This window comes from Neobacillus rhizosphaerae, from assembly GCF_050477885.1.
In the GTDB taxonomy this organism is placed as follows: domain Bacteria; phylum Bacillota; class Bacilli; order Bacillales; family Cytobacillaceae; genus Neobacillus; species Neobacillus rhizosphaerae_A.
Genome location: NZ_JBCNAC010000086.1, coordinates 1 through 49,330, shown reverse-complemented (window position 1 = coordinate 49,330; position 49,330 = coordinate 1). Strand labels below are relative to the sequence as shown.

The 49,330-nt window shown below is 36.6% G+C and carries 51 protein-coding genes, 1 pseudogene and 1 other annotated feature; of the genes and pseudogenes, 12 read left to right on the top strand and 40 right to left on the bottom strand.

Translation table 11 applies throughout. The features are described from left to right. Window positions 1-106: 106 nt before the first annotated feature. The 9 genes from phoU to ABES03_RS11585 all read right to left on the bottom strand — a co-directional run bounded on the left by phoU (window position 107) and on the right by ABES03_RS11585 (window position 9,739). Window positions 107-775, bottom strand: coding sequence for a phosphate signaling complex protein PhoU (phoU, locus tag ABES03_RS11625; RefSeq protein ID WP_430117446.1), 669 nt, complete (start codon window positions 773-775; stop codon window positions 107-109). Window positions 776-779: 4 nt separating this feature from the next. After that, window positions 780-1,559, bottom strand: coding sequence for a phosphate ABC transporter ATP-binding protein PstB (gene pstB, locus ABES03_RS11620; protein WP_430117449.1), 780 nt, complete (start codon window positions 1,557-1,559; stop codon window positions 780-782). Window positions 1,560-1,565: 6 nt separating this feature from the next. Then, window positions 1,566-2,372: a phosphate ABC transporter ATP-binding protein PstB gene (gene pstB / locus ABES03_RS11615; protein ID WP_430117448.1), complete on the bottom strand. Its 807-nt coding sequence runs from the start codon at window positions 2,370-2,372 to the stop codon at window positions 1,566-1,568. A 31-nt stretch (window positions 2,373-2,403) separates the two neighbouring features. Next, on the bottom strand, window positions 2,404-3,291 hold the full coding sequence (gene pstA, locus ABES03_RS11610) for a phosphate ABC transporter permease PstA (RefSeq protein WP_430117445.1): 888 nt from the start codon (window positions 3,289-3,291) through the stop codon (window positions 2,404-2,406). Then, window positions 3,291-4,211: a phosphate ABC transporter permease subunit PstC gene (gene pstC, locus ABES03_RS11605; protein WP_430117444.1), complete on the bottom strand. Its 921-nt coding sequence runs from the start codon at window positions 4,209-4,211 to the stop codon at window positions 3,291-3,293. The genes pstA and pstC overlap by 1 nt, the downstream gene beginning before the upstream one ends. An 83-nt stretch (window positions 4,212-4,294) precedes the next feature. After that, complete coding sequence (locus tag ABES03_RS11600) at window positions 4,295-5,206, bottom strand: phosphate ABC transporter substrate-binding protein (protein WP_430117443.1); 912 nt, start codon at window positions 5,204-5,206, stop codon at window positions 4,295-4,297. Between the two features lie 255 nt (window positions 5,207-5,461). Continuing rightward, complete coding sequence (locus ABES03_RS11595; protein WP_430117442.1) at window positions 5,462-7,618, bottom strand: peptidoglycan D,D-transpeptidase FtsI family protein; 2,157 nt, start codon at window positions 7,616-7,618, stop codon at window positions 5,462-5,464. 161 nt (window positions 7,619-7,779) lie between these two features. After that, on the bottom strand, window positions 7,780-8,997 hold the full coding sequence (locus ABES03_RS11590; protein ID WP_430117441.1) for an MFS transporter: 1,218 nt from the start codon (window positions 8,995-8,997) through the stop codon (window positions 7,780-7,782). 133 nt (window positions 8,998-9,130) lie between these two features. After that, complete coding sequence (locus tag ABES03_RS11585; RefSeq protein WP_309860615.1) at window positions 9,131-9,739, bottom strand: superoxide dismutase; 609 nt, start codon at window positions 9,737-9,739, stop codon at window positions 9,131-9,133. Between the two features lie 253 nt (window positions 9,740-9,992). On the opposite strand from ABES03_RS11585, the gene ABES03_RS11580 reads away from it, so the two are divergent. Further along, entirely contained in the window at window positions 9,993-10,691 is a 699-nt protein-coding gene (locus ABES03_RS11580) for a Crp/Fnr family transcriptional regulator (protein WP_430117440.1), read from the top strand. Window positions 10,692-10,713: 22 nt separating this feature from the next. Here the strand turns inward: ABES03_RS11580 and ABES03_RS11575 are convergent, their stop codons facing one another. After that, window positions 10,714-11,199 (bottom strand): DUF456 domain-containing protein, encoded by a 486-nt coding sequence (locus tag ABES03_RS11575; protein WP_430117439.1) that lies wholly within the window; start codon window positions 11,197-11,199, stop codon window positions 10,714-10,716. A 121-nt stretch (window positions 11,200-11,320) separates the two neighbouring features. Here ABES03_RS11575 and ABES03_RS11570 point away from each other — a divergent pair, with 121 nt between their 5' ends. From ABES03_RS11570 to ispG, 3 genes are all read left to right on the top strand, one after another. Further along, window positions 11,321-12,100: a DUF1189 domain-containing protein gene (locus ABES03_RS11570; RefSeq protein ID WP_430117438.1), complete on the top strand. Its 780-nt coding sequence runs from the start codon at window positions 11,321-11,323 to the stop codon at window positions 12,098-12,100. Between the two features lie 86 nt (window positions 12,101-12,186). After that, window positions 12,187-12,534 carry a LysM peptidoglycan-binding domain-containing protein gene (locus ABES03_RS11565; protein ID WP_430117437.1) on the top strand — a complete coding sequence of 116 codons (348 nt, stop codon included), beginning with the start codon at window positions 12,187-12,189 and terminating at the stop codon, window positions 12,532-12,534. Between the two features lie 114 nt (window positions 12,535-12,648). Then, window positions 12,649-13,749: a flavodoxin-dependent (E)-4-hydroxy-3-methylbut-2-enyl-diphosphate synthase gene (gene ispG, locus ABES03_RS11560; RefSeq protein ID WP_430117447.1), complete on the top strand. Its 1,101-nt coding sequence runs from the start codon at window positions 12,649-12,651 to the stop codon at window positions 13,747-13,749. Between the two features lie 68 nt (window positions 13,750-13,817). Here ispG and ABES03_RS11555 read toward each other — a convergent pair whose 3' ends face one another. Next, window positions 13,818-14,300: a hypothetical protein gene (locus tag ABES03_RS11555; RefSeq protein ID WP_430117436.1), complete on the bottom strand. Its 483-nt coding sequence runs from the start codon at window positions 14,298-14,300 to the stop codon at window positions 13,818-13,820. Between the two features lie 191 nt (window positions 14,301-14,491). Between ABES03_RS11555 and ABES03_RS11550 the strand changes: the two genes are divergently transcribed. Beyond that, complete coding sequence (locus ABES03_RS11550; protein WP_430117435.1) at window positions 14,492-15,094, top strand: 5' nucleotidase, NT5C type; 603 nt, start codon at window positions 14,492-14,494, stop codon at window positions 15,092-15,094. A gap of 42 nt (window positions 15,095-15,136) precedes the next feature. Here ABES03_RS11550 and ABES03_RS11545 read toward each other — a convergent pair whose 3' ends face one another. Genes ABES03_RS11545 through ABES03_RS11535 form a run of 3 tightly spaced genes read right to left on the bottom strand, consistent with a single transcriptional unit; the run spans window position 15,137 to window position 17,168 of the window. Then, on the bottom strand, window positions 15,137-15,550 hold the full coding sequence (locus tag ABES03_RS11545) for a Fur family transcriptional regulator (protein WP_308083155.1): 414 nt from the start codon (window positions 15,548-15,550) through the stop codon (window positions 15,137-15,139). Then, window positions 15,547-16,398 carry a metal ABC transporter permease gene (locus ABES03_RS11540; RefSeq protein ID WP_430117434.1) on the bottom strand — a complete coding sequence of 284 codons (852 nt, stop codon included), beginning with the start codon at window positions 16,396-16,398 and terminating at the stop codon, window positions 15,547-15,549. The genes ABES03_RS11545 and ABES03_RS11540 overlap by 4 nt, the downstream gene beginning before the upstream one ends. Further along, window positions 16,395-17,168 (bottom strand): metal ABC transporter ATP-binding protein, encoded by a 774-nt coding sequence (locus ABES03_RS11535; RefSeq protein ID WP_430117433.1) that lies wholly within the window; start codon window positions 17,166-17,168, stop codon window positions 16,395-16,397. The genes ABES03_RS11540 and ABES03_RS11535 overlap by 4 nt, the downstream gene beginning before the upstream one ends. A 175-nt stretch (window positions 17,169-17,343) precedes the next feature. Here ABES03_RS11535 and ABES03_RS11530 point away from each other — a divergent pair, with 175 nt between their 5' ends. Further along, window positions 17,344-17,601 carry a DUF2624 domain-containing protein gene (locus tag ABES03_RS11530; RefSeq protein WP_430117432.1) on the top strand — a complete coding sequence of 86 codons (258 nt, stop codon included), beginning with the start codon at window positions 17,344-17,346 and terminating at the stop codon, window positions 17,599-17,601. 46 nt (window positions 17,602-17,647) lie between these two features. Here the strand turns inward: ABES03_RS11530 and ABES03_RS11525 are convergent, their stop codons facing one another. Together ABES03_RS11525 and ABES03_RS11520 are read right to left on the bottom strand one after the other, a co-directional pair. Continuing rightward, window positions 17,648-18,541, bottom strand: a complete 894-nt coding sequence (locus ABES03_RS11525; protein ID WP_430117431.1) for a deoxyribonuclease IV — start codon at window positions 18,539-18,541, stop codon at window positions 17,648-17,650. Window positions 18,542-18,564: 23 nt separating this feature from the next. After that, a complete protein-coding gene (locus ABES03_RS11520; protein ID WP_430117430.1) occupies window positions 18,565-19,881 on the bottom strand; it encodes a DEAD/DEAH box helicase in 1,317 nt (438 codons plus the stop codon). A 268-nt stretch (window positions 19,882-20,149) separates the two neighbouring features. On the opposite strand from ABES03_RS11520, the gene vrrA reads away from it, so the two are divergent. Then, entirely contained in the window at window positions 20,150-20,848 is a 699-nt protein-coding gene (gene vrrA, locus ABES03_RS11515; RefSeq protein WP_430117429.1) for a VrrA/YqfQ family protein, read from the top strand. Between the two features lie 308 nt (window positions 20,849-21,156). Beyond that, window positions 21,157-22,107 (top strand): 4-hydroxy-3-methylbut-2-enyl diphosphate reductase, encoded by a 951-nt coding sequence (locus tag ABES03_RS11510; protein ID WP_430117428.1) that lies wholly within the window; start codon window positions 21,157-21,159, stop codon window positions 22,105-22,107. A gap of 46 nt (window positions 22,108-22,153) precedes the next feature. Here ABES03_RS11510 and ABES03_RS11505 read toward each other — a convergent pair whose 3' ends face one another. The 23 genes and pseudogenes from ABES03_RS11505 to ABES03_RS11395 all read right to left on the bottom strand — a co-directional run bounded on the left by ABES03_RS11505 (window position 22,154) and on the right by ABES03_RS11395 (window position 43,827). Next, window positions 22,154-23,269 (bottom strand): Nif3-like dinuclear metal center hexameric protein, encoded by a 1,116-nt coding sequence (locus tag ABES03_RS11505; RefSeq protein WP_430117427.1) that lies wholly within the window; start codon window positions 23,267-23,269, stop codon window positions 22,154-22,156. Then, complete coding sequence (locus ABES03_RS11500) at window positions 23,256-23,975, bottom strand: tRNA (adenine(22)-N(1))-methyltransferase (protein ID WP_430117426.1); 720 nt, start codon at window positions 23,973-23,975, stop codon at window positions 23,256-23,258. The genes ABES03_RS11505 and ABES03_RS11500 overlap by 14 nt, the downstream gene beginning before the upstream one ends. 102 nt (window positions 23,976-24,077) lie before the next feature. Further along, window positions 24,078-24,446, bottom strand: coding sequence for a cytochrome c550 (gene cccA / locus ABES03_RS11495; RefSeq protein WP_430117425.1), 369 nt, complete (start codon window positions 24,444-24,446; stop codon window positions 24,078-24,080). Between the two features lie 193 nt (window positions 24,447-24,639). Continuing rightward, window positions 24,640-25,779 carry an acyl-CoA dehydrogenase family protein gene (locus tag ABES03_RS11490; protein ID WP_430117424.1) on the bottom strand — a complete coding sequence of 380 codons (1,140 nt, stop codon included), beginning with the start codon at window positions 25,777-25,779 and terminating at the stop codon, window positions 24,640-24,642. Between the two features lie 374 nt (window positions 25,780-26,153). Continuing rightward, window positions 26,154-27,278 carry an RNA polymerase sigma factor RpoD gene (rpoD, locus tag ABES03_RS11485; RefSeq protein ID WP_430117423.1) on the bottom strand — a complete coding sequence of 375 codons (1,125 nt, stop codon included), beginning with the start codon at window positions 27,276-27,278 and terminating at the stop codon, window positions 26,154-26,156. Window positions 27,279-27,319: 41 nt separating this feature from the next. After that, window positions 27,320-29,131: a DNA primase gene (gene dnaG / locus ABES03_RS11480; RefSeq protein WP_430117422.1), complete on the bottom strand. Its 1,812-nt coding sequence runs from the start codon at window positions 29,129-29,131 to the stop codon at window positions 27,320-27,322. A gap of 44 nt (window positions 29,132-29,175) precedes the next feature. Beyond that, a pseudogene (locus ABES03_RS11475) lies at window positions 29,176-29,337 on the bottom strand (DUF188 domain-containing protein); the annotation flags it as partial. Window positions 29,338-29,809: 472 nt separating this feature from the next. Further along, window positions 29,810-30,619, bottom strand: a complete 810-nt coding sequence (locus ABES03_RS11470) for a pyruvate, water dikinase regulatory protein (protein WP_430117421.1) — start codon at window positions 30,617-30,619, stop codon at window positions 29,810-29,812. Between the two features lie 37 nt (window positions 30,620-30,656). Continuing rightward, window positions 30,657-31,289, bottom strand: a complete 633-nt coding sequence (locus ABES03_RS11465) for a helix-turn-helix transcriptional regulator (protein ID WP_430117420.1) — start codon at window positions 31,287-31,289, stop codon at window positions 30,657-30,659. Between the two features lie 164 nt (window positions 31,290-31,453). After that, entirely contained in the window at window positions 31,454-32,839 is a 1,386-nt protein-coding gene (locus ABES03_RS11460; protein ID WP_430117419.1) for a glycine--tRNA ligase, read from the bottom strand. Between the two features lie 92 nt (window positions 32,840-32,931). Further along, window positions 32,932-33,119, bottom strand: a binding site (T-box leader). A gap of 50 nt (window positions 33,120-33,169) precedes the next feature. Continuing rightward, window positions 33,170-33,922, bottom strand: coding sequence for a DNA repair protein RecO (recO, locus tag ABES03_RS11455; RefSeq protein WP_430117418.1), 753 nt, complete (start codon window positions 33,920-33,922; stop codon window positions 33,170-33,172). A 34-nt stretch (window positions 33,923-33,956) separates the two neighbouring features. Then, window positions 33,957-34,100, bottom strand: a complete 144-nt coding sequence (locus ABES03_RS11450; protein ID WP_074432770.1) for a YqzL family protein — start codon at window positions 34,098-34,100, stop codon at window positions 33,957-33,959. 158 nt (window positions 34,101-34,258) lie between these two features. After that, window positions 34,259-35,179, bottom strand: coding sequence for a GTPase Era (era, locus tag ABES03_RS11445; protein WP_430117417.1), 921 nt, complete (start codon window positions 35,177-35,179; stop codon window positions 34,259-34,261). After that, window positions 35,169-35,570: a cytidine deaminase gene (locus tag ABES03_RS11440; RefSeq protein ID WP_308083136.1), complete on the bottom strand. Its 402-nt coding sequence runs from the start codon at window positions 35,568-35,570 to the stop codon at window positions 35,169-35,171. The genes era and ABES03_RS11440 overlap by 11 nt, the downstream gene beginning before the upstream one ends. 211 nt (window positions 35,571-35,781) lie before the next feature. Continuing rightward, entirely contained in the window at window positions 35,782-36,165 is a 384-nt protein-coding gene (locus ABES03_RS11435) for a diacylglycerol kinase family protein (RefSeq protein ID WP_430117416.1), read from the bottom strand. Further along, window positions 36,149-36,619, bottom strand: a complete 471-nt coding sequence (gene ybeY / locus ABES03_RS11430) for an rRNA maturation RNase YbeY (protein WP_430117415.1) — start codon at window positions 36,617-36,619, stop codon at window positions 36,149-36,151. The genes ABES03_RS11435 and ybeY overlap by 17 nt, the downstream gene beginning before the upstream one ends. Further along, entirely contained in the window at window positions 36,616-38,790 is a 2,175-nt protein-coding gene (locus ABES03_RS11425) for an HD family phosphohydrolase (protein ID WP_430117414.1), read from the bottom strand. The genes ybeY and ABES03_RS11425 overlap by 4 nt, the downstream gene beginning before the upstream one ends. Window positions 38,791-38,953: 163 nt before the next feature. Then, window positions 38,954-39,922 carry a PhoH family protein gene (locus tag ABES03_RS11420; RefSeq protein WP_430117413.1) on the bottom strand — a complete coding sequence of 323 codons (969 nt, stop codon included), beginning with the start codon at window positions 39,920-39,922 and terminating at the stop codon, window positions 38,954-38,956. Further along, entirely contained in the window at window positions 39,919-41,112 is a 1,194-nt protein-coding gene (gene yqfD, locus ABES03_RS11415) for a sporulation protein YqfD (protein WP_430117412.1), read from the bottom strand. The genes ABES03_RS11420 and yqfD overlap by 4 nt, the downstream gene beginning before the upstream one ends. Then, window positions 41,109-41,411, bottom strand: a complete 303-nt coding sequence (yqfC, locus tag ABES03_RS11410) for a sporulation protein YqfC (RefSeq protein ID WP_430117411.1) — start codon at window positions 41,409-41,411, stop codon at window positions 41,109-41,111. Before yqfC ends, yqfD begins: the two co-directional genes overlap by 4 nt. Window positions 41,412-41,509: 98 nt before the next feature. Next, window positions 41,510-41,968 carry a hypothetical protein gene (locus tag ABES03_RS11405; RefSeq protein ID WP_430117410.1) on the bottom strand — a complete coding sequence of 153 codons (459 nt, stop codon included), beginning with the start codon at window positions 41,966-41,968 and terminating at the stop codon, window positions 41,510-41,512. A 313-nt stretch (window positions 41,969-42,281) separates the two neighbouring features. Then, complete coding sequence (locus ABES03_RS11400) at window positions 42,282-42,575, bottom strand: hypothetical protein (protein ID WP_430117409.1); 294 nt, start codon at window positions 42,573-42,575, stop codon at window positions 42,282-42,284. 40 nt (window positions 42,576-42,615) lie between these two features. Then, a complete protein-coding gene (locus ABES03_RS11395; RefSeq protein WP_430117408.1) occupies window positions 42,616-43,827 on the bottom strand; it encodes an EAL-associated domain-containing protein in 1,212 nt (403 codons plus the stop codon). A 210-nt stretch (window positions 43,828-44,037) separates the two neighbouring features. On the opposite strand from ABES03_RS11395, the gene ABES03_RS11390 reads away from it, so the two are divergent. Together ABES03_RS11390 and ABES03_RS11385 are read left to right on the top strand one after the other, a co-directional pair. Further along, window positions 44,038-44,886 (top strand): C39 family peptidase, encoded by an 849-nt coding sequence (locus ABES03_RS11390; RefSeq protein ID WP_430117407.1) that lies wholly within the window; start codon window positions 44,038-44,040, stop codon window positions 44,884-44,886. A 167-nt stretch (window positions 44,887-45,053) separates the two neighbouring features. Further along, the gene (locus tag ABES03_RS11385; protein WP_430117406.1) at window positions 45,054-45,932 is read left to right on the top strand and encodes a metallophosphoesterase; all 879 of its coding nucleotides are present in this window, start codon (window positions 45,054-45,056) and stop codon (window positions 45,930-45,932) included. A gap of 43 nt (window positions 45,933-45,975) precedes the next feature. Here ABES03_RS11385 and ABES03_RS11380 read toward each other — a convergent pair whose 3' ends face one another. Continuing rightward, window positions 45,976-48,090 (bottom strand): sensor domain-containing protein, encoded by a 2,115-nt coding sequence (locus tag ABES03_RS11380; protein WP_430117405.1) that lies wholly within the window; start codon window positions 48,088-48,090, stop codon window positions 45,976-45,978. Between the two features lie 201 nt (window positions 48,091-48,291). Between ABES03_RS11380 and ABES03_RS11375 the strand changes: the two genes are divergently transcribed. Beyond that, window positions 48,292-48,789, top strand: a complete 498-nt coding sequence (locus ABES03_RS11375; RefSeq protein WP_430117404.1) for a YkyB family protein — start codon at window positions 48,292-48,294, stop codon at window positions 48,787-48,789. A gap of 199 nt (window positions 48,790-48,988) precedes the next feature. Next, window positions 48,989-49,189 carry a hypothetical protein gene (locus ABES03_RS11370; protein ID WP_430117403.1) on the top strand — a complete coding sequence of 67 codons (201 nt, stop codon included), beginning with the start codon at window positions 48,989-48,991 and terminating at the stop codon, window positions 49,187-49,189. Window positions 49,190-49,330 lie beyond the last annotated feature (141 nt).

The window sequence follows — 49,330 nt, the reverse complement described above, 5'->3', positions numbered from 1 at the left end:
AATCAACAGGGTGTAAAAATCATCACTGTTCTTTAATACAGCTTGTGAATAAAAAAAAGACGAAGCATTAATCTTCTGCTTCATCTTTGATTCATACTATTATTTGTTAGGAGTTTAAATCAATTCGTTTTCCCGTTACTAAATAGATTACATTCTCAGCAATGTTTGTGGAATGGTCAGCTATTCTTTCAATAAATCTACACACGAATGCTAATTGGATAATTTGGTTTGTAGAATTAGGATTTTTAGGAATATAACCTAAAAGTTCCTGAATTAGGCTTCCAAACATTTTATCTACTTGATCATCTCTTTCAGCGCAGCTTTTAGCAAGCGTTATATCCTCAGAATAAAATGCCTTGATAGAATCAGATACCATATCTAAAGCCATTTCCATCATATTTGGAATATCAACTATTTCTTTAATATGCTTTTCATTCCCGATATGAACCGCAGATTTAGCAATGTTTACAGCCATATCCGCCATCCGTTCCACCTCAGATGATACTTTTAAGGCTACATTGATTTGTCTTAAATCTGTTGCTACAGGTGATTCTCTTGCAATTAATAATAAAGCCTTATCATTGATTTCATGCTCTAAATCATCAATTTCATTATCCCCATCAATTACAAGCTTAGCCTTCACCATATCTTGGTTAATAAGGGCAATCATTGCTTCCTTAATGGCAAACTCAGCTTTATTAGCCATTTGTAATAGCAATTCTTTCAACTGCTTTAAATTATTATCAAAATTCGACCTTGTACTCAATTTAGTCACCTCATCATCCGAATCTTCCTGTAATATAGCCTTCAGTTTGTGGATCTTTAGGATTTGAAAAAATAGCAGAAGTGGAATCTAATTCGATTAATTCCCCCATTAAGAAGAAAGCTGTTTTATCTGAAACCCGTGCCGCTTGCTGCATGTTATGGGTAACAATAACAATGGTATATTTTTCTTTTAGCTCAAGAATTAATTCCTCTATCTTCAAAGTAGAAATAGGATCGAGTGCAGAGGTTGGCTCATCCATTAACAAAACCTCAGGTTTAGTTGCGAGTGCCCTTGCTATACATAATCTTTGTTGTTGCCCACCTGAAAGTCCTAAAGCAGGTGCATGTAGACGATCCTTAACTTCATCCCATAATGCCACATCCATTAAAGATTTTGTGACAACTTCGTCCAAATGAACCTTTTTCTTAATTCCATGAATTCTTGGACCATAGGCAATATTATCATAAATCGATTGTGGAAAAGGATTACCCTTTTGAAATACCATGCCAACATGCTTACGCAGTTCAACAAGATCCATTTTCTCATCTAATATATTTTGTCCATCATAATTAATTTCACCGGTCATTTTTACATTTGGGACCATATTAATCATCAAATTAAGAGTTTTAATAAATGTTGATTTCCCACAACCAGATGGACCGATAATAGCTGTAACCTCTTTTTTATTAATAGGAAAATTGATATTCTTTAAGGCATGATGCTCTCCATACCATAAATTAAGGTCTTTCACATTAAAAACTTCTCTAGTCAATGTTGGAATTGCCACACCGATTCCTCCTTATCCAAACCTACCAGAAATATATTCTTCGGTCTTTTTAACAGATGGATTAGTAAATATTGTTTCCGTGTTGTCATATTCAACTAAATCACCGTTTAAAAAGAAGGCTGTTTTGTCTGAAATACGAGATGCTTGCTGCATATTATGGGTGACGATAATAATTGAATAATCCTTCTTTAAATCAACAATCAAATCTTCAACCTTAGCATTAGAAATAGGATCTAATGCCGAAGAGGGTTCATCTAAAAGCATAACAGTCGGTTTCATTGCAATCGTCCTGGCTATACAAAGACGTTGCTGCTGTCCTCCTGAAAGGGAGAGTGCTGATTTATGAAGGCGATCCTTTACTTCATCCCATAGTGCTGCTTTTTGAAGGCTCTCCTCTACAATTTCATCCAGCTCTTTTTTCTTCCTTATCCCTGCAAATTTTAGTGCATGGGTAATATTTTCGTATATCGACTTAGGAAATGGGTTTGGCTTTTGAAAAACCATTCCGATTTCTTTACGTAAAGCTACTACATTTACGTCGTTAGACAAAATATTGATATCTTCATAAAGGATCTCACCTTCTGCCCTTGCTCCCGGAATTAAGTCATTCATCCGATTAATACTTCTCAGGAAGGTTGATTTACCACATCCTGAAGGACCAATAAGTGCTGTTACACCATTTTTTTCAATGTCCAATGATATTCCATTAACTGCCCGCTTTTCCCCGTAGAATATCTGTAACTGATTGACCTTCAAAATATGATCCTTTTCCATTTGGTTGTTTGACTGAACAACTTGTATAGTTGGTTTATTTTCCATGTTAGCAGAAACCATCATATTTCCCCTGCCTTTATTTAGTTGCTGTGATTTTCTTATGAATCAAACTACCAATCCACCGGGCTAATAAATTAAATATTAGTACGGATATAACTAGAACTGCAGCCGATCCATTCGAAACTTCTTCAACGTCTGGGATTAACCCTTGAGTGTTTACTGACCAAATATGAACGGCCAATGTTTCCGCAGGACGGAAAATATTTAATGGTGATTGCGCTGAAAATGGATTCCAATTTGCATAATCTAATCTTGGTGTAGAAAGGCCTGCCGTAAATAACAACGCCGCTGCTTCACCAAACACACGACCCGAAGCAAGGATAGCTCCTGTTAAAATGGATGGGAAAGCACTTGGTAACAAAACAGTTTTAATCGTATGCCAATGAGTAATTCCTAGGGCAAGGCTCGCTTCTTTCAGATCGCGAGGTACTGAGCGAAGTGCATCCTCACTTACCCTTACAATTACAGGTAAATTAAATACAGTTAGCGCTAATGCTCCACCTAGAATGGTATAACCCCAACCAGTGACATTAACAAACATTAATAAACCAAACATCCCAATTACGATAGATGGTAGAGAGGCTAAAACCTCAATACATGAACGAATAATATCTGTAATTTTCCCAGGCTTCGCATATTCAGCCATATAAATACCACCGCCCACTCCTAAAGGCACGGCAATAATCATTGTAATTACTAAGATATAAATTGAATTAAAAAGCTGATCTCGGATACCGCCGCCCGCACGTACATTGCTAGACGGTGTAGTTAAGAAATCTAAGGAAATATGTTTAAGACCATTAACCAAAATATAATAAAATAAACCGATTAAAATAGAAACGATAATAATTGCAATTGCAATAAACACGCCAGTTGCAATTCGATCCGCAGTTTTGCTATTCATTACATTTTCCTCCTAGAAGAGAGATAACGAATAAGGAGAATAAACGCAAACGACATGATTAATAAAATTAATCCCATTGACCATAGAGTGTTATTCTCAACACTTCCATAGGTTGTATGTCCCATGTTAAGAGTAATAATCGTCGTTAATGTTGCTGAAGCGTCTAGTAAGCTTGTAGGTAAATCCCTAACATTACCAATAACCATTTGAACTGCGAGTGCTTCACCAAACGCTCTAGCCATACCCAAAACAATGGCAGTCAAAAGAGTTGGTAATGCGGCTGGGATTAATACCTTACGAATAGTCTGCCAACGAGTAGCTCCTAACGCATAGGAACCTTCACGGAGATTTTTTGGTAATGAACTCATTGCATCAGTTGCGATTGTGGTTACTGTTGGTAAAATCATAATTGAAAGAACAATTGTTCCAGATAATAAACTGAAACCAAGTCCCCCCACATTCTCCCGAATAAAAGGAACTAAGATTGTAAGCCCGATGAACCCATAAACAACAGACGGAATTCCAACCAATAGTTCTATGACGGGCTGTAGAATTTTTCTACCCCAAGAGGGTGCAATTTCTGTCATAAAAATGGCACCGCCAATACCCAATGGAGCAGCAACAAGTGCAGATAGGAATGTTACCGCAAAGGATCCGAAAATAAACGGTAACGCTCCATACTCCGGATTAGCTTTATTTGTAGGATTCCAGTGTGTACTTGTTATGAACTCAATAAAACTTACACCATTATTTATAAAAGATTGTAACCCTTTTGTACCTAAGAAAATAGTGATTGAAATGGTAGCAGATATCATAATAACAGCACACAGTAAAACAAGAATCCGCCCTCGCACTTCTCCATTCATTAAACTCTTTTTAGACTTTAACAATCTTTCACTTGCAGGAACTGTTTTTTCCATATAAATCCAAACACCCCTATGAATACGTCATAAGAGGGTAAATGCATCCTGCATTTACCCTTTACTTTTAAAAATTTTACTGCTTATAGGTTTTTCTGATTTCCTTCTGCATCACGTTCAACCTTCATTTTTGTAACAGGAAGGTATCCTTGTTCTTTTAACAGAGTGTTTTGAATATCATCTGACATTAAATAGTCAAGGAACGCTTTTGCAAGGCCATCAGGCTCACCTTTTGTATATGAATGTTCATAGGCCCAGATTGGGAATTTACCTGATTGAACGTTCTCATCATTAGGTTCTACTCCATCAATTGAAAGTGGAGTAACTTTATCATCAGTGAAATAAGAGAATGCAAGATAACCAACTGCCCCATCTGTTTCATTAATAATTTTCTTAACAGTGTTTGATGAGTCTTCTGTGATTCCTTCTGCAGGTGTTGCACCATCTAAACCAAATTTATTAAACACGGCACGAGTACCAGATGAATCCGGACGGTTTACTAATACGATTTTTTGATCCTTACCGCCAACTTCTTTCCAGTTCGTCACTTTTCCAGTAAAAACTTTCATTAAATCTTCTTTTGAAATATCTTTAATACCTACTTTAGGGTTAACCGCAGCAGTGATTCCAACAACAGCTACTTTATGGTCAACAAGTTGGTCAGCAGGGATTCCTTCTTTTTCTTCAGCGAAAACATCAGAGTTACCGATTTGAACAGAACCTTCAGCAACTTGAGATAATCCTGTACCAGATCCTCCAGCATTTACTTGAATATCTACTTTTGGATTTTCTGCCATAAATTCTTCTGCTGCAGCAGCAACTAATGGCTGCATCGCAGATGAACCAGAAATGACTAATGAGCCAGAAAGTTCTTTATTTCCACCATCAGCTGTTCCGTCTTTTTTATCAGTGTCAGTTCCGCCTCCACAAGCAGCCATCATGATCATTACTGCTGCTAGAATCGAAAATAAGCTTAATTTTTTCAGGCTTTTCATTTCTTTATTCCCCCTAAGAATTTTCGTTGTTATAAATGTTTGTCTTCCTTACATGTTTAAGAATAAGCCTTTACTGTAAACCTTGTTTTAATGGAATGTAAAGGTTTTGTAAATTTATGTTGAGCTTTTGTAAATTCACTATCTAATTAAGTCCCCCTCTATACAGTTATTTTGTTATGTAGTTTTATCATGCTCCAATTTTAGTCATGTTATAAAAAAAACTGCCTCCAAAATTGGAGACAGTTCAAGATTTGATTATTGACCAGATTGCTGGTTATTTTGAATTGCGTCAGTAGAATTTTCTGTCTGCTGTTGTTCTGTAGTAGAGGATTTTCCCGTACTACTACGATTCTTCTTTAAGTCAAAGTAAGCATCCAATACTTTTCGGCCAATTAAGTTATTCACACTCGGCCCGCTATTTCCTTGATATGCCCATGGTACCATTACAGCAATAGCTACTTCAGGGTTGTCTGATGGCGCAAAGCTAACAAGGCTTAAGTTCATGACTGGTGTACCATATTTAGATTTATCAGACCCGTAATAAAAGGCCTGTGCAGTTCCTGTTTTGCCAGCTGGGTGGTACGAAGCACTTTTAAAGTAACTTGTAGCTGTACCGTCGCCCACCTGCATGACCATGCGGAACCCTTCTTGCACTCGCTTGATCCATTGTTCTTTCATATCCACACGATTTAATACCTTAGGTTGCATTTCTTCAATAATAGGTCCTAATTCATTATTTTCCATTATTGGCTCGCGAATTTCCTTAACGATATGTGGCTGCACACGATAACCGCCGTTAGCAATCGTTGAAACATACTGTGCAAGCTGAATCGGTGTGTAGGTATCATATTGACCAATGGCAAAGTCAAGAAGCAAACCTGGTTTCTTTTCTGAACCTGGAAAACCGCTCGCTTCGTTTGGCAGGTCAATCCCTGTACGGGTCCCAAGTCCGAATTGACTAAAGGTCTGTCTCATTGTATTAAAAGTCTTTTCTGTATCTAATATTAATGGTCCATTAGGGACATAACGTCCATGGGCCATCTCAATAACTGTTTTCCACATATAAACGTTAGAAGAGACTTGAAGTGCTCTTAGGTCATTAATTCTTCCAAAGGTCTTCCAGGATTTTTTCACCTGTGTGCCTTTAATAACTAAAGGTTCATCCAGTTGAGTGTCTCCAGGACTTATCGCTCCCGTTTTATAACCCGTTAAGATGGTTGCCCCTTTAACAGCGGACCCGACGTTATAGGAGGACGTAATATTTCCTCCGGCAAAGTCTTTCATTACGGTCTTACCCTCTTTGTCCTTACCAATTTGCTTTCCGGCTAGTGACAGAATTTCTCCTGTTTTAGGATTCATGACTACTACAAAAGCACGATCCAATAGCGAAGTATTTGGCTTTCTCTTCGCATCCCACATCTCATCTTCAATAATTTTTTCTACCTGCTTCTGTAAATCCATATCAATGGTTAAAACAAGGTCTTTTCCTCTTTTACCTTCAGAAACAACTTCGGTAGAAAGAACTTTCCCAGACTTATCTGTCACATTTTTCACTTTAGCTTTTTGACCATGAAGGACATCCTCATACTTTAATTCAATATAACTTTGTCCCACACGGTCATTTCTGCTATAGTCTCTAGCAAGATATTTACTTAACTGTTCTTTTGGTATTCCTGCTTCAGAGGATGAAACATTACCTAAAATGGACCCTAATGTATCACCAAACGGATAGGCTCGGTCCCAGTCAGTGGTTGTATCCACACCCGGAAGATTTTCTAAGTTTTCACTAACAATCGCAAATTCTTCAGGTTTTACATCTTTATTCTTAACAATTTGTGGTGTTAGTGCATATCCACTATTGAATTTTCTATAAATCGCTAGAATTTCCATTGCCTCTTTATCATTTTCTAGTATCTTAAGATCATCATTTTCAATTCTGTCAATTTGCATTTGATAGATTTCTTTGTCAGTTAATTTTTTTTGTTTATATTTATTCCATTCTTTTTTAGTGATTAAAGCCTTTGCTTTTTCAGGATACTTCATAATCCAAAAATCTTTTTTATCTCTTACAGGTATTTTTTTTGTATCCATCTCAATAAATTTTGCCAACTTCTCAGCTGTTTTCAACATTTCTTCTTGCGTAGTACTTTGATTCTTTGTATAAGTAATAGCATTTAAAGGGGAATTATCAACAATTACTTTCCCATTTCGATCATACATTTTTCCTCTTGGGACAGGGTTATTTACGGTGATATCCTCTGTTCGTTCAATCTCCCGTTTAAAATCATCACCAAAAACAATTTGTAATTCACCCAAGCGGAGGATGAGAACGGAAAACAGCACAAAAACCACAAAAAACAACATATTTAAACGGAACGGTACATGCGTCTTCTTTTTTTTCTTTTTATTCAAGTTCTTACACACTTCCTTTTTTCAAGGCTTAATACAGCAACCTCTATTTTATAAGAAAATGAGCTTTTTTTCTATGAATAACCCTTACCAATTTTGCGTATTTCGACATTTTTTAATGAATTCTCTTCGAAATAGAAAATGAGGCTGATTGGTCAGCCTCATTACGCTACAGGTAATTGAACCCTCTTTATAAACAAATAAATCAAAGAATGACCTGCACCTAATATTAACAATAATATAGGAATACTTTTGTCCTCATTAAACCATGTGACTGCAGCAATAAAGGCAAGGATAGAAACGATTCTTCCTAAATTCAGAAAGATTTCTCTTACAACGATATACTCAATTCTCATTTCTGCAGCCTTCCACCCGTTTCCTATCACATCATAGGTAGTCGACATATATGGGACAAGCAAGAGTGGATAGGCCAGAGCAATCATAGCAGCATAAATTAACAGTTTTACGAAATTCACATCCCAGACAATGATTAAGACGGCCGCATATAGTATTAGACCACCAATCAGGATTGCTTTTTTACGATTGTTCTTTTTGATTAAGCGGGATGCAAAGTAGTAAGCAACAAAGGAAATGCCCGAGTTAATCAAACCAAATGTACCTAGAGCCATTTCACTCCCAGTTGAAATATAAACAAACACGGAGATAACAAATAAAAACGTCCCTTCTCTAAGTCCCTGAAAAAAATGGGCATTGGTAACGAGACGCCAATTTTCATTTAGTTTTCTTTCCTCTAATATACGTCTAAAACAATATCTCCCTGCAGCAGGTCTTGGCTTTAAAGAAAAGCTGATAAACACAGCAAGTGCAAATAATGCTAAGGACAAACCAAATACAAATGTATATCCAGTGAATTTTTCAAATCTAGTGATGATGAATCCAGCAGCTAATGGACCTATCATTCCCCCTGCTGAGCTAAGGATCCCTAAAAATCCGTTAAAGAAATCTCTAGTTTCTGGTTCTGTAATTTCAAAGGTTAAAACATTGTAGGCTAACCAATAAAAACCATACCCTATTCCCAGGAGACTGCCCAAAAGCAATAAAAAGGAGGAAGCCTTTGTTCCAGTAATTAATACCATTAGATAAAAAACAGCCAAGAAAATCACACCGATTCTAAGTACAATAACCCTATCGATTTTCTTTGCCCACCGCCCTGCTAAGATAAACGTCAACAGCTGTAGAACGACAATCGAAAGATTATAAAGTGCAAGATCTGAATAACTTCCTGTTTGTTTCCAAAGGTATATATTCACAAATGTATTGGAAAGAGCAACACTTAATGAATATAACCCTCCAATAACTAACAAAAGTGTTAGATCTTTTGTTAATTCTACATCACCTAAAATTTTTGATTTTTTCACCATTAAAACTCCCCTTTATCTTAAGGGTAGTCTTTAACAAGCGAGTGGTTTCTATTCAAATTCTTCGGGTATCGGAACAAACAAAAAAAAGACAGCTGCTTTTAAAAACAGCTGTCTTTTTGTTTTCATAAAGGAATTACTTTGCTTCGTTGTAACGTTTAGCAACTTCATCCCAGTTTACAACGTTCCAGAATGCACCAATATAGTCTGGGCGTTTGTTTTGATATTTTAAGTAGTAAGCATGCTCCCAAACATCTAGACCAAGAATTGGAGTTTTACCTTCCATTAATGGAGAATCTTGATTTGGAGTGCTTGTTAATTCTAATTCGCCGTTTGATACAGATAGCCACGCCCAGCCAGAACCGAAACGAGTAGTTGCAGCTTTTGCAAACTCTTCTTTGAAGCTTTCGAAGCTTCCAAATTTACTGTTAATTGCATCTGCTAATTCACCAGTTGGTGCACCGCCACCATTTGGTGAAAGGATTTGCCAGAATAAAGAGTGGTTTGCATGTCCACCGCCATTGTTACGTACAGCTGTACGGACAGCTTCTGGAACTGCATCTAAGTTTGCAATTACTTCTTCAACAGATTTAGAAAGTAATTCTTCGTTGCCTTGTAATGCTGCATTAAGATTTGTTACATACGTGTTGTGGTGTCTAGTGTGATGAATATTCATAGTTTCCTTATCAATGTGTGGTTCAAGAGCATCTTCTGCATAAGGTAATTGTGGTAATTCAAAAGCCATGGAAAATTCCTCCTATGTATTCATATTATTTTTTGGCTAAAGTCAATCAAAAAATCCAACGATTTTTCGAATTTTCTTAAGCTTTGCAGCTTAAGAGTACCAAACTTTGTCAAGCGTTTCAAATAAAATGCTTAGGCTAACATATTTACAATCCCCATTTCAACGATATTTATTCATAACTAATTATATTTCGAAAAAGTGTCATGAATTTCTTTCCCTTATTCTGTTAAGCTGTAATATATAGGGAGTGATAATGATGGAAAGCAATATGGTTTCTATATATAATTTAATGCTTCAGTTTTTCCAAAAAAAAGAACCGATTCAAAAGATTAAATCTGGTTCTGTCCTTTTTCAAGAAAAAGATTCAGTAGAGTATGTTTACTTATTACTTAAAGGAAGTATTGCACTTGGCAGAGTCCATTTAAAAGGAAAAGAATTTATTTTAAAAGTATTGAATAACCAAGAGTTAATTGTTGAGTATCAGCTGTTTAAAGCAAATCCCCATTATCAATTTTATGCGAAAACATTAACTGATTGTGAAATGTTGCTCGTCAAAAGGGAGCATTTTGAAGAATTTGTCTTAACAGACCCAGAAGCAATGAATGCGCTCGTTTATTGGTTAAGCACAGGCTATCTTAAAGCACAGATGAAATGCCAGGATTTAATTATGAATGGAAAAAAAGGAGGTCTTTATTCCATTTTGATCCGCTTGTGCAATTCATATGGAGTGAAGACAGATGATGGCATACTGATTGATCTTCCTCTAACACATCAGGAACTAGCTAACTTAACTTTTGGAACACGAGAGGTCATTCAACGTTCTTTGAAGGAGCTACGGGAAAAGGATATCATTTCATATGATAATCAAAAGATCACTGTTAAAAAAATAAGCTGCTTAAAGCAAGAAGTAGATTGCCAAAATTGTTCCTTCGAAATTTGCGGTTTAAATTAAAAAAGCCACCTCGGTGGCTTTTTTAATTTAAAACAACAAAAAGAAAGTATCCGATCATGATTGCTTGAATGATGGTCTTTGTCACGACACTGCTTATAAAGCCTATTACAGAACCAAATCCAATTTTTATGCTATCCATAAAGTTTCTTTTATTGAAGATTAACTCTGCTCCTATTGCACCAATAAATGGCCCAATTAAAATACCCAACACCGGGATAATAAATGGTCCAACAATAAGACCAATCGTACTTCCCCAAATACCTGCTTTGGAGCCCCCATATTTCTTAATGCCAATCATATTTGCGATATAATCAGCCACAAACAATAAAATGACAAACAATCCTTGAATTACCCAGAATAACCAATGAAAGGGTTCGAAACTAAAAAGCACACCATACAATAGGAAACCGGCTAATAAAAATATGACACTTGGAATGATGGGGTATACCAATCCTACAAAAGCTACAATAAATAAAATGGCTACCAAAGCCCAATACACTATTTCCATCTTTTCAGTCCTTTCTTTGATTAATCATACGAATGAGAATCATAATGGTTTCATTAGTCATTCTTGTATATAAAGCCTACAAAAGATACAATAGAATGGAATCTGTATAAAGGTGGTCACTATGAATATTTTTAAACAATTTTATAAAAGTATCTACTCCCCAAAAGATATTGCCTTATTTCGTTTCCAAGGAATCGGCAAAACTATTCTTTATGTGTTCTTTCTAACATTGATTTCTGTTCTACCTGCTGTTATTTATTTTAGTACAGCATTAACCACTGGAATAGATACTGCTGAGAAGATTCTGACGAATGAATCGCCTGATTTTTCAATAAAGAATGGAAAACTATCAGCAAAAACCGATGTACCTGTCATAATTAATCGTGAGGACTTCACGATTATTATTGATCCAACTGGCACTATGACTGAAACCGATGTGGAGAACGAAGGAAATGCTTTTGCCTTGCTAAAAGATGAATTCGTCCTTACTGCAGCAGGACGGACAGATACATCACCTTATTCCATGTTTGAAGGTTTAACTAAGGATGAAATGCTTAAATTTATCGATACAATTGCTGGAGTAAAGGGTGTTATAATACCTGTGGTTTCGCTGTTTATATACCTCTTCTCTAGTGCAGCCAGTTTTATTGAAGTGTCCGTTTTAGCATTAATAGGTCTAGTATTAAAGAACCTATTAGGTAGAAAGCTAAATTATCGTCAATTATGGCGAATGGCTGCATACAGTGAAACACTGCCAACGCTATTTTTTACAATTATGGCAGCAATTAAAACCACTGTACCTAACAGTGCGTTGATCAATTGGTTTGTTGTCATCATCGTTCTATACTTAGCTATTAATGAAATCCCAAGACCTAAAACTGTTAACAAAAATGCGCCATAAATAGGTGCATTTTTTATTTATTATGTTCTTTTTCTAATTGGACAAGCATAGGTATGTACAAACTTTCTATCCTGGAGGCTTGTCCGATGAAGAAACTTTTCGGTTTGTTATTATCTATTTTAATTATATATGTTATTTACTTTGATTTAACTGTTGGCACGTTACCCTCTTCAGCCTCTCAGCATGTTGACGCAAAGGTGGAGAACATCACTAAAGAAAACAACAATAAACTTAAAACAGATATTCCAGCATTTGAAGCAAAAGTAAAACCGGGAGATACAGTGATTTCTATCGTTGAAAATGAGTTAGATAAATCTCTTCCCGTTTCAATAACCGAGCTTATTGAAGATTTTAAGAAGCTCAATCCTGGAAAGTCTCCTGAAAAAATTCAGATTGGCTCCACTTACGTTTTTCCTGATTACTCAAAAAAATGAGGATAATCGCTTCTTCTTGTCAAAAATAGTGGTAGACTGATAAAATAAAGTCGAATTGATTTTAGAACCCTTATTCGAATTCCAATTTAAAGGAGCGAATTCCACGTGAGTGAAATTATACATCGCACAAAAACCCGGCCAGTTAAAGTTGGTAACTTAACAATAGGCGGGAATAATGAATTAATTATTCAAAGTATGACCACAACTAAGACTCATGATGTTGAAGCAACAGTTGCTGAGATTAAACGTCTTGAGGATGCAGGTTGTCAAATTGTTCGAGTAGCCTGCCCAGACGAACGAGCAGCTAATGCTATATCAGAAATCAAAAAACGAATTAATATTCCCCTTGTCGTAGATATTCATTTTGATTATAAATTAGCTCTTAAAGCTATCGAAGGCGGAGCAGATAAAATCAGAATTAATCCCGGTAACATCGGTAAGCGCGAAAAAGTAGAGGCTGTTGTTAAAGCAGCAAAAGAACGTGGAATTCCTATTCGCATTGGGGTAAACGCAGGTTCTCTTGAAAAGAAGATCCTTGAAAAATACGGATACCCAACTGCAGATGGAATGGTCGAAAGTGCCCTTCATCATATTAAAATTCTTGAGGATTTAGATTTCCACGACATCATTGTTTCCATGAAAGCATCAGATGTTAATCTGGCGATTGAAGCTTATGAAAAAGCTGCACGGGCATTTGACTATCCATTACATTTAGGGATTACAGAATCCGGAACACTATTTTCTGGAACAGTGAAGAGTGCGGCAGGGTTAGGCGCGATTATTAGTAAAGGAATCGGTAACACCCTTCGTATTTCTTTAAGTGCAGACCCGGTTGAAGAAGTGAAAGTAGCAAGAGAACTATTAAAAGTTTTCGGACTTTCTTCTAATGCAGCCACATTAATTTCATGTCCAACTTGTGGTCGAATCGAAATTGACCTAATCAGTATTGCAAATGAAGTCGAAGAATATATCCAAAATATTAAAGCACCAATTAAGGTTTCCGTTTTAGGTTGTGCTGTGAATGGTCCTGGTGAAGCTCGAGAAGCTGATATCGGAATTGCAGGTGCTCGCGGTGAAGGTCTGCTTTTTAGAAAAGGTGAAATCGTTCGTAAAGTTCCAGAGGTCCAAATGGTTGAAGAATTGAAAAAAGAAATCGATCAAGTTGCGGAAGAATATTTCCGTAAAAAAGCTGAGGAAGAAAAGATAAATCAATAAGATTAAACAGTTTGAAACCCGGTAGACACTTCTACCGGGTTTCTTTTTGCTCCTAGGCTGCGTTCATGTTAAAAGAACGGAAGAATAAACATACCAAGAATGATCGAGATGGCACCAATACCTATTGCCCAGGCACCAAGCCCCTCAGCACCTCTTCTTCTAGCAACAAACCCTAACACAATACCGGCAGCACCAAAAAGAATTGGCATAACAAACAGGGACAAAATAGAAAGGGCAATTGCAAGGGTACCTATTCCGGTCCCTCCCTCTGCTCTCTCCCTATCCCCTGTACGCACATCTCTTCGAACGACTGGTACTGGGGCTGCTATTTCGGCAGCTGTTTCTTCCCTGTATCCATGAGAATGGATTGGAACGGATGCTCCAATTTCAGGAACAGGATCGTCTTTTTTCAATGAGTAGCGAGTTTTTATAGGCTCGGAAACTTCAGATGCTACTTCTTCCCTAAATTCTGATGGAGAATTGGGGATATCTTCGCCTATAATTGAACTTCGAAGGGCTTCCTGAACTCTTGTGTCTCTTTCATCTGCCATCCTAATCCCTCACTTTCAGTAATAGGAGCATTTATTATTGTTTGCTTCCTTCAAATTTTTAATATGTTAAAGTTTAACTGCATTAGTTAATTATTTCATTTACCGAAAAATTTACTTATAAATAAATACTTTATTGTTAAGCTGTCTTTGGTAAAATAAAGATAGTCTATTGCAATTTGAAGGTGAGCCTAATGAGAAGAAGATTTGGAATTGACATTGATGGAACGGTAACTTGCCCTAAATCCATACTACCTTTTATCAATCAAGCTTTTGGAATGGAAATTATGTATGAAGACGTGAATCAATATGACTTGACGCCATTTGTTAATGTATCGGAGAAAGAATTTGCACAATGGTTTGCCAAGAATGAACCACTAATCTATAAAGAGTCTCCGCTTGCAACAGGTGCAAAAAAAGTCCTTAACAAGTGGAAAAATAAACATGAACTGTTCTTTATTAGTGCTAGGGGCTCCCATTTACTTGAAGTCACTGAGAATTGGTTTTTTGATCAAGGATTAACCTTTGACCATATTGAATTAATTGGTTCCCACGATAAAGTGGCAACAGTAAAAAAGCATAAAGTGGAAATCTTTTTCGAGGATAAACATGATAATGCGATAATGATTCAAGAAGAATGTAAGATTCCAGTTATTTTATTTGATACCCCCTACAATCAAGACCCAATTCCAAATGGTGTTATACGGGTAAATAACTGGATAGAGGCAAATGATTGGGTTAACCAATGGTTAAAACTCCAAGGAACCAAACCTCAAATGACCAACTCCTATTTATAGGATAATAAAAACAGCTTGTGCTCCCACAAGCTGTTTTTTTCTTTAATTTAAACATTCCGGACAGCGGCCATATATTTCAAATTTATGCCCTGAGACGTCGTAGCCTTTCAAATTTTCACTTAGACCATTCATAGGGCAGGTTTCAATTTTCTTGGTTTTGCCACAGTCTAAACAGATAAAATGGTGATGATGGTGGCTGCTTGAACAGGTGAAACGGAAATGCTTTTCCCCAGATAACTCTGTCATCTCTAAAATCCCCATATTAACAAATAAGGATAAGTTGCGATAAATCGTATCAAAGCTTAGACCTGGATAATCATCCTTTAACTGATCTAGGACATCCTTAGCGGTTAAATACTTATCGCTATCAGCAAACAATTGAAGCATATCTTCTCTTTTTCCTGTTTGCTTAAATCCATTTTCCTTTAGGTATTGGATTGCTTCGTTAACATTCACTTAGCACCACCTCCTAATGCACCAGTTAATTTTTTGTAAAAAATAGAACATACAAGAATAAGAACAGCAAGCATAACAATTGTCCCACCGGGAGCCAAATCTAAATAGTAAGCAATAAAAAGGCCGCCCAATACTGCTAATTCACCAAAAAGAACAGATAAGAAAATGGTTTGTTTAAATCCCTTTGCGATTCGAATACTGGCTGCAACTGGTAACGTCATTAAAGAGGATACCAGTAGAATTCCAACAATTCTCATAGATGCCGCAATAACCAAAGCAACCATAACAATAAAGATGAAATGGATACTTTTAGCAGCAATACCAGATGCTTTTGCATGCTCTTCATCAAATGAGAGCAAGAATAACTCTTTATACAAGAAAATAATAACCAAAATAACCAAAATACTTATGATAAAAATAACCCATAGATCTGTACGACTAACAGCAGAAACACTCCCAAACAAATAACTGAACAAGTCTGTATTGAATCCATTTGCAAGCGAAATAAAGATAACGCCAAGTCCAATCCCGCTTGATAAAATAATAGGAATGGCCAGCTCCTGATAGTGTTTATAGACCCCTCTTAGTTTTTCAATAAATAATGATCCGCCTACTGAAAAAACCATACCTAAATATAAAGGATTTAATCCGGCCATTATGGCAAATTTCTTTTCAATAAGAAGGCTGGCTGCAATACCCGCAAGCGTTACATGACTAAGTGCGTCAGCAATTAAAGATAATCTTCTCACAACGATAAAAACACCGAGCAATGGAGCCAGTATCCCGATCATTAATCCGGTTAAGAAGGCATTTTGTAAAAATTCATAATGAAAAATTCCTTGAATCATTTTCTGGCGCCTCCGTGTTCATGGTGATGGGCGAGTAAATGAACGCCATGTCCATAAAATTCTGACATTCCTTCCCCTCTCAACTCTTCAAATTCTTTTGTTTCACCATGAAAATGTAAATGTTTATTTAAGCAAGCAACATGTGTGACCTTATCAGAAATAGTGCCAATATCGTGTGTAACCAACAGCAAGGTAATCGCACGGTTTTTGTTTAAATCGCCGAGCATTTGATAGAATGAATTAACATTTTCCGCATCCACTCCTACCGTTGGTTCGTCAAGAATCAGCAGTTTGGGTTCACTGACTAGTGCTCGGGCAATAAACACTCTTTGCTGCTGACCACCAGAGAGTTCTCCAATATTTCTGTTACTGAATTTTCTCATGCCTACTGCTTCTAATGCCTCATATACCTTCAGCGAATGTTCCTTTTTAAAAAACGTAAACAAACCGAGCTTTTTTGTTAACCCGCTTGCCACTACTTCAAATACTGTAGCAGGGAAACCTGTATTAAAGGAATTAGCCTTTTGTGACACATAACCGATTTTCTGCCAATCTTTAAATTTAGAGATTTCCTGACCAAATATAGTGATCTCGCCTTTTTGGGGTTTTAATAACCCTAATATCAATTTTAACAATGTTGATTTTCCTGACCCATTTGGCCCCACAATAGCTAAAAAAGAACCGTCAGGAACAGACATGTTTATATCTTCTAAGACCGTATCCTTCTCATATCGATAAAATAAATGTTGAATATCAATTATTGATTGCATGTTATGCACACTCACTTTTTAATTATAAGAATCATTCCGATTTAACTTAGTGTAGTATACAACACGGTATTGCGATTGTAAAGCATACAGCAACAGGGCTGGTGCAATCCACTTTCTCAATCATTTGTCACACTCCCGTTTGTTTTTCATACATTAACATGGAGGAGTGATGAGGGTGAAAATATTTGAAAACATCATTAATCATAAGATCAACACGATTACTGCTGAAGAGTTAGTCAAATATGCCAATCAATTTAATATTAAAGTAAACCAGCAACAGGCTAGGAAGATTGCAGAATACTTACGTGGTAAAAACATAAACATTTTTGATGATACACAACGAAGTAAATTAGTAAAAGAAATTGCAAAAGCAGCCGGTCCGGAAACAGCGCGCGAAGTCAATAAATTATTAATGCAGTTTACCAAACAATAAGAAAAGGTTCATTGAAAAAAGCTGTGCTCACTGGCACAGCTTTTCCTTATGATTGCATGATTACATCTAAAAGATTTTCATTAAATGTCTGATTGCGTAGCATCTCGATTTCATGTTTATATGGTGCTTTTTTATTGTTCTTATCTTCTCCAACAAAAGGGGTTTCAAGAATCTTAGGAACATCCATCAATTGGGGATGGTGAACGATATAATTGAGAGCCTTAAAGCCAATATGACCAAAGCCGATATTTTCATGGCGGTCCTTCCTCATACCAACTGCATTTTTACTATCATTGATATGAAGAACCTTTAGTTTATCTAGACCCACAATTTTATCAAATTCATTTAAGACACCATCAAAGTCATCCACGATGTTATAGCCGGCATCATGCGTATGGCATGTATCGAAACAGACGGATAATTTATCACTATAATTAACCCCATCCATAATCATGGCAATTTCTTCAAAAGATTTACCACATTCAGATCCTTTTCCTGCCATGGTCTCTAAAGCAATTTGAAGTTGTTCCTTACCAGTCAAAACCTCATTTAATCCTTCAATAATCTTCTTAATTCCTGCCTCTGTGCCTGCACTCACATGGGCACCAGGATGAAGGACAATTTGCTTTGCACCGAGCGCTTCTGTTCTTTCTATTTCACTGCGGAGGAACCTTACACCTAACTCAAATGTGTCTGGATTTGTGGTATTCCCAATATTAATGATATAAGGAGCATGGACAATAATTTCCGAGATTCCATTCTCCTCCATATGCTTCCTGCCTTCTTCAATGTTCAGGTCTTCAATTTTCTTTCTTCTTGTATTTTGAGGAGCACCTGTATAGATCATAAACGTATTTGCCCCATAAGATACTGCTTCTTTACTAGCAGCAAGCAGCATATCCTTTCCGCTCATTGACACGTGTGACCCGATCTTCAACATCTCTTTCCTCTCCATTCAATTTCTTATTTCTTTTTCTGTTCCAATCTTCGCTGACGCTTTTTTATTTTATCCATTTCCCATTGCATTTTCTTTTTATAGCCTGGCTTTACCTTTTGTGGCTTCTTCACTAGGGTTTTAGCTGTTTTAGCTGCTTCATCTTCTTTTCTAACTCTTGTCTTTCTCTTATTTCGTTCATCTATTTCAACAAAACCATCTTTTTTAAGATCCACATGTTTAAAATGAATACCCATTTTTTCTAACTTATTTAACGCATCTTCATCGGAATTTTCATAAATGGTAAGGGCAATCCCTGTATTACCTGCTCTCGCTGTTCTCCCTACCCTATGGATATAAAAATCCAAATCTGTTGGAAGTTCATAGTTTATAACATGGCTGACACCTTCAATATCGATACCCCTTGAGGCGAGGTCAGTTGCCACGATATACTGGAACTCCAATTCTTGAATTTGCTTCATCATTTTTTTACGTTCCCGTGGGTTTAAGTCCCCATGAACACGGCCAACCTTTAGCCCTTTTTCATTTAAGAAATAGGCTACCTCTTCAGCCATTTTTTTAGTATTCGTAAAAACAATCGCTAAATAGGGATTGTAAGCAAGCAATGCATCATGAACAAGCTGCTTCTTACTGCGGTGTCTTGATGGTACAATATAATGCTCTAAGTTTTCAGCAGCCTTATTTTTTGCATCAATGTGGACCGTTTTTGGATTCTCCATATACTTCTTTAAAAAAGGTTTTAATTTTTCAGGAATAGTTGCTGAAAAGACGAGCATTTGCAGTTTCTCAGGCATTTTTGCCGCCACTTGGTCCACATCTTCAATAAATCCCATATCAAGCATCATATCCGCTTCATCAACAACAAGGATTTCTGATGTATGGACAAAAAGTGCTTGTTCCACCATTAAATCTTTGATTCGTCCTGGAGTACCTACAACAATGTGCGGCTGTACCTTTAATTTCTCTATGGTACGCTGCTTATCAGTTCCACCAATATAGCATCTTGTCATGATTTGACTATCTGGACTGCATTTTTCTGTTACTTTTAAAATTTGTTGATAAATTTGTGAGGCTAATTCTCTTGTCGGTGCAGTAATAACTGCTTGTACCTCTTGACGCTTTGGATCAATTTTTTCAAGAATAGGTAATACATATGCAAATGTTTTACCTGTTCCTGTTTGGGATTGGCCGATGGCGCTTTCTCCCTTTAGGACTATTGGAATCATCCGTTCTTGAATTTCAGTCGGATCAAAAAAACCAAAATTATTCAGTGAATCTATAATAAAAGGCTGAAACTTAAAACGATCAAATTTATTTACTTTCATATAAGGGCTCCTTATTCTAAAAATATCCAATGGTTATATGGGTATAATGTAGTTTTCTTCATCAGCATGTGCCTACACTTTTTATTCCATCATGTTATTATATTAAAGTTTCTCTTAAATCACCAGCTAACTATCTATATATTTCTTATCTTTTACATTTTATCCTGTTTTTAAAATGAAATTTAGTTTATCACTTGTGTAGAATACCTAAACCAATTTAGGATAAATGCATATTTTAAAGCATGAGGGAACGAAAGGAGGTCATGGTATGCAACCAAGACCAAGATTACCTATGCAGGGCGGAATGGGCCCAGGTATGTTTGGAGGCAGAAATCCAATGATGGGACCTGGGAACAATCCTTTTGCTGGAAGAAACCCAATGATGGGACCAGGTGTTAATCCCTTCGGAGGTGGAAGCCCAATGATGAGGCAGTCTGCCAATCCATTTGGGGGAAGAAATCCAATGATGGGTTCAATGGGAAGACAGATGAACGGCGGCGGCGGGCTGCTCTCAAAAATTCTCGGTAGAGGAAATCAAGCAGGTGGTGCAGGCGGACTTTTGGGCGCTCAAGGAGCCGGCAGGGCCGCATCAGGTGGAGCTGGTGGATTACTCCAATCCTTAAGTAACCCAGGTGGATTATCCAATATGCTTAATAATACTCAACAGGTATTAAGAACAGCACAATCCATAGGCCCAATGATTCAACAATACGGACCTATGGTCAAGAATCTCCCAGCCATGTGGAAGCTGTATAAAGGATTTAAAAATGCATCAAAGAGTACGGAAGAAACAACGAATGAGAAAAGTAATCAATCAGTAGCCGTTATGGATGAAGAATCTTCGAATAACGAGCAAACTGAAAATCGTCGTACAGGGAAACAATCTAGTCAAAAAAAGCAACAAAAGCCTTCTAAAAGTACCGGACAACAGCCAAGAGGAAATTCCATTCCAAAAATGTACATCTAACCTAAGAATGCTGGAAACAGCATTCTTTTTATTTTATCTATATATAAAAGGAAGGATATGTTAAAGAAATGTTGATTGGAGCGGAAGGCGTGAAGACTCCTGTGGGAGTACGGTTCAGGGGAGACCCCGCAGGCGCAAGCGCCGAGGAGGCTCGCCGAAACGCCCACGAACCGCTTGCGCCGGGAGCGGAAATCAACAGACAAGTTAAACAGAGTCAAAAGGAAAAATGTATCTTTGTATTCTATCTATTAGTTTTATATAATAAATACATAGTCTATTAAACAATGTCTTTTAGGAGGACTTCATATATGCAAATCATTAAGATATCTCCACGCGGATACTGTTATGGCGTGGTCGACGCTATGGTCATCGCCAGAAACGCCGCATTAGATAAATCTTTGCCACGTCCGATCTACATTTTAGGGATGATTGTTCATAATAAACATGTAACAGATGCTTTCGAGGAAGAAGGAATCATCACACTAGATGGAAAAAACAGAAAAGATATTCTTGATAAGGTAGAAACAGGGACAGTTATTTTTACTGCCCACGGGATTTCTCCAGAAGTACGTGAACTTGCTAAAAAGAAAGGCCTTGTAACCATTGATGCCACATGTCCTGACGTGACAAGAACACATGACCTCATTGAAGAAAAGACCAAACAAGGTTATCACGTCATTTACATCGGGAAAAAAGGGCATCCAGAACCAGAAGGAGCTGTAGGTGTTGCGCCTGACATGGTTCATCTGGTGGAAACCCCAAGTGATGTTGAAACATTAACCATTGATTGTGAGAAGCTACTCGTAACGAACCAAACCACTATGAGTCAATGGGATGTTTCAGATACGATGAAAATGGTTCAACAAAAATATCCTCATGTTGAGGTTTATAATGAAATTTGCCATGCAACCCAAATACGCCAAGAGGCAGTTGCCGGTCAGGCAACTGAAGCTGACGTTACTATTGTTGTAGGAGATCCAAAAAGTAATAATTCTAATCGCCTTGCACAGGTTTCAGAAGAAATCGCTGGTACAAAAGCGTATCGTATTGCCGATATTACTGAATTAGAAATTGATTGGATTAAAGATGCTAAGACGGTGGCTGTTACATCCGGAGCCTCCACACCTACTCCTATTACAAAGGAAGTCATTACGTTCTTAGAACAATTTGATCCGAATAATGAAACCACTTGGGAACGGAGAAAAACAGTTCAATTAAGTAGAATATTACCCAAGGTCAAAAAGACCGAAAACGAATAATATGAAAAGAACCGCGTCTAACTTTAGACCGGTTCTTTTTATATGTTTATATGAATTGAAAAGGATCTGTATTTACTTCAGAAGGGAATACCTCTACTTCGTATCCTTTTTCACTAAATATTTTTTGCAAGGCTGCTGTCAATCCTTTTTTCATGACCTTTTCAACATTATGTCCAGGGTCAATCATATTAAGGCCTTGCATCATGGCATCATGTGCTGTGTGATAATAAATATCTCCAGTTACATATACATCGGCGCCTTTGAATTTGGCATTCATGAAATATTTATTTCCATCGCCCCCCAAAACAGCAACCTTTCTAACCTTAGAAGCTAGATCGCCAACTACTCTTACTTGTTCTACATCAAGTGCTGTCTTTACTTTTTCAGCAAACTCTCCAAGAGTCATTTCACTAACTTTTCCTATCCTACCCAGACCAAGCACTTCCCCTTTATTTTCAGTCGGATATACATCGTAAGCGACCTCTTCATAAGGATGTGCTTTAATCATCGCAGTAATAGCTTTTTTAAGAAGCGGTTCTGGAACAATGGTCTCAATTCGAATCTCATCTACCTCTTCTAACTGACCAGGTTGACCCACAAAGGGATTTGTATTCTCACCAGGCAGAAACCGCCCGGTACCACTTGTCGAGAAGGTACAATGACTGTAATTCCCTATAAAACCTGCTCCGGCTTTGCCGAGTACGTTTCTAATTTCTTCTGCATGGCTTACTGGAACAAAAACTACTAATTTTTTTAGCTTTGTATCAAAAGTAGGGACAAGTACTTCTGGTTCCTGTAATTCTAATGCAGCTGCCAAGAGGTCGTTTACTCCTCCCTTTGCAACGTCCAGATTGGTGTGTGCAGCATATACTGCAATATCATGTTTTAAAAGTTTTTCAACCATTCTTCCTTGAATTGTATCCGTTAGTACATTTTTTAGTGGACGAAAAATAATTGGATGATGTGCAATGATGAGTTGTACGTTTTTTTCTATGGCTTCATCTATAACATTCTCTAGCACATCAAGAGCGATCATGACTCGTTCAACTTTTTTGTTTAGCCGTCCAATTTGCAAGCCGATTTTATCACCCTCCATCGCTAAAGATTTCGGTGAAAACTGTTCAAAAAGCTGAATAATCTCATGCCCGTTAGGATTCTTCATTTTTCAAAGCCTCCTCGACTAAATTTATTTTATTTACTATCTCTTGCTTTTTTTCAATGGTTTCGGCAGTTTCTCCTGCACTCTCTAACTGTTCAACAATCCTCTGCCAATTTCTTAATTCCATTGTCCATTTTTTTTGGAAGGCTTCTTCTTGTTTTCTGCTAAGAAATGGCCCTAACAATAAGCCGCTTTCAATTTTTTCATTATAGGGTTTATACGGATCGCCCTTTTCACCTACGAGGACTTCATAAATCTTCCCATCTTCTTCTATGATTTCTTCTGAAACAAGCTCCCAGTTATTTTCTAAAAACCATTTTCGAATAGAAACGGCACTAATATTCGGTTGCAATACTAAGCGCGTGACTGAATCCAGCTTTTTTTTTCCATTTTCTAAAATACTCGTAATTAAGGAGCCGCCCATCCCGGCAATGGTGATACAGTCAACTTCCCCAGGTTGAATTACTTCCAACCCATCACCCATTCGCACCGAAATAATGGTAGTTAATCCTTCTGATTGTACATTTCTTTCAGCAGATTGGTATGGTCCCATAGCAACTTCCCCTGCAATAGCAAAAGAGATTCCTGTGTTCTTTGCTAAATAACAAGGTAAATACGCATGATCCGAACCAATATCTGCCATTCTAGATCCAGCTGGAACATATTTAGCTACTGTTTCAAGTCGCATTGATAATTTATCTGTATTCAAAATACCACCACTTTACTAATTATAATAACTTTTTTAAATCGCTTTTCTCATTATAAAAAAAAGTCCTTCACTTATGCAAAGGACTTCTTTTAAAACGTTAAATTATTTGATAGTTTTTAACCAATCTGCCATTGCTCCCGCTTTATCTGGTGTAACTAGACCAGCAGGCATGTTACCTTTACCCTTTGTTACGATCTCCACTAATTGTTCCTTAGAATACTTGCTCCCAACACCTTTTAACGTAGGACCAACTACCCCTTGATACTGATCGCCGTGACAAGCAACACATGTTTGCTTATAAATGTCTTCCGGATTAGATGCAGCTACTTCCGTTTTCTCGCTGCCATTTCCTTCACCCTTCTCACTAGCTACTTCTTTCATATCTCCAAGGCCTTTGAAAGACATGACAAATACAAGTACGATTCCAAAAACCATGATAAGAATAAAAGGAATTACTGGATTACGTTTCATGAAATTAACCTCCCTTATGTACGAACATCTGTTAATAAATAAATAGTCTACAAACAATTACTATTTTACTTGAAAATGAACAGAAGGAAAAGCCCTAAACTTATTTTATCACTATAATCTTTGTAAAAATTAAAAAAGAGGTAAATTAACAAAAATAATTAATTTACCTCCCTTAGCTTTCCCTTATTTATTTTTAACAACCAATTAATCGTGAAATAACCATTCGTTGAACTTCGGATGTCCCTTCACCAATTTCAAGCAGTTTTGCATCACGCATCATTCTTTCCACATGATACTCTTTCATATAACCGTATCCACCATGTATCTGAACAGCCTGGTTCGTTACTTCCATACAGATTTCAGATGCATATAGTTTACACATAGCAGCTTCCTTTGAGAACGCTCTGCCTTGATCTTTTAACCAGGCAGCTTTATATACCATATTTCGTGCCAATTCAATTTTCATAGCCATATCGGCTAGTTTGAATTGTATAGCTTGGAAGGAGGAAATGGATTTTCCAAATTGCTTCCGTTCCTTTGCATAGGTGAGTGCTTTCTCATATGCACCCTGAGCAATCCCCACTGCCATAGCACCAATCCCAATTCGTCCCCCATCAAGCGTAATCAAAAACTGTCTAAATCCCTCTCCACGCTTACCTAAAAGGTTTTCTGAAGAAACTCTTACATCCTCTAATACAAGCTCAGTGGTATTCGAAGAATTCAAACCCATCTTTTCATAATTATCAATAATCGAAAAGCCTTCAGAATCAGTAGGAACAATAATAGCACTTATTTCTTTCTTTCCGTTATTTTCACCAGTTATAGCCGTTAAGGCTAAATGCTTTGCGAAGCTTGCGTTGGTAATGAAACACTTATTCCCATTTATTATGAATTCACCATTCGTTTCTCTAGCAGTAGTTCTTGTCCCGCCCGCATCTGAACCAGCATTGGGTTCCGTTAAACCAAATGCACCAAATGATTCCCCAGTACAAATAGGAGTTAAATATTTTTGCTTTTGTTCTTCAGTCCCAAACAAATAAAGTGGAGCGCCACCTAATGAAATATGAGCAGAATAGGTAATCCCTGTCGAAGCGCACGCTCTACTTAATTCTTCAGTTACAATGGCAAAGCTGACAGTATCTGCCCCGGCACCACCGTATTCTTCAGGGAAAGGAAGTCCCATAATCCCCATTTCAGCAAGCTTTTTAAAAATCTCTATTGGGAATTGTTTGGTTTTATCTCTTTCAATAGCACCAGGTGCTACCTCTTCATCTGCAAATTGGCGAATGGTCCTTTTAATCATATCTTGTTCAGCTGTTAAGTCAAAATTCATTTTTATCCCCCTTGAAACAACTTTGTATGCGCTTACTTTATTTATTATAAAAGAAAGAACCAAAATTTCACAACATTTAAAAATTTTATAAAATAATTAATTATTCAAATATAATAAAAATAATAGCACTACAAAGTTTCTAAAGAAGAATTTACACTTTTTACAAAGAGAATAAGTTACAAAAACAAGATTATTCCTTTTTCACGAAAATAAAATTCAAAAAAACCAACGAATAAATCAATGTGCCTATTTGCAAAATGAGAGACAATTCAGTAAAATAAACTCAAATACAGTAAGTGCTTTCAATATAAATTTTTGTGAAAAAGCAAAAAAAGGTTTACTCCATTAAAGAGTAAACCATTAAGTAAATAAATCTATTCTAAGAAATCTTTCAACCGTTTGCTTCGGCTTGGATGACGTAATTTCCGCAATGCTTTCGCTTCAATTTGACGAATTCGTTCGCGGGTTACTCCAAAGACTTTCCCTACTTCTTCTAGTGTACGAGTCCGGCCATCATCCAATCCAAAACGTAGGCGAAGGACATTTTCTTCCCTGTCTGTCAAGGTATCGAGAACATCTTCTAATTGCTCTTTTAATAATTCATAAGCAGCATGTTCAGAAGGAGACGTTGCATCCTGGTCTTCTATGAAATCACCAAGATGAGAATCATCTTCTTCACCAATTGGTGTTTCCAATGAAACAGGCTCTTGAGCAATCTTTAGAATTTCCCTTACTTTATCCGGGGTTAAATCCATATCTTCACCAATTTCTTCTGGTGTTGGTTCACGTCCAAGATCCTGTAATAATTGACGTTGAACACGGATTAGTTTGTTAATTGTTTCAACCATATGAACAGGAATACGAATAGTTCTCGCTTGGTCCGCAATTGCCCTTGTAATGGCTTGGCGAATCCACCATGTTGCATAGGTACTAAACTTAAAGCCTTTGCGATAATCAAATTTTTCAACTGCTTTAATTAGACCCATATTTCCTTCTTGAATCAGGTCTAAAAATAGCATTCCACGACCCACATAGCGCTTTGCTATACTTACGACCAGACGTAGGTTCGCTTCAGCCAAACGACGCTTCGCTTCCTCGTCACCTTCTTCAATACGGTTGGCGAGTTTAATCTCTTCTTCACCAGAAAGTAAGTCAACGCGTCCAATCTCTTTTAAATACATACGAACTGGGTCATTAATCTTAACACCTGGAGGAACGCTAAGATCATTTAAATCAAATTCGTCATCCTCTTTTGATAATTGTTTACTGTTTGGAGCTTCCTCACTATCGCCGACTAATTCGATTCCTTGATCACCCAGGAATTCATAAAACTCATCCATTTGATCAGATTCTAAATCAAAATTAGCCATCTTTTCGGCAATGTCATCATAGGCAAGGACACCAACTTTTTTTCCTAATTCAGTTAACTGATCTTTTACTTGTTCAAAGGTCAGTTCATTCTCGGCCTCTTTTGAACGGGCTGATTTTTCAGCAGCCATATGTCCTCCTCCTTCCAGAATCAAAGACACTAAAATGGAATCTATAACGATTTACGCAATTGAATAATTTCAATACCAATTGCAGCAGCTCTACTAAATTCACCCTGTCGCTCTGCTTCTTTTTGTTCCACTTCTTTTTCTTTTATCTTTAGCATTTTTTGATAATTCAACACCTGTTTGATATAATCAGTTAATTCTTGATCACTTAATTCATCATTAATGGACATCATTTCAATATTTGCAACCATTCTTCTAAGATTTTCATCTTGAATATAGGTTAAAAACGCACTAGAGTCAGGTTCTATGTGATCTTCGTAAAATCCTAACAGATATGTTATTATTGCCTGATGTTCATCAATATTAAACGTGTTTTGTTGTAATAAATCCTGAACCTTGTATGCAACATCACGATTTTTTAGCATATGTGCAATTAAACGCCTCTCAGCAGTATAATGTGCAGGCTTTAACTCGTTGACTTGCTTAACAATTTTCAATGGTGGTTTATTACTTGATTCAGTCTTTCCATTGGATTTTCTTTTTTCTTCGAAGAAGATTTGCTTTTGCTGCTGTTTTAAAGCATCCAATGATAGAGAAAATTCCCCAGCAAGTTGACGTAAGTAATGATCTCTTTCAACAGCCTTATTCAATTTGCTGATTTCTTTAATTATTTGTTCGATATAAGCAAGCCGATCTCCTTCAATTTGAAGATTTTTTCCTCTTCTAAAGTAAAGAAATTTAAAACCCATCCAGGTTAAGCTTGCACCAATTACTTCATTGCGAAATTTTTCAGAGCCATTTTTTTTTATATATTCATCAGGATCCATTCCATCTGGCATCATAGCCACCTTGATTTGGAAACCCGCATCATTTAAGTGACTACCTGCTCGATAGGCAGCTTCAATCCCAGGCTTATCAGAATCATAGCAAATAGTTATGGATTGAACGCTTTGACGTAATAGGGCTATATGTTCATCTGTTAAAGATGTCCCCATTGTGGCAATACCATTCTCTACACCAGATCGATCTGCTGCAATACAATCGGCAAATCCTTCAAACAAAACAGCATGTTGCAACTTTTTTATACTTGATTTAGCTAAATGATAATTATATAGAATTTTACTTTTATTAAAGATTGCGGTTTCGGGACTATTTAAATATTTGGGCTCATCGGCACCAAGTGATCTCCCTGAAAATGCAATCGTATTACCATTACGGTCGGAAATTGGAAACATGATTCGATCTCTAAATCGATCAAAATATGTCCCGTCTCTTTCCCGCCGGATAATAAGTCCGGCTTTTTCCATCCATTCAGACGAAAAATCCCTTTTAGATAGGAACTTATAAACAAAATCCCATGAATTTAATGAATACCCAATTTGAAACTTATCAATTGATTCCCTTGAAAAACCTCTATCTAATAAATACTCTAATGCGTGCTGACCTTCTTTTGTATTTACAAGTAAGTGGTGGTAAAATTTCCTTAATAACTCATGGGCATCGAGCATGGCCTGAAACTCTTTGGAAACCTTCTTCTCTCCAGAAACCGAAGACATCTTAATATCGAGATCAATATTAACTCTCGCTGCTAGTTTAATGGCTGCTTCTTGGAAAGACATCCCTTCTAGTTCCATTAAGAAAGAAAAAACATTTCCACCTGCACCACAGCCAAAACAATGATAAATTTGTTTATCAGGCGATACTGAAAATGAAGGGGTGCTTTCGCCATGGAATGGACACAATCCGAAGTAATTTCGCCCCTGCTTTTTCAGTTGAACATAATCGCTGATTATTTCGACAATATCAACAGCTTGACGAACTTGATCAATCTTTTCTTCGGCAATACGGTCTGCCATGTAAACATCTCCATTTGTACTTACAGGTATTCGGCAGGCAATCTTTAAATTCCTGCAAATTTCGACAAATTTTTTATTAATTCTGCCGTGAAACTTTGTACTACATTCTCCTTAAATAACACTCCCTTTGGAGATAAAACTGAAATACCCTTCAAAAGTAAGGATGATGCAAGTCCAAAATCCTGTGTTATGATAACGTCCCTTTTGCCGCATGGTTCAAAATGAACAAATCAGCAGCTTCCTTTCCATATCAACATATTTCCGGTGTTTGCATATGTAGAATAGTTCGTGACAGGGTGATCGTAGGAAGCAACACATAACTTCGACGGAAAAATCGGAAGCTATTTCGACAATTTCCTCTATAACCAGGCATGAATCTGCATCCACAAAACTAGTGGAATGATTTTTGCATAAGTATTAATTCTACATCACTCCGCATATTCCTTCTTAAAGTGATAACTTTTACAAAAAAGGATTTATGTCGAATTTTTTTTAGGGGGTTGCCTTGACATCTAACAATAAATAGTTTATTCGTTCACATGCAACTCTAAACCTAAAAAGAAATATTTTTATCACAATTTTTTATTATAGTACAATCATTATCATTTTACCATAACTATTTTGTATTAATTTTTGAGTTTTTTTCATAAAAAAGCACATAATCAATTGATTATGCGCTTACGGTCTACCTTTTTGAATATAATTTAAAATAACATTTGCTGTTTCTTCTACAGCTTTATTGGTCACATCAATCACAGGGCAGTTAATTTTTGCTACTAATTTTTCAAAAAAGGTTAATTCCTCTTTTATCCGTTCTATATTCGCATAGCTTGCCTGGTCATTTAATCCCAGAGATCGTAATCGTTCCCGTCTAATATTATTTAACTTTTCAGGGCTAATCTTTAAACCAAAGCACTTTTCGATAGGAACCTTGAAAAGTTCTTCTGGTGGATCAACCTCAGGTACAAGTGGAACATTTGCAACTTTTAAGCGTTTATGGGCCAAATACTGAGATAGCGGAGTTTTTGATGTTCTAGATACACCGATTAATACAATGTCAGCCTTTAAAATCCCTCTTGGGTCACGCCCATCATCATACTTAACCGCGAATTCAATCGCCTCAATTTTTTTAAAATAATCCTCGTCCAACTTTCTGACAAGTCCAGGCTCACATAATGGAGTTTTTCCGCTATAAATTTGAATTTGATCCATGATCGGTCCAATTAAATCAACAGCAATGATTCCTTCTTTTTCCGCACTTTCCTTCATATATGTACGCATGTCCGGTTTAACTAGTGTAAAGGCAATCATTCCTTTATCAAGAGAAACAAGTGATAGGACTTCATCGATATGTTCCTTGTCTTCCACATAAGGAAATCTTTTTAATGTCATACCTGAACCATTAAATTGAGTTATTGCAGCTTTGGTCACTAATTCAGCTGTTTCTCCAACCGAGTCAGACACTACATAAATAATTGGTAAACTCATTCTCCCCCAACAGCTCCTCTATTCAAGTAATCTTTCGTTATTCATCTCCTAAAGCAACAAAGGCTTTGGTTATATTCGTTTTCGTTATTCTGCCAATTACTTCAAAACCCTTTTCAGATCTTTTCACTACCGGGAGAGCATCGATTTGTTTTTCAATTAATTTCTTGGCAATATCGATCAATAAGTCTTCCCGCTCACACATCGTAATATTAGGCATCCTGGTCATAATAATATTAACAGGTATACTTGTAAGTTCCTGCTTCCCAATACTTGCCCTTAGCAAGTCTTTTCTAGAAAGAACACCTACTAAAAGAGTTCTTTGGTCAACTACAAATAATGTTCCCACATCTTCAAGAAACATTGTACAGATAGCGTCGTAGACAGAAACATTCTCATTAACTACAACAGGTATGGATTGATAATCCTTCACATAGATTTTTTGAAGGTTTTCTGTTAATAATTGGGCTCCTGATTTTCCTGTATAAAAATATCCAACACGTGGTCTGGCATCAAGGAAACCAGCCATTGTTAGGATTGCAAGATCAGGTCTTAAGGTTGCTCTGGTCAAACCTAATTGATCAGCAATTTGCTCCCCTGTTATTGGCCCATTTTCCTTTACTATTTGTAGGATATGTTCCTGGCGTTTTGTCAGTTCGATTGTACTCACCACCCTTAGTATGGATTCCAAATGACCCCAATATCTATGATAACGTTATACTTTAATAGAAATATTATATACTAATTATCCTAAAGGCGGAAGTATCCTTTATGTGACGCTATTTTGCAATACAAAATAAAAGGTGTGGTTTCCCACACCTTTTGGACTTAATCTTTTTAAAATACCATTTTTTCCTGAAGGAAGCTAACAAGCTCAGCGATTGGGATTCTTGTTTGCTCCATCGTATCACGGTCTCTTACTGTTACCATTTGATCTTCTTTTGAGTCAAAATCATAGGTAATACAGAACGGTGTTCCGATTTCATCATGACGGCGGTAGCGTTTACCGATAGAACCAGCCTCGTCATAATCAACAGTAAAGTATTTAGATAATGTAGCAAAAACATCCCTTGCCTCATCAGATAACTTCTTGGATAACGGAAGAATGGCTGCCTTAAACGGTGCTAGTGCAGGATGAAAATGCATAACTGTTCTTGAAGTACCATCTTCAAGCTCTTCTTCTTCATATGCATCAATTAAAAATGCTAATGTGACACGGTCCGCACCGAGTGATGGTTCGATACAGTAAGGAATATACTTTTCATTCGTTTCAGGATCAAGGTAATGGAAATCCTCACCCGAAAATTCCATATGCTGCTTCAAATCATAATCTGTTCTTGAAGCAACACCCCAAAGCTCACCCCAGCCAAATGGAAACTTATATTCAAAATCGGTCGTTGCATTACTGTAGTGAGAAAGTTCATCTTCAGAATGGTCACGCAATCTTAAATTTTCTTTTGTAAGGCCTAAAGAACCTAACCAGCCTTCAGCAAAGTTTTTCCAATAATCAAACCATGTAAGCTCATCTCCTGGTTTACAGAAAAATTCAAGCTCCATTTGTTCGAACTCACGTGTACGGAAGGTGAAATTTCCTGGTGTAATTTCGTTCCGGAAGCTTTTTCCGATTTGAGCAATACCAAATGGTAATTTCTTTCTCATTGTACGTTGTACATTTTTAAAGTTTACAAAGATTCCTTGAGCTGTTTCAGGTCGAAGGAATATCTCATTTGTACTTGACTCAGTAACCCCTTGGAAGGTTTTAAACATAAGATTAAATTGTCTGATGCCTGTGAAATCATGACTTCCACAATCCGGACATGCTATATTATGCTCTTTGACAAGCTCTTCCATTTTCTCAAACGGCAAGCCATCAACAACCATTTCGATGCCTTTTTCATCAAGAGCATTTTCTATTAATTTATCAGCGCGGTGACGCGCTTTACAGTTTTTACAATCAATCATTGGATCATTAAAGTTCCCAATGTGTCCAGAAGCTTCCCATGTTTTTGGATTCATCAGTATACTCGCGTCCAAACCTACATTGTAAGGGGATTCTTGAACAAACTTCTTCCACCATGCCTGTTTGATATTGTTTTTGAATTCAACGCCTAATGGACCGTAATCCCATGTGTTTGCCAGTCCACCGTAAATTTCTGACCCTGGAAAAATAAATCCTCTGTGCTTTGCATGTGCAACAATTTGCTCCATCGTTACCTTACTCATTTTTATTGCTCCTTCTCTAAAAAATATTTTTCTTTTAAAAATGGGGGAGACATTTCGAGCAAATAAAAAACTCCCATCCCTATGCTTATTAGCATAGGGACGAGAGTTACCCGCGGTTCCACCCTATTTGCTGCTGTAATAGCAGCCTCCTTAAATGTGCTTTATCAACACTCAATTGCTCAGGAACGCCTTCATTAGTGCTCTATACCCTAGCTCTCACCATCCTAGGTTCGCTTTTATAGAGGGAAATCTAATTACTCTTTTCCGTCAATGCAAATATTTTATTATCCAAAATATTAACCAAAACTTCCGCTATTGTCAACATAGCTATCATAAGAGATTACGAAATTGATCCATGGAATTAAGAAATTTCTTTGTTTTCAAGTGAAGTCCCGAGTACTCTTCATAATATGCGTTAATCACATTTTTTAGTTCGGCCTTCGTTTCTACTTTAACAGATATATTTCCTAGTCTAGAAAGATCAAAATAATAAAATAGCCTTAATAATTTAACGGCAGCTGGTGATAATTTATAATGGTATGGATCTTTTTCTACACATCTGTGGCAAATAAATCCGCCTTCCCGAATGGAAAAAGAAAAATGTCCGTCTGTACTGCCGCAAACGGAACATTGATTCAAGACTGGATATAAGCCCATTACATTTAACATCTTCATTTCATAGATATTCATCAGAATATCAGGTTCATACCCCTCGTTCATGTAATTCAAAGTTTGGAATAGCAATTCAAAATGAAAAGGGTTTGGTTTTTTTTCTTCAGTACATTTATCAGTTAGCTCAACAATATAACTAGCATATGCAGTTAAGAAAATATCTTCACCAATTGACCTTAATGAAGTAGCAATCTCACCTTGTTGCAGGCTACCTAATCCAGAACCTCTTTGTACTAAAAAATAACCATGTGTAAAAAGCTGGGTAATGGAAGAGAGGCGGCTGTTTGGCTTTTTAGCTCCTCTGGCCATAACACCAATCTTCCCCCATTCCCTAGTGAATATAGTTACAATTTTATTTGTTTCACCATAATCAGTCGTTCTAATGACGATGCCTTCACACTTCTGAAGCATAAATGTCACCTTCTAAAGTAGTACGAAGACAAACTTATGAAACGGGAAAATCGATTTGTGCTAGCTCATCATTCAGATTTCCGGGTATTTCTTGGTTTTCCTTCTCAAGCTCTTTGAAGAGAAGATATGTGTCAATATTACCTGTTTGGAGGAATACTTTCCACGTAAAATCCATCATCGAAAACCCCACCTTTCAATATTTAGACTAGCTTTAATTCAATCCCAAACCTTACATTTATCATAGCCTGCCTGCGCAAAAATCATAAGACGAAAAAATTGTTAATGTTGTCCATGCATAATCTGATCTAAATCGTAATATTTTAGTTAGGGTTATTCTCAATATTCATCTTCGTTAAAGCCATAATCACGAAGTTGGGACATTTTGTTGCGCCAATCTTTTTGAACTTTTACCCATAATTCTAGGAAAACCTTAGATCCAAGAAGATTTTCAATATCTGCCCGTGCCCGCTTCCCAATTTCTTTTAACATACTTCCTTGTTTCCCAATGATAATACCTTTTTGGGAATCTCTCTCTACAATTACAGTTGCCATAACATGAATGATATCTTTACCCTCTCTACGCTCCATTTTGTCTAAAACAACAGCCAAGGAGTGGGGGATTTCCTCTCTTGTTAAGTGCAGTGCCTTTTCCCTGATAAGCTCTGTAATAATAAAGCGCTCGGGATGATCAGTTACTTGATCAGCAGGATAGTATTGTGGTCCCTCAGGTAAGAAGGATTTAATTTGGTCTAGGAGCCGTTCCACGTTATTTCCTTCAAGAGCTGAAATCGGAACAATTTCTTTAAATGGATATTTCTCTTGATAAGACTGTATAATCGGCAATAAATCATCCGGATGAATTTGATCAATTTTATTAATTACTAGAAAGATTGGAGTGTTGACTGTTTGAAACTTCTCGAGAATAAATTCTTCTCCCCTGCCAAATCCTTCCTCGGCGTTAACCATAAATAAAACTAAATCTACTTCTTTTAGTGTATTTTGTGCAACCTTCATCATAAAGTCGCCTAATTTATGTTTTGGTTTATGAATACCAGGAGTATCAATAAAAATCATTTGAGAGTCATTAAGAGTTAGCACACCTTGAATCTTGTTTCTTGTTGTTTGTGGCTTATCACTCATAATAGCAATTTTCTGACCAATAACCCGATTCAGAAAGGTTGATTTTCCTACATTTGGACGGCCAATAATTGAAATAAACCCTGATTTGTATCCGTTTCCATTCCCATTATTCTGCATGTAAATCCTCCGGAGAAAAGGCACCAGGTAATAATTCTTCGACTGTAATTTCCTGAATATCCCCTTTTAGGTTGGTTAAAACGACTTTCATGTCTCTTGGACAAAGTTCGGAAATTACTTGTCTGCACGCTCCACAAGGAGAACATGGGCGTTCTGTATCGGCAACAACGGCGAGCAATTGAAAATTCCGATCTCCTTCGGAATAGGCTTTAAATAAAGCTGTGCGTTCTGCGCAGTTGCACATGCTATATGCGGCATTTTCAATATTACAACCATGGTATACTTTTCCATCTGTTGTTAATAAGGCTGCTCCAACTCCAAATTTGGAATATGGAACATAAGCTTTATCTCTTGCTTTTTTTGCTTCTTCAATTAATTGTTCGATGTTCACTAGCTCTTCTTCCCTTCCAGCAAATTTCTGCTGTTTCTTTATTTTACCTTAAAAACGAGAGAAAATCATTACTTGTAGCGAAAAAGTAATATAAAATTTTTAAAAATTAGAATTTTCTCATAACTCAACTTGTCTAGTAATGAAAGTTGGTAATTCATTTTACCGAATTCCCTGCACCATTTCAAATCCATTTAAAATGTTTAATGAATACCTACTCGAATAGCCTAAATATGTATGGAATAAAAATTATACCTCCCACGATCACTGAAAGAACAGCATAAAGGAATACAGCCCCTGCTGCTATATCTTTTGCTTGTTTTGCGAGAGGGTGGTATTCCTTCGTTATGAGATCAACCACCCGTTCAATTGCGGTATTTATTAACTCTAAGGAGAACATACCGCCAACAGCGAAAAGGATGACTATCCATTCCATTCTTGTAATTGAAAAGTATATGGAAAAGAGAATGACCACTATCGAGCTGATCAAATGAATCCTCATATTCCTCTCTGAAAGAAGGGCGGTAAGGATCCCTGTAACAGCATATGAAAATGACCCCAGCATTGGATGTGGCTTTCTTTTACCTTGAAAGTCCATACTCGTTAAAAATTTCCTTTTGCAATGTAAACATTTCTTTTTCTTCTTCTTCAGTCATATGATCATATCCTAAGAGATGCAAAAAACCATGTACCGCTAAAAAACCTAGCTCTCTTTGAAATGAATGACCATACTCTTCCGCCTGTTCCCTTGTTTTAGAGACAGAAATGATGATATCTCCTAAAATTCGAGGCATATCAACACCCTTTAGCTCCACTTCACCTTCGCCTAGTTCTTCCATAGCAAAAGAAATAACGTCTGTTGGAGTGTCCTTATCGCGGTACTCTCGGTTTATTTCATGGATTCTTTCATTTGTAACGTATGTTACAGACACTTCACTATGTTCTTCAATATTTAGTTTTTTAGCGGCAAACGCTAATATCCTTTCCACTTCAAGCATTTGTTCTTCAGATAATTCATTCGTCTCGTCAGCACAATCAATTAGTAAAGTCATGCTTGTTTCACCTTCTTCTTCGTCATTTCTGGATATTCAATCCTTGAGTGAAATATCCCTTTAAGTGTTTCACATAACGTATGAGAGACAGTCTCAATTTCTTTTAACGTTAGATCACATTCATTTAACTGACCATCTTGAAGCCTGTCTGCAACAATTTTCTTAACAAGTGATTCAATCAATTCTGGCGTAGGCTTTGACAATGAACGAACAGCGGCCTCTACACTATCTGCAATCCCTACAACGGCGGATTCCTTTGTTTGTGCCTTCGGGCCGGGATAACGGTAATCATCTTCCTTTATAGCTGTCTCATCTTGAAGAGCCTTATGATAAAAGTATTTCAATAGGGTTGTTCCATGGTGCTGTTCAGCAATATCAACAATTTCTTTTGGCATATGATATTTTCTCAGTGTATGAGAGCCATCAGTGACATGCGCAATAATAATATTTGCACTTTTATCCGGCGGTAGACGGTCATGCGGATTTTCTAAATGCATTTGATTTTCTATGAAAAAGTTTGGTCGTTTCGTCTTACCGATATCATGATAATAACTTCCAACTCTTGCTAAAAGCCCATTCGCCCCTATCGCCTCACAGGCCGATTCAGCTAAATTGGCCACCATTACACTGTGATGATATGTACCAGGGGCGTCCATCAGTATTTTCCGGAGCAGTGGATGATTGGGATTAGAAAGTTCAATCAGCCTCATTGTTGATAATATTCCAAAACTAGCTTCAAAAAAAGGTAGGAGGCCTATGGTTAATACCGCAGAGCCAATTCCTGAAACAAGAGCTGTAATGAAGTAATATCCATATTCAACCCCAGAATACTGACCATTAGGTAGGAACATTAACGCTAAAATGGTTAATAGATTGACTAGAGCAGCAAAGGTACCTGCCTGTAAAATTTTCGAACGCTGATTTTTTTTGCTTAAAAATAAAATCCCTGCTATAGCACTAAACAAAATGTAAATGCCTTCAGAAAAGTTTAACGTTCCTGCCATTCCCTCATTAAAAAGGACGCTGCCACAAATCGCCATAATAATGGACATAAAAATCGCAAGCTTCTCGTCAATTAGGATCTTTATTAGCATGCCCCCCATTGCAGCAGGAAATATATAGCCAATCCCCGCAAAATTAAATATTTGAAGCATGCTTATTATTTTCATAATAAAGATGGAGAGGATAAAGATAATCCCAAATAACAGAAGGTAGGTCTGTCTTTTCTCAGGTAACGATTTCATTTGATAAAAGTAATAGTAAATGGCTGAAATAATAATGGTGACTAGCACAATTAATCCGATAAACGGTTTAAACGATTTTTCTGTGCTTAAAAGCCCTGCCAACTTAAGTTGACGATAGATATCTTGCGTAATTAATTCCCCTTCTTCAACAATAACCTGACCTTGTAAAATTTTTACAGGTTCTACACTTTCGACCGCTTGATTTCGCAGATCTTCTGTTGCTGTTGGGTCATAAAATTCATTTTGAATAATAGCATACCTACCAAGCTCAATCGAGGCCATTCTTAGACTTTCACTAAGTGTTGTATATTTTAACTCCTCTTCAACTCTCTTTTTTGCATTTTCTACTTCATCTGCAGAGATCCTTTTAGTCATTACATTGTTAATTGCCGTAACTGTCATATCTCTTGCAATAGATAGATCATCATTATTCGCTTGCACTAATGCAGTTAGAATTTGAGTAGAGAGATCCTTTGAAGCACTAGACGTTAATTTAGCTTTTAATCTCGTTACCTTATCCTCCGCACTTGGCTCTTCTTTTATGGGAGTATCTTCTGTTGCCTGTTCAGCCAGCTTCTTCAATTCCTCTTTCATTTCATTATTTACATCAATGGCTGATTGAAAAATGGAGGTAATTAAATCCACTCGATTTTGAGTATATTCTTTTTTTAATGTATAAACGTCTTGTACTTGGTCAAGTGCATCTTTGCGTTTATTTTCGGTGCTTTTTTTGTCCTCTACTGTCCCAGGGGAACGAATGGTTTTTTCAGCAACAGAAAATAAGCTTAATTCTAATTTTTCCGGCTTAACATTATTGTACATTGCTGAAAAAAGGACAGAGCCTAATACAAAGAAAAAAAGTAAGCGAAAAAAGGTAATATCGAGCAGCTTTCGGATACGTATAAAGTGTTGCTGTAGTTTGTCCAATTAACTCCCCCCGACCACGCAATAAAAAATTCTTTGTGATTCCACAAAAAAATACAAATTACTACTTACACGTGTGCTTTATGTAAAATGATAACAGTTTTTCTGGCAACTTTCACGTTTAATAAAAAAAAAGAGGATAAACCCATATGGTTTACCCCCTTGCTTACTTTTGATTGGCTGTCTTTTCATAGGCTTGAATAATCTTACCAACTAATGGATGGCGAACAACATCACTTTGTTCTAAAAACACAAAGGAAATACCATTTACATTTTGCAATATCTCTTCAGCGACAATTAGGCCAGATTTAGCACCTTTCGGCAAGTCAATTTGGGTTTGATCACCGGTAATTACCATTTTGGAACCAAAACCTAGCCTAGTCAAAAACATCTTCATTTGTGCATGAGTTGTATTTTGTGCCTCATCCAAAATAACAAATGCATCATCCAATGTACGGCCCCTCATGTATGCTAATGGAGCTATTTCTATGGTTCCCCGTTCAATTAATCTTTGGGTATGTTCCACGCCTAATATATCATTAAGCGCATCGTACAAGGGTCTCAAATAAGGGTCGACCTTTTCCTTTAAGTCACCAGGCAGGAAGCCAAGACTTTCCCCTGCCTCGACAGCAGGACGGGTTAAGATGATTTTATTGACGTTACCATTTCGTAGCGCGTTGACAGCCATAACTACGGCTAAATAGGTTTTCCCTGTTCCTGCCGGTCCAATCCCAAAAACAAGATCATTTTTTTTAATAGCCTGTACATATTGTCTTTGTCCAAGCGTTTTAATTCTAATGGTTTTCCCTTTAACGTTTTTCCCAATTTCTTCTTCATATAAATTAACGAAGTAATCAAGTGTTCCCTTGTTTGCCATTTGAATAGCGTATAAAACATCTCTTTGGCTGATGTTAATACCCTTACGAATAACGAAGATTAATCTGTCAATAATTTCTCCTGCCATCGTGACCTTTTCTTCATCACCTGACAAGCTTACAGATTCTCCTCTAGTAATAATGGATACACCGAGCTCTTGTTCAATGGTTTTTAAGTTTTGGTCCGAATTACCGAGAAGCGTGATGGCCTCTGCCGGGGTTTCTAGCTGAACATTAATGGTTATTAATTTTTCTGTCATTCAGGAGTCTCCTTGGAAATTGGTTGTCCTACCGCAATGTTTTCAATTATCTTAAAATGGATATCTAGTATAACTTTACCATTTTCATTTACCTTGTGTAAAATTTTTTCATCTTTTATAATAGCATCTTCATCTAAGTGACTTTTTATTTCTTTTTTTGCCATTTCTAACGCAATTTCCTCAGCCTGTTTAACCGTATAGGTTCGAGTAATTTCCTCGCGTTCACGCAACGTTGTGTTTACGTAAGAAATCGGTAATTCCCATTTTAAAAAATGGATTTTATGAGTATTCTCCTCTGTTTCATATTCACTAAACTCTGGCTTACCAAAACCCCAAATAGGTACTTTCATATTCCAAAGCAAAAGGGAGTGCTTTTGTTTTTCCTTCCCATTATATACCTTGAAGTTGCTAACTAGTGGTAATTCAACGTGGCTCTTATACCAGGTCTCACCCCAAACCTCTCCTTTTGCTGCCACCAATTCTGGACTCTCTTCTTGTCCAAACGAACCAGAAACGAGTAGTTGTCCAGCTTCAACATGATCATGAATGTCTACAACCTTTTGGCCTTCTTCAACAAACATTTTTACAATTATAGCCTTCTTTTTAGCAATTAAATTCTGAGGTGATAGGATCTCCGGTTTTTTGGGCTCATTTTTTTCTACTACTTGAAGATGATAGGTTGTCCCTTTTAGTTCCACACCGACCCATGTTAGCGCACCAATATTATTCGTTAATTTTCTTTGTATCCCTTCCACATTATCTACAAAAAATTGGACCTTGCCTATTTTCACCCCCATCTTGTCCAATTCTTTGCGAATTTGATACTCCGTTGCAGGTTTTGCCCCCTTAATCTCAATTCCCCAAATGACATTTGACAGAAGAAATATAAGGAGTAAAAAAGTAGCTGCTCCAATTAAAAAGCCGCTATTCTTTAACAATCTCCGTAATAGGAACGGCGCACCATTTCTCTGTAAAAAGGAGATCGTACATTCACTTTTCCTGGCATATTTTCTGATTCGGAGTGCATCCTGAAGTCTCATCTTAAATGTTATGGTCTCAGTACCATGGCGTTTTACATTCCAAATATGTAGACCATTTCTTATTAACACATTTATAAACCGCTCGAGCCCCTTTCCTGAAACTCTAACGGTAACCCTGCCATAAAAAAATTCTATCCACTGGTTCTTCATTTTGTACCTCCTGGGTTATCTGTTATATAAATCACCTGATCAATTTTTCCTTGGAGTAAAATCTCTTCAGTTAAGATCGTTTTAATAACAAAAGATTTACCCTTTATTAATAATTGACCTTGTTTTAACAACAATCGGAGTTCTTTATCAGAAAATGCCAGAAGGCCGCGATGGTTTTCTATATATATATGAATTTGTCCTATCATCGTAATTCGCGGCAAATCCATCATGACATCTTGAGGAAGATCCATTTTATTAGCCATCCAGTTTCGAACCCGCCCGGCCCATTTTTTTGCCATAAAAAAAGAACCCCCTTTCATCTCATATTTATGAAAAGAAAGGGGGTTCTAGCACATTTTTTTCTATTTAGATTATATGTTGCTTTAAACTAATCCATTTATCTTCTTTTTGATAAATAAGGTCTTTTTGCACGTGGTTCACCAAGAATTTCCGACCAAATGATTCCATTAACAAACGTATTAACATCTGGATTTTCTAGAGCAACAGGTTTAGTTATTTCCTGATGTTTAATTTTCGTTGCAGGTTCTATTACTCGTTCAGCCTGTTGCCGAGTTGCTGCCATTCTAGTACGACTAGCTTCTGACTCTTGCCTCACTTGAACATATTCATTTTCAAGATTTTTCAATAAATTTTTCGGCACTTCCATATGAGTATTCGTTTCAACGGAGAAGGTTTCTCTTGGTTTTTCTTTGGTAAATTCATCAAAAAGCGTTCGAATATCTTTCATGTTTCCTACTGAAAAAGGCTTATTTCCTGCCTTTCCTTGGGTACCTTTTGTTTTACCAAAGATTGTTGAGATCACGCCGACAATTATCAAGAATAGTATCGTTTCCAAATCCTACCCTCCTTTTTTAATTGGGCTTTGTTAAAATGGCTGTTGATTTCCGCTCCAGGCGCTTCGCTTTCCGTGGGCGTTTCGGCGAGCCTCCTCGGCGCTTGCGCCTGCGGGGTCTCCCCTGAACCATACTCCCACAGGACATTGAATAAGCTTCATTGAATCTACACCGCACGAAGGAAATGCGATAGCATTTTCGAGGATCTTCGTGCCTTCCGCTCCAATCAACAGGGTGTAAAAATCAACACTTATCTTTAACACAGCCTTTTTTATAAAAATTGCATAAAAAAAATGGATCTCCTTATGAGACCCATCAATAAAAAGTAATGGCAACAAAAAAAACGATGAAAAGGAGTAAAGCAAAGAAGATACCGTAGGCTAAAAAAATTGGATTTTTAATATAGGCATGCTTTTGAACATGTTTTTCAATTTGAGTGTCCAGATTCCCTTCAACCACTTTCTGCTGTCTACCCAACACCAACGTATAAATTGCCGAAACGGCAAGAATGGCAATAATTAGAACTCCAAGAATATTGATAAAACCCATAAACAAAACCCCTTTTTTAATGAAGTGTTCCGTATTAACCGGCTGTAGTACCCTCTTCATTAAAATGCCACTAGAGGAATCTTTCTATTCAACTGTGTGTTTAAAGAAGTTGAACGTGTTCAAATAAATATTGGTACGAGATATCAATAAATAGATATTCATTCCCGTTTATTGGAAAGGAAAAAGTCCGAATAGTTTCACCTGTTTCAATGTCACAATATAAATCAGACAGAATACCTTTTTGATCATGACGCATTTTTATTATGTTTTCTAAAAAATAGGGACGCCAACTCCAGTTTTTATTCAAATATTCAGATTGGCTAATCCAGCCATTTTTATTTTTAAAAATATTTGCTGACTTTTGAAACCCATCTTCGTCACAGATATACATCCTAAATGCCACTTGATCCATTTCTTTTATCAAAACCTGAAAAAGTTCTTCATAACTTGCTTTTCTGTTTTTTATCACTAACTCTTGAACCTTTGCTTGAAAGTTTTCTGCAGTAGTAAAAACAGCCTCTAACTTTTTCTTTTCATAGGAGATAAAATCATGAAATTTTTCTTTTAACCGATGCTTTAATAAGTCCCGTTCAATGAACTCAGGAGATGGTGGGTGTAAGTAATATCCCTGATAATAGTGACCACCATTTTTCCAAGCAAATTGCAGCTGATAACTCATTTCAATATTCTCAAACAAAAGAGTAGCTCCTATTTTCCTTGCAAAAAGTGACAAGGAGAACAAGACATCATTATAGTTCATACCTGTTGACGTCGATTTGAGCGGATGTAAATTAATCTTTAATATATCTGGATTAAGCTGACCTAGACGTTCAAAATAATGACTTTCACTGTCAACACTAGCTATGGCAACTTTAATACCATATGTCCGGTAATACTGCAGAAGATGGTCAAATTGATCCACATCCCCATTGTAATGACGATCAGAGATTTCCAAAACTATTCGCTGAAGATTTAACCCTCTTTTCTCAAAAGCTAAAAGCTCCTGTAAAAATGGCTCACCATGTTTATACATTAATAAATCGGCATTCCGATTTAAAAACAAACGGATATCAGGATCAAGTTCCAGTATTTTTTCAAGCGCCTTCTTAACAATTAATAAATCCACTTCGTATTTATATTCATCAGGTATCTCTTCGTCTTGAAAAAATGGACCCAAGCTTATTATATTGCCCTCAGATTGGTATCTTCCTAAAACCTCATAGGCTATAACCCGCTGTTCATCGGCACTAAAAATCGGCTGAAAATAAGGAAAGCAATTTTCAACATCCGATAGGATATCCAAAGCATCCATCTAAGTACCTCCAAAAAATATTTTTCATTATACCATACGCGTACGTGCCGTTTCTCGTTCTTTTCCAAAAGGATACCATTATAGCAACATAGATACAATCACATCCTACATACAAGCCCTTTAAAAATGATTTTAGAATTCAGCGTTTATAGGGCAGATGGTGATACCAAAAGATCAACGCTTTAAATTAGCGTTAAAGGAGGAATATTTTTGAAGAAGCTTTGCTTGGTAGCCTTACTCCTTCCAATGTTTGGTTGCAGCCATTTTAATGCGTATACAAATTCTAGCTCTAACATAGAAAAAACAGAGTCTAGAGTTCCGATAAGTAAAAATTCCGAAAACAAAACACAGACGGTTCCTATAAGCAATAAATCAACTACCATAACCAACGTTAAAGAACAATTAATAAATGTAAAAAACAAGCCAATAAATAGTAATTCTGTTAGTGCTCCACCTAAAAAAAATTCTACTATGCTTAATGTCGTTTTAATAAAGCAAAACCCTGAGTTGCGTTATGGGTGTGAAGTTACAAGTTTAGCGATGGTTTTGAATTATGCAGGCGTGAAAACCAATAAAATGGATCTTTACCGCTCCATAAAGAAAGATCCAGATCCTATTATTCGATCAACTAAAGGAGACATACTGCGCTGGGGAAATCCTGCTGATGGATTTGTTGGGGATATGACTGGTCGACGAGCAGGGTATGCCGTTTTTGACAAACCGATGATTGCATTAATTAATCAAAAACTACCGGGAAGAGCGGTTAATTTGACAAACCAGCCCTTTGAAAAAGTATTAGAGCACGTAGCCGCGGGTTTTCCAGTTGTAGTCTGGACGACTGGAGATTACCGACTCCCTGATCGGTGGGAAGGCTGGTACCATGGAAAACAATACATCAAGACACCACTTGATTTACATGCAGTAGTGTTAGTTGGTTTTGATGCCAATAACGTGTATTTAAATGATCCACTATCAGGTAGAAAACAGGTTAGAGTCGGTAAAACACAGTTTATATCCTCCTGGAAGGCCCTGCAAAGTCGGGCAGTAAGTTATAAATAAATAATAAGGCAGCCAAATTGACTGCCTTTTTTTATTGTTTATTAGTATCTTTTGAACCCAATATGCATAAAAACTACCAAGTACCTTTTTCACTTGCAATATGGGGTAATATTATAGACAATTTTAAAGAACCCCTTTAAGTCCAATAACAGAAGGCTGGTAGAATAATGGCTAAAAAGCAGACGAGGAGAACATTTCTAAAACGATCATTCGGTTCATTTCTTACCGTTCTCGGAGTGAGTTCAGGGGGCTATCTTTATGCTAATCGCATTGAGCCTTCATTACTCGATATCCAAGAACAACAAATAAAACATTCGTTAATCCCTAAAGGCTTTAATGGTATAAAGATCGTCCAATTTAGTGATACCCACCTTGGATTTCAATACACTCTTTCTCAATTTAAAGGGTTAGTCGATAAAATAAATACCCTACAGCCAGATATTATAATATTTACTGGAGATTTAATGGACGAGCCAAATAAATACACGGAAATGAATAAACTTGTAGGTCTTTTAGATAAATTACACGCCCCACTTGGAAAGTATTGTATATTTGGCAATCATGATCATGGTGGCTACGGGTCAGACATTTACCGTAATATTATGGAAACCACTAATTTCAACGTCTTACTAAATGAAGCAAAAGAAATAAAACTAAAAGATGGAAGTGCTATCTTTTTATTAGGAATTGATGATGCCATGTTAGGGAGGCCCAATTTACCTCTTGCCTTAAAAGATGTTCCTAACGATTGTTTTAAAATCTTACTTTCACATGCCCCAGACCTTGCCGAAACAGCTGCACAATACCCGATTAACTGGCAAATAAGTGGCCACAGCCATGGTGGACAAGTTAAACTTCCCTTCATTGGTCCGCTTGTTATACCGCCTTATGCCAAAAATTATCCAGAGGGACTTTATACCATAGGAAAAAGCCACAAGTTAACTCTATATGTTAACAGAGGCATTGGAACTACTAGATTACCTTTTCGGTTTATGTCCAAACCAGAGCTAACCATTTTTACATTACTCTCAACAGAAGACAAATAAAAAATCCTTATCAAAAATACAAATGATAAGGATTTTCTCGTGTTTAGTTTCCAGTATTTTTTTTCAAATATTTCTTTTCAAGCTCTTCAACAGGAAGTGGTTTAGAGTAAAAATATCCTTGAATTTTATCACACTTCGCCTTTGCTAAAAATTCTACTTGTTGTTGATCCTCCACACCCTCAGCAATCACTTCCAAACCTAAACTTTGGCCTAAGTGAATAATTGACCTAATAATAGCAGCATCTTTTTGATCTACAAGAATATCCCTAATAAAGGATTGATCGATTTTTAAGCCATCAATAGGAAATTGTTTTAAATAGCTTAAGGATGAATACCCCGTTCCAAAGTCGTCAACCGAGATGGATACCCCTAGGTCCTTCATTCTTTTTAAAATAGGAATTGTTTCTTTTGTATCCTGCATGGCCCCTTCAGTAATTTCAATCCCTAGAGAAGATGCTTGTATTCCATAGGTTTGGATCATTGATTGAATGAAAGGAACTAGGTTTAGATGCAGGAATTGTTTAGGTGATATGTTTATTGCTACACGAATATTCATATATCCTAAGGAATTCCAGATATGAATTTGTTGACAAGCTTTTTCAATTACCCAATAACCTATTGGGATGATTAGCCCCGTATCTTCTGCCAATGGAATAAATACATTAGGTGAAATAAACCCAAATTCACTATCTTTCCATCGTAGCAGGGCTTCAAAACTTTTTACTTCTCCTGTGGCGATATTAATCTGTGGCTGATAAAACAAAGACAGTTCATCTTTTTCAATAGCCTTTCGCAGGTGTGTCTCTAACGTAACCACATTGGAAAAAGCAGAATTCATATCAGTACGATAAAATTGAAAATGTGCCTTTCCTCTTTCCTTCACACGATAAAGTGCCTCGTCAGCGTTTTTAATCAGCATCTCCGCATCATTTCCGTCATCGGGATATAAGCTTATACCTATGCTGGGTGAAATATAATATTCTTGGGTATTTAAATAAAAGGATTGTGAGAAAACAGAAAATACTTTTCTTACAAAAGAACTAGCTCTTTCTCGATTAGCCGCGAGCAAAAGAACAGTAAACTCGTCACCACCTTGACGGTAAATATAGCAGGTATCACTTTGGAATTGAGATAATCGATCAGCTACCTTTTTTAAAATCTCATCCCCTGCCAAATGACCGAGAGTATCATTAAGGAACTTAAACCTATCAAGATCAATTGAAATTAAAGCAAATCCTTTTAATTTATTTTCAGGTGAATGAATTTGATCATTTAATTGTTCAAGTAGGGCTCTTCGATTTAATAATCCTGTTAATTGATCGTGAAAAGCCATAAATTTTATCATTTCTATATTTTTAACTTTTTCTGATAGGTCTTTTAATATCACATATAGCCCTTTGATTTCGTTATGAATGACAATCGGAACTGTTTTAATATGGACAATAAGTAAATAGCCTTTCGAATGAATAACCTTACAATCATGTGCCTCAAGTGCTATTCCAGTACAAGAATTCTGTAAGAGCACTTTAAATTTCTCTATATCCCTTTCATTTATCATGTCGTAAATGGATCGATTGATCATCTGCTTTTCTGAGTATCCAGTTAAAAGGGAAGCAGCAGGATTGGCTTCTAGAATTTTCCCTTTCAGGTTAATTGTAAAAATTGAATCATGGTTATGTTCTATAATGGATCGATATCTCTGCTCACTTTCAATAATTTTATTTTTCTCATTTAACCATTCAGTCACATCTCTTGTGACTGCAACAATATAACTAATGTCATTGTCTTGATCCAAAACTGGAGTTAAGAGCGTTTCACCATAAATTGTTCTTCCATCATTTAATTCAAATTTGTCGTCGAAGGTTATGACTGTTTTTCTTTTTAATAATTTCTCATATTTTTGCTGAAGGGAATTTGCGAATGAAGGGGGCAGCACTTCGTGAAATGTCTTTCCAATGGATTCAACAGAAAGGTTAGCTTTTTTCATGCCAGATTCGTTGACAAATATATATCGAAATTGTGGTCCTTCTTCCACTTTCATTACAAAGACCATATCTTGAATGTGCTGAAAAATAATATCAAAAATAATTTTCTGTATTTTTCCGCCGGCTTTGCCAGAATCTAATTCATTCGTTAATAAATTATTTAAATGCTCCATTAAATCATCCTTCAGCTGAAAAAATTCTGATTTCTTACAATAATGTTTTTACATTCTAGTATTTCTATTTTACAATGATTTTAACTGAATGAAAGTAATTTATTGAAAATAATGATTATTTCGCTAAAATTTTTTTAGACCTATATATTGCTGGGTTTCTATTTTTTAAAAATAGAGGTATAATATAGTTGCTTTAACAAAATGAAAGGAGAACATACTTTGAATCACGACCAGAAATATCCCCTATCCAAACTAAATCTAACCATCGAAAACCTCGCTCAAGCAGTCTTTATTGTGAATCGCCATGCAAAAACAGCAACTAATCCCAAATTCTTGTACAAATTGAAACAGGAATCACTAAAAAAATTAATCCAAGAGGGCAAGGCAAAAAAAGTAGGACTCCACTTTTCAGAAAACCCTAGAAATAGCCAACAGCAATCCGATGTGCTCGTTGAATGTGGCAGATACACCTTCCATATTCCTCCCACTAAATCTGATTTCCATGAACTTCCCCATCTTGGTAAACTTGATGGACGTGTAAGAAATCCCAAGGCGACACTTTCACTTAGCTTTGCTAAAGCTTTATTGCAAGCCTACACAGGGATATCTGAAATAGAAAATCCAGCATCCATGTCAAAGAAAAATCAGCGACCATACCAAAAACCTATATTCAAGAAATTAGGGGAAAGATATTCTTAATAAGTAAGAACAAGGTGACCAAATACCCCTGGTCACTTTTTTAATTAATATAAGGATTCTTAAATTCGCTATAACTTCTTGATAGTTTTGTGAACAAAATCACAAATCAATAGACTCAGATTAAAAATCGCATTACAATACAGTCATAAGAAGTTATTCCAAAACATTAGTATAAACTTTAAAAGAGGTGCTTTTAATTATGAAAGGAACTGCCATTCTATTCCAGGAGCAGAACATTACATTTATTGAAGATGTTGAACATTCCTTTTACGAAGAAATAAAAGAGCAATGTGGTTGTGAACATTGCAGCTGCAAGCTTGATGAGAAGGTCATCGAATTCGGTTCTGTGTCACCTGTATTCTGGCATGAAGATGAAATAGACTGGGATTACGGTTATTAATCATACTCTTTAATTTGATATAAAATTCCCCTCCCCCTAAAAAACGGTCTGAGATCACTCAGACCGTTTTTAATTGATTGGCTATGTTAAAGCATTATGTTGATTTAACATACCTGTTGATTGGAGTGGAAGGCACGAAGA

What these genes read in the sequence shown, in the direction of transcription:
- ABES03_RS11380 (WP_430117405.1), bottom strand. Translation starts at nt 48,090, where the DNA reads ATGGAGCATTTAAATAATTTATTAACGAATGAATTAGATTCTGGCAAA.
- ABES03_RS11385 (WP_430117406.1), top strand. Translation starts at nt 45,054, where the DNA reads ATGGCTAAAAAGCAGACGAGGAGAACATTTCTAAAACGATCATTCGGT.
- ABES03_RS11420 (WP_430117413.1), bottom strand. Translation starts at nt 39,922, where the DNA reads ATGACAGAAAAATTAATAACCATTAATGTTCAGCTAGAAACCCCGGCA.
- ABES03_RS11395 (WP_430117408.1), bottom strand. Translation starts at nt 43,827, where the DNA reads ATGGATGCTTTGGATATCCTATCGGATGTTGAAAATTGCTTTCCTTAT.
- cccA (WP_430117425.1), bottom strand. Translation starts at nt 24,446, where the DNA reads ATGAAACGTAATCCAGTAATTCCTTTTATTCTTATCATGGTTTTTGGA.
- ABES03_RS11400 (WP_430117409.1), bottom strand. Translation starts at nt 42,575, where the DNA reads ATGAAGAGGGTACTACAGCCGGTTAATACGGAACACTTCATTAAAAAA.
- ABES03_RS11370 (WP_430117403.1), top strand. Translation starts at nt 48,989, where the DNA reads ATGAAAGGAACTGCCATTCTATTCCAGGAGCAGAACATTACATTTATT.
- ABES03_RS11575 (WP_430117439.1), bottom strand. Translation starts at nt 11,199, where the DNA reads ATGGAAATAGTGTATTGGGCTTTGGTAGCCATTTTATTTATTGTAGCT.
- ABES03_RS11600 (WP_430117443.1), bottom strand. Translation starts at nt 5,206, where the DNA reads ATGAAAAGCCTGAAAAAATTAAGCTTATTTTCGATTCTAGCAGCAGTA.
- ABES03_RS11580 (WP_430117440.1), top strand. Translation starts at nt 9,993, where the DNA reads ATGATGGAAAGCAATATGGTTTCTATATATAATTTAATGCTTCAGTTT.
- ABES03_RS11490 (WP_430117424.1), bottom strand. Translation starts at nt 25,779, where the DNA reads ATGAATTTTGACTTAACAGCTGAACAAGATATGATTAAAAGGACCATT.
- ABES03_RS11590 (WP_430117441.1), bottom strand. Translation starts at nt 8,997, where the DNA reads ATGGTGAAAAAATCAAAAATTTTAGGTGATGTAGAATTAACAAAAGAT.
- ybeY (WP_430117415.1), bottom strand. Translation starts at nt 36,619, where the DNA reads ATGACTTTACTAATTGATTGTGCTGACGAGACGAATGAATTATCTGAA.
- ABES03_RS11505 (WP_430117427.1), bottom strand. Translation starts at nt 23,269, where the DNA reads ATGAAGAATCCTAACGGGCATGAGATTATTCAGCTTTTTGAACAGTTT.
- recO (WP_430117418.1), bottom strand. Translation starts at nt 33,922, where the DNA reads ATGCTTCAGAAGTGTGAAGGCATCGTCATTAGAACGACTGATTATGGT.
- era (WP_430117417.1), bottom strand. Translation starts at nt 35,179, where the DNA reads ATGCAGAATAATGGGAATGGAAACGGATACAAATCAGGGTTTATTTCA.
- rpoD (WP_430117423.1), bottom strand. Translation starts at nt 27,278, where the DNA reads ATGGCTGCTGAAAAATCAGCCCGTTCAAAAGAGGCCGAGAATGAACTG.
- yqfC (WP_430117411.1), bottom strand. Translation starts at nt 41,411, where the DNA reads ATGGCAAAAAAATGGGCCGGGCGGGTTCGAAACTGGATGGCTAATAAA.
- ABES03_RS11525 (WP_430117431.1), bottom strand. Translation starts at nt 18,541, where the DNA reads ATGTTGAAGATCGGGTCACACGTGTCAATGAGCGGAAAGGATATGCTG.
- ABES03_RS11555 (WP_430117436.1), bottom strand. Translation starts at nt 14,300, where the DNA reads ATGGCAGATGAAAGAGACACAAGAGTTCAGGAAGCCCTTCGAAGTTCA.
- ABES03_RS11450 (WP_074432770.1), bottom strand. Translation starts at nt 34,100, where the DNA reads ATGATGGATTTTACGTGGAAAGTATTCCTCCAAACAGGTAATATTGAC.
- ABES03_RS11460 (WP_430117419.1), bottom strand. Translation starts at nt 32,839, where the DNA reads ATGAGTAAGGTAACGATGGAGCAAATTGTTGCACATGCAAAGCACAGA.
- ABES03_RS11435 (WP_430117416.1), bottom strand. Translation starts at nt 36,165, where the DNA reads ATGGACTTTCAAGGTAAAAGAAAGCCACATCCAATGCTGGGGTCATTT.
- ABES03_RS11470 (WP_430117421.1), bottom strand. Translation starts at nt 30,619, where the DNA reads ATGAGTTTACCAATTATTTATGTAGTGTCTGACTCGGTTGGAGAAACA.
- pstB (WP_430117448.1), bottom strand. Translation starts at nt 2,372, where the DNA reads ATGGAAAATAAACCAACTATACAAGTTGTTCAGTCAAACAACCAAATG.
- pstC (WP_430117444.1), bottom strand. Translation starts at nt 4,211, where the DNA reads ATGGAAAAAACAGTTCCTGCAAGTGAAAGATTGTTAAAGTCTAAAAAG.
- dnaG (WP_430117422.1), bottom strand. Translation starts at nt 29,131, where the DNA reads ATGGCAGACCGTATTGCCGAAGAAAAGATTGATCAAGTTCGTCAAGCT.
- ABES03_RS11520 (WP_430117430.1), bottom strand. Translation starts at nt 19,881, where the DNA reads ATGAAAGTAAATAAATTTGATCGTTTTAAGTTTCAGCCTTTTATTATA.
- ABES03_RS11510 (WP_430117428.1), top strand. Translation starts at nt 21,157, where the DNA reads ATGCAAATCATTAAGATATCTCCACGCGGATACTGTTATGGCGTGGTC.
- ABES03_RS11565 (WP_430117437.1), top strand. Translation starts at nt 12,187, where the DNA reads ATGAAGAAACTTTTCGGTTTGTTATTATCTATTTTAATTATATATGTT.
- ABES03_RS11375 (WP_430117404.1), top strand. Translation starts at nt 48,292, where the DNA reads ATGAAAGGAGAACATACTTTGAATCACGACCAGAAATATCCCCTATCC.
- ABES03_RS11550 (WP_430117435.1), top strand. Translation starts at nt 14,492, where the DNA reads ATGAGAAGAAGATTTGGAATTGACATTGATGGAACGGTAACTTGCCCT.
- vrrA (WP_430117429.1), top strand. Translation starts at nt 20,150, where the DNA reads ATGCAACCAAGACCAAGATTACCTATGCAGGGCGGAATGGGCCCAGGT.
- ABES03_RS11535 (WP_430117433.1), bottom strand. Translation starts at nt 17,168, where the DNA reads ATGCAATCAATAATTGATATTCAACATTTATTTTATCGATATGAGAAG.
- ABES03_RS11570 (WP_430117438.1), top strand. Translation starts at nt 11,321, where the DNA reads ATGAATATTTTTAAACAATTTTATAAAAGTATCTACTCCCCAAAAGAT.
- pstA (WP_430117445.1), bottom strand. Translation starts at nt 3,291, where the DNA reads ATGAATAGCAAAACTGCGGATCGAATTGCAACTGGCGTGTTTATTGCA.
- yqfD (WP_430117412.1), bottom strand. Translation starts at nt 41,112, where the DNA reads ATGAAGAACCAGTGGATAGAATTTTTTTATGGCAGGGTTACCGTTAGA.
- ABES03_RS11585 (WP_309860615.1), bottom strand. Translation starts at nt 9,739, where the DNA reads ATGGCTTTTGAATTACCACAATTACCTTATGCAGAAGATGCTCTTGAA.
- ABES03_RS11540 (WP_430117434.1), bottom strand. Translation starts at nt 16,398, where the DNA reads ATGATTCAAGGAATTTTTCATTATGAATTTTTACAAAATGCCTTCTTA.